Annotated in this window: 48 protein-coding genes and 3 tRNA genes (1 of these 51 running past the window's edge); 29 read left to right on the forward strand and 22 right to left on the reverse strand. The window is 35.1% G+C overall.

Translation table 11 applies throughout. The features are described from left to right. Positions 1–363: 363 nt before the first annotated feature. From H8R24_RS01280 to H8R24_RS01295, 4 genes are all read left to right on the forward strand, one after another. Positions 364–1914 carry an SDR family oxidoreductase gene (locus H8R24_RS01280; protein ID WP_394354168.1) on the forward strand — a complete coding sequence of 517 codons (1551 nt, stop codon included), beginning with the start codon at positions 364–366 and terminating at the stop codon, positions 1912–1914. A 192-nt stretch (positions 1915–2106) separates the two neighbouring features. Then, a complete protein-coding gene (gene katG / locus H8R24_RS01285; protein WP_187016884.1) occupies positions 2107–4323 on the forward strand; it encodes a catalase/peroxidase HPI in 2217 nt (738 codons plus the stop codon). 240 nt (positions 4324–4563) lie between these two features. Beyond that, complete coding sequence (locus H8R24_RS01290) at positions 4564–4869, forward strand: hypothetical protein (RefSeq protein ID WP_187016883.1); 306 nt, start codon at positions 4564–4566, stop codon at positions 4867–4869. Positions 4870–5084: 215 nt separating this feature from the next. After that, positions 5085–7685 carry a DUF6923 family protein gene (locus tag H8R24_RS01295; RefSeq protein ID WP_187016882.1) on the forward strand — a complete coding sequence of 867 codons (2601 nt, stop codon included), beginning with the start codon at positions 5085–5087 and terminating at the stop codon, positions 7683–7685. Positions 7686–8239: 554 nt separating this feature from the next. Here the strand turns inward: H8R24_RS01295 and H8R24_RS01300 are convergent. Together H8R24_RS01300 and H8R24_RS01305 are read right to left on the reverse strand one after the other, a co-directional pair. After that, complete coding sequence (locus H8R24_RS01300; RefSeq protein ID WP_187016881.1) at positions 8240–9301, reverse strand: hypothetical protein; 1062 nt, start codon at positions 9299–9301, stop codon at positions 8240–8242. Positions 9302–9694: 393 nt separating this feature from the next. Continuing rightward, a complete protein-coding gene (locus H8R24_RS01305) occupies positions 9695–11557 on the reverse strand; it encodes an ABC-F family ATP-binding cassette domain-containing protein (RefSeq protein WP_187016880.1) in 1863 nt (620 codons plus the stop codon). Positions 11558–11833: 276 nt separating this feature from the next. Between H8R24_RS01305 and H8R24_RS01310 the strand changes: the two genes are divergently transcribed. The 11 genes from H8R24_RS01310 to H8R24_RS01360 all read left to right on the forward strand — a co-directional run bounded on the left by H8R24_RS01310 (position 11834) and on the right by H8R24_RS01360 (position 19618). Then, on the forward strand, positions 11834–12997 hold the full coding sequence (locus H8R24_RS01310; RefSeq protein WP_187016879.1) for a glycosyltransferase family 2 protein: 1164 nt from the start codon (positions 11834–11836) through the stop codon (positions 12995–12997). Between the two features lie 84 nt (positions 12998–13081). Continuing rightward, entirely contained in the window at positions 13082–14380 is a 1299-nt protein-coding gene (locus H8R24_RS01315) for a dihydrolipoamide acetyltransferase family protein (protein WP_187016878.1), read from the forward strand. Between the two features lie 118 nt (positions 14381–14498). Beyond that, the gene (locus H8R24_RS01320) at positions 14499–15272 is read left to right on the forward strand and encodes a 3'-5' exonuclease (protein WP_187016877.1); all 774 of its coding nucleotides are present in this window, start codon (positions 14499–14501) and stop codon (positions 15270–15272) included. 48 nt (positions 15273–15320) lie between these two features. Beyond that, entirely contained in the window at positions 15321–15932 is a 612-nt protein-coding gene (locus H8R24_RS01325; protein ID WP_187016876.1) for a fumarylacetoacetate hydrolase family protein, read from the forward strand. Continuing rightward, entirely contained in the window at positions 15932–16276 is a 345-nt protein-coding gene (locus H8R24_RS01330; RefSeq protein WP_187016875.1) for an Hpt domain-containing protein, read from the forward strand. The genes H8R24_RS01325 and H8R24_RS01330 overlap by 1 nt, the downstream gene beginning before the upstream one ends. A 93-nt stretch (positions 16277–16369) precedes the next feature. After that, a complete protein-coding gene (locus tag H8R24_RS01335) occupies positions 16370–17623 on the forward strand; it encodes a CinA family nicotinamide mononucleotide deamidase-related protein (RefSeq protein WP_187016874.1) in 1254 nt (417 codons plus the stop codon). A 71-nt stretch (positions 17624–17694) separates the two neighbouring features. Beyond that, on the forward strand, positions 17695–17931 hold the full coding sequence (gene rpmB, locus H8R24_RS01340) for a 50S ribosomal protein L28 (RefSeq protein ID WP_072941276.1): 237 nt from the start codon (positions 17695–17697) through the stop codon (positions 17929–17931). Positions 17932–17961: 30 nt separating this feature from the next. After that, positions 17962–18144, forward strand: coding sequence for a 50S ribosomal protein L33 (rpmG, locus tag H8R24_RS01345; RefSeq protein ID WP_016988713.1), 183 nt, complete (start codon positions 17962–17964; stop codon positions 18142–18144). Positions 18145–18216: 72 nt separating this feature from the next. After that, positions 18217–18369, forward strand: a complete 153-nt coding sequence (locus tag H8R24_RS01350) for a DUF4295 domain-containing protein (RefSeq protein ID WP_082014152.1) — start codon at positions 18217–18219, stop codon at positions 18367–18369. Between the two features lie 128 nt (positions 18370–18497). Beyond that, complete coding sequence (gene ftsY / locus H8R24_RS01355; protein ID WP_187016873.1) at positions 18498–19451, forward strand: signal recognition particle-docking protein FtsY; 954 nt, start codon at positions 18498–18500, stop codon at positions 19449–19451. A gap of 2 nt (positions 19452–19453) precedes the next feature. After that, positions 19454–19618 carry a hypothetical protein gene (locus H8R24_RS01360; RefSeq protein WP_187016872.1) on the forward strand — a complete coding sequence of 55 codons (165 nt, stop codon included), beginning with the start codon at positions 19454–19456 and terminating at the stop codon, positions 19616–19618. Here H8R24_RS01360 and H8R24_RS01365 read toward each other — a convergent pair whose 3' ends face one another. Then, positions 19619–20692, reverse strand: coding sequence for a serine hydrolase domain-containing protein (locus tag H8R24_RS01365; RefSeq protein WP_187016871.1), 1074 nt, complete (start codon positions 20690–20692; stop codon positions 19619–19621). Positions 20693–20937: 245 nt separating this feature from the next. Between H8R24_RS01365 and H8R24_RS01370 the strand changes: the two genes are divergently transcribed. Further along, a complete protein-coding gene (locus tag H8R24_RS01370) occupies positions 20938–21378 on the forward strand; it encodes a lipocalin-like domain-containing protein (RefSeq protein WP_187016870.1) in 441 nt (146 codons plus the stop codon). Further along, on the forward strand, positions 21359–21655 hold the full coding sequence (locus H8R24_RS01375) for a DUF721 domain-containing protein (protein ID WP_187016869.1): 297 nt from the start codon (positions 21359–21361) through the stop codon (positions 21653–21655). Before H8R24_RS01370 ends, H8R24_RS01375 begins: the two co-directional genes overlap by 20 nt. 128 nt (positions 21656–21783) lie before the next feature. On the opposite strand, the gene H8R24_RS01380 is transcribed toward H8R24_RS01375, so the two are convergent. The 8 genes from H8R24_RS01380 to H8R24_RS01415 all read right to left on the reverse strand — a co-directional run bounded on the left by H8R24_RS01380 (position 21784) and on the right by H8R24_RS01415 (position 33541). Continuing rightward, complete coding sequence (locus H8R24_RS01380) at positions 21784–22203, reverse strand: nucleoside-diphosphate kinase (RefSeq protein WP_187016868.1); 420 nt, start codon at positions 22201–22203, stop codon at positions 21784–21786. A gap of 84 nt (positions 22204–22287) precedes the next feature. Beyond that, on the reverse strand, positions 22288–23877 hold the full coding sequence (bshC, locus tag H8R24_RS01385) for a bacillithiol biosynthesis cysteine-adding enzyme BshC (RefSeq protein ID WP_187016867.1): 1590 nt from the start codon (positions 23875–23877) through the stop codon (positions 22288–22290). A gap of 176 nt (positions 23878–24053) precedes the next feature. After that, positions 24054–25424 (reverse strand): DUF4302 domain-containing protein, encoded by a 1371-nt coding sequence (locus H8R24_RS01390; protein WP_187016866.1) that lies wholly within the window; start codon positions 25422–25424, stop codon positions 24054–24056. A 68-nt stretch (positions 25425–25492) separates the two neighbouring features. Continuing rightward, positions 25493–26356 carry a zinc-binding metallopeptidase gene (locus tag H8R24_RS01395; protein WP_187016865.1) on the reverse strand — a complete coding sequence of 288 codons (864 nt, stop codon included), beginning with the start codon at positions 26354–26356 and terminating at the stop codon, positions 25493–25495. A gap of 13 nt (positions 26357–26369) precedes the next feature. After that, positions 26370–27851, reverse strand: coding sequence for a RagB/SusD family nutrient uptake outer membrane protein (locus H8R24_RS01400; RefSeq protein WP_187016864.1), 1482 nt, complete (start codon positions 27849–27851; stop codon positions 26370–26372). A gap of 9 nt (positions 27852–27860) precedes the next feature. Next, positions 27861–31574 carry a SusC/RagA family TonB-linked outer membrane protein gene (locus tag H8R24_RS01405; RefSeq protein ID WP_187016863.1) on the reverse strand — a complete coding sequence of 1238 codons (3714 nt, stop codon included), beginning with the start codon at positions 31572–31574 and terminating at the stop codon, positions 27861–27863. 161 nt (positions 31575–31735) lie between these two features. Further along, positions 31736–32842: a FecR family protein gene (locus tag H8R24_RS01410; RefSeq protein WP_187016862.1), complete on the reverse strand. Its 1107-nt coding sequence runs from the start codon at positions 32840–32842 to the stop codon at positions 31736–31738. Positions 32843–32932: 90 nt separating this feature from the next. Beyond that, on the reverse strand, positions 32933–33541 hold the full coding sequence (locus H8R24_RS01415) for an RNA polymerase sigma factor (RefSeq protein ID WP_187016861.1): 609 nt from the start codon (positions 33539–33541) through the stop codon (positions 32933–32935). A gap of 355 nt (positions 33542–33896) precedes the next feature. On the opposite strand from H8R24_RS01415, the gene H8R24_RS01420 reads away from it, so the two are divergent. Further along, positions 33897–35180, forward strand: a complete 1284-nt coding sequence (locus tag H8R24_RS01420; RefSeq protein ID WP_187016860.1) for an MFS transporter — start codon at positions 33897–33899, stop codon at positions 35178–35180. A 92-nt stretch (positions 35181–35272) separates the two neighbouring features. Continuing rightward, the gene (locus H8R24_RS01425; protein ID WP_187016859.1) at positions 35273–37477 is read left to right on the forward strand and encodes a B12-binding domain-containing radical SAM protein; all 2205 of its coding nucleotides are present in this window, start codon (positions 35273–35275) and stop codon (positions 37475–37477) included. Positions 37478–37546: 69 nt separating this feature from the next. On the opposite strand, the gene H8R24_RS01430 is transcribed toward H8R24_RS01425, so the two are convergent. Then, positions 37547–38233, reverse strand: a complete 687-nt coding sequence (locus H8R24_RS01430; protein ID WP_187016858.1) for a response regulator transcription factor — start codon at positions 38231–38233, stop codon at positions 37547–37549. Next, on the reverse strand, positions 38230–39483 hold the full coding sequence (locus H8R24_RS01435; protein ID WP_187016857.1) for a sensor histidine kinase: 1254 nt from the start codon (positions 39481–39483) through the stop codon (positions 38230–38232). Before H8R24_RS01435 ends, H8R24_RS01430 begins: the two co-directional genes overlap by 4 nt. 164 nt (positions 39484–39647) lie before the next feature. Here H8R24_RS01435 and H8R24_RS01440 point away from each other — a divergent pair, with 164 nt between their 5' ends. The 4 genes from H8R24_RS01440 to H8R24_RS01455 all read left to right on the forward strand — a co-directional run bounded on the left by H8R24_RS01440 (position 39648) and on the right by H8R24_RS01455 (position 43988). Next, the gene (locus H8R24_RS01440) at positions 39648–40073 is read left to right on the forward strand and encodes a DUF1573 domain-containing protein (protein ID WP_187016856.1); all 426 of its coding nucleotides are present in this window, start codon (positions 39648–39650) and stop codon (positions 40071–40073) included. A 245-nt stretch (positions 40074–40318) separates the two neighbouring features. After that, the gene (locus H8R24_RS01445) at positions 40319–40804 is read left to right on the forward strand and encodes an acetyl-CoA carboxylase biotin carboxyl carrier protein subunit (protein WP_187016855.1); all 486 of its coding nucleotides are present in this window, start codon (positions 40319–40321) and stop codon (positions 40802–40804) included. A 105-nt stretch (positions 40805–40909) separates the two neighbouring features. Further along, the gene (gene accC / locus H8R24_RS01450) at positions 40910–42349 is read left to right on the forward strand and encodes an acetyl-CoA carboxylase biotin carboxylase subunit (protein WP_187016854.1); all 1440 of its coding nucleotides are present in this window, start codon (positions 40910–40912) and stop codon (positions 42347–42349) included. Between the two features lie 97 nt (positions 42350–42446). Next, a complete protein-coding gene (locus H8R24_RS01455; RefSeq protein ID WP_187016853.1) occupies positions 42447–43988 on the forward strand; it encodes an acyl-CoA carboxylase subunit beta in 1542 nt (513 codons plus the stop codon). 66 nt (positions 43989–44054) lie between these two features. Here H8R24_RS01455 and H8R24_RS01460 read toward each other — a convergent pair whose 3' ends face one another. Both H8R24_RS01460 and H8R24_RS01465 read right to left on the reverse strand, forming a co-directional pair. Continuing rightward, the gene (locus H8R24_RS01460) at positions 44055–44549 is read right to left on the reverse strand and encodes a nuclear transport factor 2 family protein (RefSeq protein ID WP_225876753.1); all 495 of its coding nucleotides are present in this window, start codon (positions 44547–44549) and stop codon (positions 44055–44057) included. A 20-nt stretch (positions 44550–44569) separates the two neighbouring features. Further along, positions 44570–45967 (reverse strand): MFS transporter, encoded by a 1398-nt coding sequence (locus H8R24_RS01465; RefSeq protein ID WP_187016852.1) that lies wholly within the window; start codon positions 45965–45967, stop codon positions 44570–44572. Between the two features lie 568 nt (positions 45968–46535). Between H8R24_RS01465 and H8R24_RS01470 the strand changes: the two genes are divergently transcribed. Continuing rightward, positions 46536–47549 (forward strand): outer membrane beta-barrel protein, encoded by a 1014-nt coding sequence (locus H8R24_RS01470; protein WP_187016851.1) that lies wholly within the window; start codon positions 46536–46538, stop codon positions 47547–47549. Positions 47550–47747: 198 nt separating this feature from the next. Here H8R24_RS01470 and H8R24_RS01475 read toward each other — a convergent pair whose 3' ends face one another. From H8R24_RS01475 to H8R24_RS01495, 5 genes are all read right to left on the reverse strand, one after another. Further along, complete coding sequence (locus tag H8R24_RS01475; RefSeq protein WP_187016850.1) at positions 47748–48650, reverse strand: N-acetylmuramoyl-L-alanine amidase; 903 nt, start codon at positions 48648–48650, stop codon at positions 47748–47750. 39 nt (positions 48651–48689) lie between these two features. Continuing rightward, entirely contained in the window at positions 48690–49154 is a 465-nt protein-coding gene (locus tag H8R24_RS01480) for a hypothetical protein (RefSeq protein ID WP_187016849.1), read from the reverse strand. Positions 49155–49192: 38 nt separating this feature from the next. Beyond that, positions 49193–50506 (reverse strand): 30S ribosomal protein S12 methylthiotransferase RimO, encoded by a 1314-nt coding sequence (gene rimO / locus H8R24_RS01485; RefSeq protein WP_187016848.1) that lies wholly within the window; start codon positions 50504–50506, stop codon positions 49193–49195. Between the two features lie 219 nt (positions 50507–50725). Continuing rightward, entirely contained in the window at positions 50726–52306 is a 1581-nt protein-coding gene (locus H8R24_RS01490) for an OmpP1/FadL family transporter (protein ID WP_187016847.1), read from the reverse strand. Positions 52307–52333: 27 nt separating this feature from the next. Continuing rightward, a complete protein-coding gene (locus H8R24_RS01495; RefSeq protein WP_187016846.1) occupies positions 52334–53437 on the reverse strand; it encodes a hypothetical protein in 1104 nt (367 codons plus the stop codon). Between the two features lie 101 nt (positions 53438–53538). Here H8R24_RS01495 and proS point away from each other — a divergent pair, with 101 nt between their 5' ends. The 5 genes from proS (at position 53539) to rpsT (ending at position 55689) form a co-directional block, all read left to right on the forward strand. Beyond that, complete coding sequence (proS, locus tag H8R24_RS01500) at positions 53539–55017, forward strand: proline--tRNA ligase (RefSeq protein ID WP_187016845.1); 1479 nt, start codon at positions 53539–53541, stop codon at positions 55015–55017. A gap of 77 nt (positions 55018–55094) precedes the next feature. Continuing rightward, positions 55095–55166: transfer RNA gene (locus tag H8R24_RS01505), tRNA-Glu, on the forward strand. Between the two features lie 44 nt (positions 55167–55210). Beyond that, positions 55211–55282, forward strand: a tRNA-Glu gene (locus H8R24_RS01510). Positions 55283–55330: 48 nt separating this feature from the next. Further along, positions 55331–55402 (forward strand) — tRNA-Glu (locus H8R24_RS01515). A 35-nt stretch (positions 55403–55437) separates the two neighbouring features. Then, the gene (rpsT, locus tag H8R24_RS01520) at positions 55438–55689 is read left to right on the forward strand and encodes a 30S ribosomal protein S20 (RefSeq protein ID WP_072941373.1); all 252 of its coding nucleotides are present in this window, start codon (positions 55438–55440) and stop codon (positions 55687–55689) included. A 121-nt stretch (positions 55690–55810) separates the two neighbouring features. Here the strand turns inward: rpsT and H8R24_RS01525 are convergent, their stop codons facing one another. Together H8R24_RS01525 and H8R24_RS01530 are read right to left on the reverse strand one after the other, a co-directional pair. Then, positions 55811–56230 carry a response regulator gene (locus H8R24_RS01525; protein ID WP_187016844.1) on the reverse strand — a complete coding sequence of 140 codons (420 nt, stop codon included), beginning with the start codon at positions 56228–56230 and terminating at the stop codon, positions 55811–55813. A gap of 4 nt (positions 56231–56234) precedes the next feature. Continuing rightward, a protein-coding gene (locus H8R24_RS01530; RefSeq protein WP_187016843.1) for a PAS domain-containing sensor histidine kinase crosses the window boundary here: on the reverse strand, positions 56235–57671 show its 3' portion. It continues 273 nt past the right edge of the window; only the last 1437 of its 1710 coding nucleotides appear in the window; its start codon lies off the right edge, out of view; the stop codon is at positions 56235–56237.

Below are 57671 nucleotides of genomic sequence, written 5' to 3' on the forward strand. Positions count from 1 at the left end.
GCGCGTCTTTGCGAAAGTACTTAGTTGGAAGGTTACACAGAGATCCCCAGGGAAGACTCAGAGACACACTGAGCTTTAAATAAAACCTTTGCGAGTCTCTGTGAAGCCTTTGCGCGTCTTTGCGAAAGTACTTAGTTGGAAGGTTACACAGAGATCCCCAGGGAAGACTCAGAGACACACTGAGCTTTATATAAAACCTTTGCGAGTCTCTGTGCTACTTTAGCGTGTCTTTGCGTTACAAGCCCCATCCTACAATTTTTACGAAATTTAAACGTACAACCTTTACCATATTACTTTGTTCGTTTCCCTTATATTAAAACTATATTTGCGCTCTTAAAATCAATAGTCACACAATTTTAGAAGATGATGAACGAAGGACAGGTACATGAAGAAGCAATCACATCGGAAGAAATTAGCCGTTGCATTGCTATTTTGTCGCGATTAAACACAGACACCGATCAAATTTTTGATATTCCAAAAGAACAAAGAACAGCTTTGATTAAAGCAGCTGGTCAGTTTGCAAGACCTGATCGTGACGAACTTTCCAAACGTAAAAAGGACGGAAAAGCGGTTGCAAAGCGCAAAAAAGAAAAACAAGATAGAACCGCTCGTAAAGAAACCGGAATTCGGTACGCACGTGAGTCGGCAGTGTTTATGGCACCAAAATTATTGGCAGCGGCAGAATTAGCCAACAAAGAGACATTGGAACTTGAAACGCCAAGACAATGTTATGTGTGTAAAACGTCGTTTACTAAAATGCATCATTTTTATGATACGATGTGTACTGATTGTGGGGATTTTAATTATGCCAAACGTTTTCAAACTGCCGATGTCAAAGGGCAAGTGGCTGTTATTACAGGGTCGAGATTAAAAATTGGCTATCACATTACTTTAATGTTATTGCGTGGAGGTGCTACTGTTATTGCAACCACTCGTTTTCCAGTAGATTCAGCATTGCGTTTTGGTAAAGAACCTGATTTTATGGATTGGGGGCACCGATTAAAAATTCACGGATTGGATTTAAGACATATTCCGTCCGTAGAGATTTTTTGTAATTTTATAGAGCAAAAGTATGAGCGACTAGATATTCTAATTAATAATGCTGCTCAAACGGTAAGACGTCCAGCGGGATTCTATACGCACATGATCAAAAACGAAGAACTTCCTATTCATCAATTGCCACAGCAGGCGCAGGAGTTATTGCAGGATCATATAAACTGTCTGGATGAGTTGAAGGTATTGACATCAGGAGCTTCATCCAATCAAAATATGCCGGTAACTTGGCACGGACCGGAACCGGGAATTGGTTTAAGGGCTTCGGCCAAATTGTCTCAGATTCCGTACTCGTTTGATAATGCACTTGTCGCCAATGAAGTTTTCCCAGAAGGAGCACTCGACGCCGACCTACAGCAAGTCGATTTGCGTAAAACCAACAGTTGGCGTTTGAAATTAGGCCAAATAGAAACTACTGAAATGATCGAAGTGCAGCTGGTGAACTCTGTTGCTCCGTTTGTGTTGTGTAACCGCCTTTCGGAAGTGATGAAAAAAGACAATACAGGACAAAAACATATTATTAATGTCTCTGCTATGGAAGGCAAGTTTCATCGCTTTTTTAAAGAGGCACGTCATCCCCATACTAATATGGCCAAAGCGGCGCTTAATATGCTTACGCATACTGCCGCAGGAGAATTGGCGAAAGCCGGAATATTCATGAACGCCGTAGATACAGGATGGGTAACGGATGAAGATCCAGCCGAATTAGCCAAGAAGAAACAAGAGTTAGAAGATTTTCAGCCACCGCTAGATATTGTAGACGGCGCTGCTCGAGTAATGGACCCTTTGTTTGATGGTATAAATACGGGGAAACATTGGTGTGGGAAGTTTTTAAAAGATTACAACCCAATTCCGTGGTGATGATGCCAGTTAAGTGTTTGATTATAAATAGGTAAAAGCCGTAACAGAGATGAATTTTGGTACGGCTTTTTCTTTGGGTTTTTATGAAATACGATATTAATATAGTTTTTATCTATTGAAAAAATATTTTTAATAGTTGGTTATTTTGTAATTTAGCAAGAACAAAGAATCTAACTTAAATCATATATAATTATGGAAAACATGAATAACGCAAGCGGAGAAGGTAAATGTCCGTTTTCTAGTGGAGCACCAAAACAAACGGCAGGATCAGGTACAAAAAATAATGATTGGTGGCCAAATCAATTAAAACTAAATATTTTACGTCAACATGCTGATTTGTCTAACCCAATGGGAGAACAATTCAATTATGCTGAGGCATTTAAAAGTTTAGATTTAGCCGCCCTGAAAAAAGATATATTCGAATTAATGACTAATTCGCAAGAATGGTGGCCTGCAGATTATGGTCATTATGGTCCGTTTTTTATAAGAATGGCTTGGCATAGTGCAGGAACGTACCGTGTGGCCGATGGTCGTGGTGGTGCGGGTATGGGAACACAGCGTTTCGCACCTTTAAATAGTTGGCCTGACAATGTCAACTTAGATAAAGCACGGTTGTTATTATGGCCAATTAAAAAGAAATACGGTAAGAAAATCTCTTGGGCCGATTTGATGGTGCTTACAGGAAACTGTGCATTAGAATCGATGGGTCTAAAAACATTTGGTTTTGCCGGTGGACGCGCTGATGTTTGGGAGCCTTCGGATAATATTTACTGGGGTTCTGAAGGAAAATGGCTAGACGATAAACGATATACAGGTGATCGCGAACTTGAAAATCCTCTTGCAGCAGTGCAAATGGGGCTTATTTATGTAAATCCAGAAGGACCAAACGGAAACCCTGATCCACTAGCTTCGGCACGTGATATTAGAGAGACATTTGCTCGTATGGCAATGAATGACGAAGAAACAGTGGCGCTTATTGCCGGTGGACACACGTTTGGTAAAACACATGGAGCTGCAAATCCTGATGAGCATGTGGGGCCAGAACCAGCAGCGGCACCTATAGAACAACAAGGTTTAGGCTGGAAAAATAATTTTGGATCGGGTGCAGGAGAGCATACAATTTCGAGTGGACTAGAAGGAGCTTGGACAACTACACCTACAAAATGGAGTAATAATTATTTCGAAAATTTATTTGGTTTCGAATGGGAGCTAACTAAAAGTCCAGCAGGTGCTCATCAATGGAAGCCAAAAGGAAATGGAGGTGCTGGTACTGTGCCAGATGCGCATAACCCAGCTAAAAGTCATGCGCCGATGATGCTTACTAGTGATCTTGCTTTACGAGTAGATCCTATTTATGAGCCAATATCAAGACGTTTTTATGAAAATCCTGATTTATTGGCCGATGCGTTTTCTCGCGCTTGGTTTAAATTGACGCACCGTGATATGGGGCCTGTTGCTCGTTACCTAGGGCCAGAAGTACCTAAGGAAGAGTTGATTTGGCAAGACCCAATTCCGGCAGTTACACACCAGTTAATTGATTCAAATGATGTAAGCCAATTGAAAAAGACGATATTGGATACTGGGTTGTCTGTTTCTGAGTTAGTTGCTACTGCTTGGGCTTCAGCTTCTACTTTTAGAGGTTCGGATAAAAGAGGTGGGGCTAATGGTGCTCGTGTCCGTTTAGAACCTCAAAAGAATTGGGAAGTTAATAATCCAAAACAATTGGCGAAAGTATTAGCAAAACTAGAAGGGATTCAGGCTAGTTTTAATGATTCGCAATCTGGAGGTAAACAAGTTTCTATTGCCGATTTAATTGTTTTAGCAGGTTGTGCAGCTGTCGAGAAAGCAGCTGCTAATGCGGGACAAACAATAACAGTTCCTTTTGCTCCTGGTAGAACAGATGCTTCACAAGAGCAAACAGATGTTGAGTCATTTGCAGTGCTTCAACCTGAGGCAGATGGATTCCGTAATTATACTAGAGCAAATTATACCATTTCAGCAGAAGAAATGTTAGTTGATAAAGCGCAACTATTGACGCTAACTGTTCCTGAATTGACACTGCTTTTTGGTGGTTTACGTGTTTTGAATATCAACTTTGATCATTCTAGTAATGGTGTATTTACGAACCGCACAGAAACACTTTCAAATGATTATTTTTTAAATTTATTAGATTTGGATACCACTTGGAAAGCGGTTTCGGCAGCACAAGATGTTTTTGAAGGGCGCGACCGTAAAACAAACCAATTGAAATGGTTGGGTTCTCGTGTAGATTTAATTTTTGGATCTAATTCAGAACTAAGAGCAATTGCTGAGGTTTATGGATGTGAGGATTCACAGGATAAATTTGTAAAAGACTTTGTTGCAGTTTGGAATAAAGTGATGAACTTAGATCGTTTTGATCTTGTATAGGGTCAATTTACCTAGTAAAGATTAAGTATTATAGGGAAAACCACAACAGTTCATGAAGGCTGTTGTGGTTTTTTTGTTTTTACGAATTAAATCGAATCAAGTAACTGTTGCTTAATTGATAATTTTGCTGCTGTAATTATGATAGTTTTTATTTTTATGCTAAATTTGATATGCAATAAAGCGAATTTAATAATTGAAGCGGTTCGTTTATGTTTAATTAGATTAAAAAAAATCAATACTATGGTAGTACAATATCAAGGGCAACAAAATGGTGTTGCAACAGGTTTTACCTTAAATATCACTAAAAAGAGTAAATTGAACAAAGGCTCTGTTTTTCAAATGGATTTAAAAATCAATAATCAACTCTTGCCTATTTATAGAACAGCATTTCATAAAAGTATAGCTGCTTGTATGAAGGACGTTTATTTGTTTAAAAAATTCAATCAAATAGAGCTGAATGCAACAACAGAAAAGCGTGGTAATAACACTATTCTAATGGATGCAATAACTTTCGATAATTACAAATCAACATTTTTAATAGCATAAGTATTTCTCAAGGAATCTAGGACTTCAACAAGCAAGTAGGGCGCAGTTATTTTGCTCTACTTGCTTTTTTCATCTCAATTGAGGGCAATTGCAATGCAGTTTATCGATAGTAATCTACCATTCGTCGGGCTTTTTTATTCAAAATATCTAAAAGTTGTTTGTAGTCAGGAATTTAAGTGGTAATTTTATACTGTTGTTAACTTAAAACTTCCATTATGAATAGAACTTTACTTTTAGTGAAAAGAACAGTGTTAATTACTGTTTTTTGCTTAATTGGTATCAATAGTCAAGCTCAGGATATTCCTTTTAATTGTGATTTTAATGCGTACTTATTTCAATACAATGATGTGTATGCAATTGACTTGGCTTCGGGGAATTCAGTATTAGTGGCTCCAAATATTACTTCGGGTAATATTAATGCAGCAGGATACAACGCTAAGGACGGTTATATTTGGGGGTATTTATCGTCGCCTTCAAAATCTATTGTTAGGATAGGGAAAAATTTTACAAGTACTGTATTTAATATTCCTGAATTAAATGATACTAATAAATATGTAGGAGATGTAAGTCCTAGTGGTATTTACTTTTTGAAAGCTGGAGGAAGTACTTATTACAAAATAGATTTAGATCCAGATTCGGCTAATTATACAAAATATATTGGTTCATTTGAATTATCAAAAAGTTTAAGCGTCCACGATTGGGCATTTAATGCTGTAGATGGAAATCTTTATACAGTAGAGCAAAATACTAATATTTTATATCGAATTAATCCAGACACAGGTGCTGTTACTAATCTAGGTGTTGTTCCTATCATTAATGGGAAGTCCTATACGTACGGAGCTGTTTATTTTGATTTGTCAGGTAGTTTTTATATTTCGGCCAATCAAACGGGTACGGTTTACATTATTAGAGATGTTGCTAATGTGAGTACGACAACAACAATGGACTCTAACTTGTTTGCTTACGGTCCAGCTAGTTCTAGTAATGATGGTGCGCGTTGTCCCACGGCTCCGGTTCCTCAAGAAATTTGCGATAATGGAATTGATGATGATGGAGACGGTTTAATTGATTGCGAAGATCCTTCATGTTCAGGTTATGCTTCTTGTCCTGTAATAGAGGAAGCTGTTTCAGGGGGTAATGATGGAGGTTTAGAAAGTAATAGTAGACTTTCAGAACAAATTAATAAACGTAATTTTGAACGTGTAAAAAACGCTTATAAATTTGATGTTGCTACCGCTAAGAAAGTGGTGAAGCCAACAAAATATGCTAATAAGTCCAATTCAATAAGTCTAAGAGATTTTATTCCGTTTGGAGTGCTTAAAGAGGAGTCGGTTATTGAGTCAACGCCTAGCGACTTGCTAGCTATTACAAATGCTTCGGCAGTATATTCTGTGGATTATTTGAAAAATAGTAAAGCAATTGCTTCTATTTTGGCCTTAAGAACCGATGATGGAGTGTATGAGCATACTAAGTTTATTTGTGATCGTTTGCTAGGGGCACAAATTATTTCGGTGTCAACCATTTATATTCAGGAACAACCATTCATTAAAACAATTATCAGAAATGCTGATAACACAGTTGAATATGTATTGAGTCTTTCTGTAAAAGAAATTAATGCTGGTGCTAATTTTGGAGTAGAAAGCCACTGGAATTTAGATAAATATGAAAAAAATATTGGGTTTTATAATTTCCAAATTTGGACAAACTCAATTGATGATTTGTTTGTTTTGGGTGAAGAGGTAGTGAAATTGATTGATACTCAAAAACCAATTAAAGACTATAACCTTTCTAATGCTCCAACTGTTTTTGTTCGAAAAGGAAAGTACAACAATGGAAGTTTAGAGTTGCAAATGATAAATACAAATGCAACAGGATTAATAACACTTGATGCTGGATTGAGAAAAACAGAAACTAGCGCTGAAGAAAAAATCAGTACGTCAATTGATTTGGGTAAAAAGTATATTAGTAATATCGTAATTCCTACAGGTAACTTATTTGATGTTGGTTTTAGAATTGGAGATGGAGTTGCTATTCCAGATGATTTATTCTTGTCTGATGGGCCTTGGGGTGTTGATGCTTCGGCAGCAAGTACTTCAGTAAATCAGTATATTATTTCACCAAACAACGAATCATTTGACGCAGCTAATTTTAGTGTAGAAAGAAATTTAAGTTTAACTGCAACAACAAGCGAGTACATAGCTGCATATAGAGCACTTACGCCTCGATTTAAAGCAGTAGATTTATCCGCTTACAAAAGTTTTCGCTTGAAAGCAAAAGGAACTGGAAAACTGGAAATTACTTTTGTAAAAAGTAGTATTGAAAACTGGGAGGAGCAATACAAAGCAACCATCACATTAACAGATGATATTCAGAGTTTTGCAATTCCGTTTTCTCAATTTGCTTCTAGCAAAGGAACATCTTTACTATTGAATGATATTAAAACAATTGTGTTTAAAATGACAGCTGCGGATGGTCAGTCTACAACTAAGAAAATGGATTTACAAGCGATTCAATTTTCAAAAGAAGCTAGCTTATCGGTAACGGATAATGAGCTAGAGAGTAAGAATAGTGTGTATGTAACACCAAACCCAATAACGGATAAATCGGTGCTTTATTTTACAGCTTTAGAACAAGAAAAAATTACAATCCAGATTTTTGATGTGCTAGGAAAAGTGGTTAGAAATATTAACTTAGAAACACAAGTAGGAGCAAATCAAGTGGCGCTTGCCAAAGCAAATTTAAGTCCAGGCTTGTATTTTTGTCAAGTGAATAGTAAGCTAATAAAATATAATGTGGTAAAAATAATTGTCAAGTAATTTAGTTAATTCACTTGTAAAATGGCTGTGCTTCAATTGAGGCACAGCCATTTTTTTTTGGAAAAAGGAGAGTGATAGTTATGCTTTGAAAAGAATCTCGAAAGTTTTACAGAACGTAATAAAACATTTGTGTCTTTCCTATTGAATTACTATTTAATGCCGTATTTATTTTTAAACTCTGTGTGATTTTTGTATAAAAAAACCTCCACAAAACGGTTTAGTTGTGAAGGTTTAGTTGATGCATTCTAGTTTACGTTCTAGCTTTTATTCGGCATTTTTAGTAGTGGAAATGTTGTGTCGTTTATCGTATTGGGCACAGTCTTTTCCTAATTGAAATATTCCAAAAGCTATAAAGTAAAGTTATTTGATTTTTTTTTTTTTTTTTTTTTTCTATATTTCCTTTTGAATCAGAAGATAAGTGTTGGTTTTTCCATTTTTAAAGATTTAGTTCGTTTGTTAGCAAAAGCACTCTAAAAATTATCTATTACTAATACTACTATATTATAAAGTCTTTCGGACTTTGATTTAAAAAGTAAATACAGGAAGATTTAAAACTATTTTCTTTTGAAGGTGTAGGTGTCGTTATTAGTATCTGTGATAATAAGTTTACCATTTATTATTTCTATGGATGCTCCCTCAAAAATTAAATCACCATATGGGTAGTCTTCATTTTCCTGGGAATTTAAAACATCTACATAGCTAAAAGCGACTAAGGTTAGTTTTTTGGCTACTTCATTATAAGCCCATTTTCCAGTTGTTTTGGCATCAACTAGGTATGAATCGATTTGATAAATTGGCGAACAGCTATTTGCAGAAGCAGTATCATCCAATGTCTTCCATTCTCCTTTGTTTATAATTTCAAAGTTTCCATTTTCAAGAAATGTTAGGTTTACCTTTTCACTAATTTTTTGTTCGTAATTGACTTCAATCTCTTTGTTGTTTGCACATAAAAGTGTTGATTGTTCACCGAATGTAGAATCTTCTATGTCCCATTCTCCAGTAATTTCGGCATTACCTCCCCATGCTTCTACCTCTACGCATACGGTTACTGGTTCACTAATATTACCTTTATCATCATAAATACAGATAAGGCCACAAAATTTTCCCGGTGGAAATGAGTCTGCAAAATTCACATCGATTACATATTCTTTTTCTGGTGAATTATTTTTTTGAGTAGAAAATGTATTTTTAGATGTTAGATTTTTTTTAGGATTAACTTTCTTATTAGCTTTAAAATGTTCTAATGGAATGTCAAAATAGCTTGATGTAGTATTACCATCGACATCTTTAAATTGCAAATAAGCTCCAGCAATATTTGATTCGGTTGAAGTAAAATGTAAGTCAAAACCAGATTTTAGCAACCCTTCTATAGTACCTGGTTCAACAGCAAGATTAATCGTGCTATTGGGTTTAGGGGGAGTAGTATTTTTTATTATTGCTCCGTCAATCAAAATCCCTGAATTTAGATTTGCTAATGGAACAGGAGCATCTTCTAATTTATTTTGTTGATTTGCCAGTTCAGTGTTTTGATAAGCTTTAGAGATTTCTTCATTTGCACAGGAAAATATAATAAATGCGGTAAAGAATAAGACAGGAAAAAGTTTCAAAATTCTCATAAGTAATTTGGTTTATTTGGGGGTTAAATATAAAGCAAATATATTATTTAGTTTTACATATATTATTAAAATCGATACATTTTAAACATTTTTTTCTTACAAATTTTAATTATAGAAGGAAAGAGTCTGTATTGCTAAGAATTTGGAATGTAAACGCAAGAATTATAATTATTTACAGTTTTTTTAGTAGTTGTAAAACGCATAAAAATAAACCCCAATAGATAGCATCACTGCTAAGGCTATTGGGGTTATGAGTTTTATATAGTAATTATTGAATATTATTTGTCTTTTCAACGAAAGCGTCCTCAATACTTGAACTAAAAAAGGGGTATAATAGGATGATATTTGTGCTTAGTTGAAGTGATATGGTTGTCTTTTTTATAGAAAAAAAGCCTATCCTTCCATTTTTGCGCTTAGCTCAAACCATCTTTCTTCTTTGGCTTCCGCCTTATTGATGAGGTTTTGTAATTCGTTTCCTTTTTTCTCAATGTCGGCGTCAACAACTTTTCCTTCAGAGAATAAAAGCTCAATTTTGGCCTTTTGCTCTTCCAGATCTTTGATCTCGCGTTCTAACTTCTGGAATTCTTTTTGCTCGTTAAAAGTTAGGTTTCCAGTAGGATTATTTTGTTTCCAGTCTTTCTTCTCGGCTTTGTTTTCCTCTTTTTGAGCAACATCGGTACTGTCTTCATAAGCTCTAAAATCAGAGTAGTTTCCTGGGAAATCTTCGACTACACCGTCACCTCTAAAGATGAATAAGTGATCTACAATTTTATCCATGAAATACCTATCGTGAGATACCACTAATAGACAGCCTGGGTAATCAAGTAAAAAACTCTCTAGTACATTTAAGGTTACAATGTCTAAATCGTTCGTAGGTTCATCGAGAATCAAGAAGTTTGGATTCTGAATCAAAACGGTACATAAGTACAAACGCTTTAATTCTCCTCCGCTCAAACGGTCAACAAAATCATATTGCTTTTTTGCATCAAACAAGAAACGCTCTAATAATTGTGAAGCCGAGATGATTTTTCCTTTCATCAATGGGATGTATTCGCCATATTCTTTAATGACATCAATAACGCGTTGCCCTGGTTTAGGGTTGATTCCGCTTTGTGTGTAGTAACCTACTTTGATGGTTTCTCCCATAACCACTTTTCCTGAGTCAAGGGGTAAAGTACCTGTTAATAGATTCAAGAAAGTCGATTTTCCTGTTCCGTTTTTACCAATGATTCCAATGCGTTCTCCGCGTTGAAAGTCAAAGCTAAAATTGTCCATGATCACATGGTCCTTGAATTTTTTCGAAATTTTGTGAAGCTCAATAATTTTGCTTCCCATGCGTTCCATATTGATTTCAAGTTCTACCTTGTTTTCACGACGGCGGCTTTGTGCTTTTTCCTTGATGTCATAAAAGTCATCTTGACGTGATTTTGATTTAGTCGTTCTCGCTTTTGGTTGGCGACGCATCCATTCTAATTCTTTTACAAAAAGATTTTGCGCTTTATCAACACTAGAGTTTTCTGATGCAATGCGCTCTTCTTTTTTCTCTAAGTAATACGAATAGTTTCCTTTGTATTGGTATAATTTTCCGTTGTCTAATTCAATGATTTCATTACACACACGCTCTAAAAAGAAACGGTCGTGCGTTACCATGAACAACGTAATGTTTTCTTTAGTAAAATAACTTTCTAACCATTCGATCATCTCGAGGTCCAAGTGATTCGTCGGTTCATCCAAAATCAATAAATCAGGACGGTTGATTAAGATAATAGCTAGTGATAAACGTTTTTTTTGCCCACCCGAAAGGTTTTTTACTTTCAGTTTAAAGTCTTCCAACTTTAATTTGAACAAAATTTGCTTGTATTGTGTTTCAAAATCCCAAGCATTGTGTTGGTCCATTCCGTCAAAAGCTTTTTGATAAGCTTCTTCATCTTCTGGGTTTTCTAATGCTTTTTCGTAGGCTTCAATAATCTTTAAAGTCTCATTGTCTGATGCAAAAATGCTTTCTTCAATAGTCAGTTCGTCTTGCAAATTGTTATTTTGAGACAAAAAAGCCATTCTAATACCTTTGCGCAACACCACTTGTCCAGTGTCTGGCTCGTCAAGACCATTAATAATACTCATAATGGTAGTTTTACCAGAACCATTTTTGGCAATAAAAGCAATTTTTTGGTCTTTGTTTATTCCAAACGAAATGTCTTTAAAAAGGGTGCGTTCTCCAAACGACTTCGATATATTTTCTACTGAAAGGTAATTCACAATACTAATTTTTGTGCAAAAGTAAGGTTTTAAACTGAAGTTGGCACACATCCATTAGTTTGTAATTGAGAATTATAAAGTTTACTATCCTATAGCTGTGTTTTATTTGTGTTTGTAATTGTTGCAAGAAACGTTGATTTTGTACTTTTGCCATAATGAATAGTAATTGTAGGCCTGCGGAAAATTAGTTTTTTGAGTTAGATAAAATTACCGTAAATTTGAGTAATTTAGTAAGTAATTATGAAAACAAAACCCTAAAAGACTAAAAAAAAAATATTGCAACTCTCCATCATCATCCTTAATTATAATGTTCGGTATTTTTTAGAACTCTGCGTTTTAAGTGTTCAAGCCGCTTTGAAGGATATCAATTCAGAAATCATTGTCGTTGATAATAACTCAACTGATGGTAGTGTCGAGATGATGAAATCTCGATTTCCTTCTGTAAAACTAATAACCAATAATGAAAATTTAGGTTTCCCTAAAGGTAATAATATCGGAGTGTGTCAAGCACAAGGCGACTATATATGCATTCTTAATCCCGATACGGTGGTTGCAGAGGATACTTTTGTTAAAGTTTTGGCTTTCGCCGAAAGGCAAAAAAACCTCGGGATTATAGGTGTCAAACTAATTGATGGTGCGGGTAATTTTCTACCAGAAAGTAAACGTGGTATTCCTACTCCTTGGGTAGCTTTTACTAAAATCACTGGATTGTACAAAGTTTTTCCCAAAATAAAATGGTTTTCAAAATATTATGCTCAATATATGACTGAAGATCAAACTGGTGAGGTGGAAATTCTTGTGGGAGCATTTATGTTCATGAAAAAAAAGTTGTATCATGATTTAAATGGTTTTGATGAAAATTGTTTCATGTATTCAGACGATATAGACTTGTCGTATCGTGCATTGCAGCAAGGCGTGGTTAACTTTTACTATGCAGATACTACTGTTGTTCATTATAAGGGGGAGAGTACGGTAAAGGACAAATTATATATGAAGCGTTTTCAAGAAGCAATGCAATTTTTTTATAAAAAGCATTTTAAAACGGCAACAGTTTTTAATGTATTCATGCGTTTGGGAGTTTATTTTTTTTCGTTGGCAAAAAAGAAACAAGGGCAAGGGATTAAGTTAAAGAGTCCAAATTCTTATGTGCTGTTTTCTTCGGATGAATTACTGCAGGAAAAATTGCGGTTGATTTTGTTAAAAAAAGTCTCTTTTAACAATTTGAAAACAGAAAAAATGTTAATTTCGTCGGCGTATGAGCAAGCTCGGGATCTTGAAATTATTCTAGATAATGAGTTTGTTTCTTTTAAAGATTGCATTGCAATTATGGAATCTTCAAAAAATAAAGCGCTTACCTTTAAAATATGCTTGAAAAAAGCAAGTTTTATGATAGGAAGTAATAATAGTAATGATAGAGGTGAGATTATAAAAATTTATTGAAAAATTATTGTTAATGTAATTTATGTATATAATTTTTAGTAATTTCGCAAACTGTAAAACAAAATCACCTTTTAGGTTAACAATATGGCAAGATTTGAATTGAGACTTCCTAAAATGGGAGAAAGCGTAGCAGAAGCAACCATTACAAACTGGTTGAAAGAAGTAGGTGATAAGATTGAGGCTGATGAGGCAGTACTTGAAATTGCTACTGATAAAGTGGATAGTGAAGTGCCTAGTGAGGTTTCGGGAATTTTGATCGAAAAATTATTTGGTAAAGATGATTTGGTTCAAGTAGGTCAAACTATTGCTATTATTGAAACCGAAGGTGGAGGTGCTACTGCTGTTGCTGATAGTGAAGTGGTTCAAGCTGCTGCTGTAGTGGAGCAATCAATGGATGCTGTTAAAGAAAGTGTTGCCGCTCCCGTGGAGGCTGCAGATTTTTCGGGTTCAGATAAATTTTTCTCACCTTTAGTAAGGAATATTGCTAAAGAAGAAGGGGTTTCTGTAGCTGAGTTAGAATCAATTTCTGGCACAGGAAAAGATGGTCGCGTTACAAAAAGTGATATTTTAGATTATGTACAAAATAAAGGGGCTCAACCTGTGGTTGTGGCTCAAAAAACAGCTTCGGCTCCAGCTGCTTCTGCTCAAAGAACAGCGCCTGTTTCTTTAACAGGTGGAGATGAAATTGTTGAAATGGATAGAATGCGTAAGTTGATTTCGGGTTACATGGTGGCTTCGGTTCAAACATCGGCTCACGTCCAATCTTTTATTGAAGTCGATGTGACAAACATCGTAAAATGGAGAGAGAAAAATAAAGTAGCTTTCGAAAAAAGAGAAGGGGAGAAGTTGACTTATACACCTATCTTTATGGAAGCTGTTGCAAAAGCAATAAAAGATTTTCCAGGTATGAATATTTCTGTGGATGGTGATTTTATTGTTAAAAAGAAAAATATTAATCTTGGAATGGCTGCTGCTTTACCAAACGGTAATTTAATTGTTCCTGTAATTAAAAATGCAGATCAATTGAATTTAGTAGGAATGGCTAAGGCGGTTAATGATTTAGGAAACCGTGCAAAAATGGGGAAACTAAAACCAGATGATACACAAGGCGGAACCTATACGGTTACTAACGTGGGTACTTTTGGTAGTGTTTTTGGCACACCAATCATTAATCAACCACAAGTAGGGATTTTAGCTCTTGGAGCGATTCGTAAAATGCCGGCTGTTATTGAAACTCCAGAAGGAGATTTCATTGGGATTCGTCAAAAAATGTTCTTGTCGCATAGTTATGACCACCGCGTTGTAGATGGAGCGCTTGGGGGTAGTTTTGTAAAAAGAGTTGCTGAATATCTAGAAGCATTTGATGTAAATAGAGATTTGTAATTGCTAAAGAAAATAACAACAAACCCGATAAATTTGAATTTATCGGGTTTTCTTTTTTAATCTAATGGCTCAATTTTGAGTCCAATTTTCTATATTTGTAAACACTCAAAAATTAAAAATGGAATTAAAACTTACTAAACCAATTTGCTTTTTCGATCTTGAGACCACAGGAATCGACATAGGGAAAGATAGAATTGTAGAAATATCAATATTCAAAGTTTTTCCAAACGGAAATAAAGAAAGTAAAACTTGGTTAGTGAATCCTACGATTCCTATTCCTGCACAAACTACTGCCGTGCATGGAATCACCGATGAAAAAGTGGCAAATGAGCCTACTTTTAACGAGCTGGCAGCAGCTGTTTATAATATGATTAAGGATAGTGACTTGGCAGGCTTTAACTCGGATCGTTTTGATATTCCGTTACTAGCCGAAGAAATGTTGAGGGCAGGTGTTGATTTTGATATGAAAAACCGTGTTTCAGTAGATGTTCAAACTATTTTTCATAAAAAAGAAGAACGTACATTAAGTGCTGCCTTGAAATTTTACTGCGGTCAAAATTTAGAAAACGCGCATTCTGCAGAAGCGGATACAATGGCGACTTATGAAATACTAAAAGCGCAGTTAGAACGTTATCCTGATTTAGAGAATGATGTGAAGTTGTTGTCGGATTTTTCGACAAGGAAAAAGAATGCTGATTTTGCAGGTATGATTTCATTTGATGCAGATGGTGATGAGGTGTTTTCTTTCGGGAAGCATAAAGGGGTGAAAGTGGATACTGTTTTAGAAAAAGAACCAGGGTATTTTAGTTGGATTCAAAATGCCGATTTTCCTTTGTATACAAAGAAAGTTTTAACGGCTATTAAACTGAGAAAACTGAATACTAAAAACTAAGAAATTAGTAAAATAGAGTATTTGCTAATTACAATTCACCATAAAGAAATGAAGATAATTTGTATCGGTCGAAATTATGTAGACCACATAGCAGAGTTAAAGAATGAGCGTCCTGCGGAGCCAGTTGTTTTTATGAAGCCAGATTCGGCTGTTTTATTAAAACAACATCCGTTTGTGATTCCGGAGTTTTCGGAGGATATTCATCATGAAATTGAAATTATTGTAAAGATCAATAAGGTCGGAAAACACATTGACGCGAAGTTTGCTCATAAGTATTATGACGAGATTAGTGTGGGTATTGATTTCACTGCTAGATACTTGCAGCAATCTTTAAAAGCGAAAGGATTGTCTTGGGAAAAGGCGAAAGCTTTTGATGGATCGGCGGTTCTAGGTGATTTTTTGCCAAAAGCACAGTTTAGTTCGTTAGAAAATATTACTTTTGAGCTAACTAATAACGATAAATCGGTTCAAAAAGGAGATTCAAGTTTAATGTTGTGGAATATTGATGAGCTTATTTCTCATGTTTCGCAATATTTTACATTGAAAATTGGTGATATTATTTTTACAGGAACTCCGGCAGGAGTTGCTGCTGTAAAGCCAGACGATGTGTTAGAGGGATTTTTAGAAGGACATAAACTATTTAGAATACAAGTAAAATAATGGCTTTAAACTATAACCTTTCAAAAGTGTACGCACTTTCAGATAATGATTCCGAATTTGTAAATGAAATTCTAACATTGTTTGTGACCGAAGTTCCTGAGGATTTATTGCAAATCAAAGAAGGAATCAAGAAAAAAGATCATAGGCACGCTTATGCTTATGCGCACAAAATAAAACCAACTCTGGACCTTTTGGGTCTAAATGTTGCTTTTGAAGAAATTCTTCAATTGGAAGCATGGACAAAAACAGAGGGGAAAAAGAAAGATATCGAAGATACTTTTAAGAGTATTAAGACACAAATAAATGACGCTATAAAAGAGATTAAAAAAGATTTCGATCTTTAATTTTTTGTTCGTTTTTTAATAGTACAAATCAACATTCGTTTTTTTATGAATGTTGATTTTATTTATACGGCAAAATTTAAATTCATATCGATAATGAGAGCAACCATAGTTACTATAGGTGATGAAATTTTAATAGGGCAGATTGTAGATACTAATTCTGCTTTTATTGCAAAATCCTTAGATAGGATCGGAGTAGAGATTAGTGAGATGATTTCTATAAGTGATGATAAGAGTCATATTGTGAATACTTTTTTGGCACTGCAAAACAAGGTTGATTTAGTTATAATAACTGGCGGTTTAGGGCCCACAAAAGACGATGTGACTAAGAAAACATTTTGTGATTACTTTGAAGATGAGTTGGTTGTGGATGCGGCTGTTTTGGCGCATGTTACGCAACTTATAGAGGGGTTTTATAAAAGAGAAATTACGCAAATCAACAAAGATCAAGCGCTCGTTCCTTCTAAATGTACAGTACTACATAATCAAGTGGGTACTGCACCAGGAATGTGGATGAAAAAAGAAAACACCGTTTTTATTTCGTTGCCTGGGGTGCCTTATGAAATGAAATACTTGGTTGAGAATGAAATTATCCCAAAAGTGGTTAGGGAATATGAGAGGCCTTATATTATGCATAAAACAATTTTGACCTACGGTCAAGGTGAGAGCATGGTGGCGGAACGTATTGAGGATTGGGAGAATGATCTTCCTGATTTTTTGAAATTGGCTTATTTGCCAAGTCCAGGAAGAGTGCGATTGCGACTTTCGGCACGAGGTACAGACAAAGAAATGTTAGAGCGTGTGATTGAGGAGCGAGTAGCGTCCTTAGATGCTATTATCCATGATATTATCGTTGGTTTTGAAGATGAAGATACGATAGATGTAATGATTGGTAAGATGCTTAAAAAACAAGGAAAAACCATTGCTACAGCCGAAAGTTGTACTGGTGGGGCAATCGCCTCACTTTTAGCGGCTACTGCCGGTGCATCGGCTTATTTTAAGGGAAGTGTGGTTTCGTATGCAACCGAAGCTAAAATTGATGTGTTGGGTATTCCTGATGCATTAATTAAAAAACATACAGTTGTGAGTGCCGAAGTGGTTTCGGCTATGGCTTTGAGTGCAAAACGCTTGATGAAAACAGATTATGCAATTGCGACAACTGGAAACGCTGGGCCAACAAAAGGAGAGGTAAATGCTGAAATTGGAGCAGTTTTCATCGCATTAGCAACTCCGACCGAAGTAATTGTTGAAGAACACAATTTTGGCCAACCACGTGAAAAAGTGATAGATAGAGCTGTGTTTTCGAGTTTAGAATTATTAAGGAAAGAAATTTTAAAAAATGTCTTGTAATTTTTTGTTTCATCCGTTTATTTTTCTTTTCTTTGCACCCTGATTTTGAATAACGATAAAAGATAAGTATAATGTCAAGAGTTTGTGACCTTACAGGTAAAAGAGCGATGGTAGGAAATAACGTTTCTCACGCTATGAATAAAACTAAGAGAAAATTTTCTGTTAACTTAGTGAAAAAGCGTTTTTATCTTCCAGAAGAAGATAGATGGATTACTCTTAGAGTAGCAGCATCTACGATAAAAACAATTAACAAAAATGGAATTGCAGCTGTTTTGAAAAAAGCACAGTCTCAAGGATTTATTAAATAATCTTTAATTCCAATATAAAAAAATAGCAAGATGGCAAAGAAAGGTAATAGAATCCAAGTAATTTTAGAATGTACTGAGCACAAAACAAGTGGTGTTGCAGGTACTTCAAGATACATTACAACTAAGAACAAAAAAAATACTCCAGACAGATTAGAGATTAAAAAATTTAATCCAGTTTTGAAAAGAGTAACAGTTCACAAAGAAATTAAATAATAATAGGATTTTGGAAATGATCGTGTAGTGGCAACATTACTGATTTTTTTAAAGTGCAAATAACAATAAATCATGGCAAAGAAAACCGTAGCATCGTTACAGACATCTTCTAAGAGATTATCAAAAGCCATCAAAATGGTGAAATCTCCTAAAACTGGTGCATATACATTCGTAGAATCTATTATGACTCCTGAAGCTGTTGATGAATTCTTGAAAAAGAAATAATTCATAAAAGCAATATATAGAAAAGCTACTTTCATTCGGAAGTAGCTTTTTTATTTTCTATCTTTACCAATTAGGAAATCGTATTAGTTCATTGTATCTAATGATTCATTTTTAATACTGTATAAAACATGAGTTTTTTTAAAAGAATATTTTCAACCGAAAAAAAAGAGACCCTAGATAAGGGGCTTGAAAAAACAAAAACAACTTTTTTTGGTAAACTAAGCAAAGCTGTTGCAGGAAAATCCAAGGTAGATGATGCCGTATTGGATAATTTAGAAGAAATACTTGTTTCTTCTGATGTTGGTGTTGATACCACTTTAAAAATAATTACTCGTATTGAAAATCGTGTTGCTGCAGATAAGTACCTAGGTACTGATGAACTCAATCAAATTTTACAAGAAGAAATAGCTGCGTTATTGTCTGAGACGAATACAGGTGAAGCAACTGAATTTGTTATTCCGGTACAAACTAAACCTTATGTTTTAATGGTTGTAGGTGTAAATGGAGTAGGAAAAACTACTACTATTGGTAAGCTGGCTTATCAATTCAAAAAACAAGGATACAATGTTGTTCTAGGTGCTGCAGATACTTTTCGTGCCGCAGCTATCGATCAATTGCAAATATGGGCAGATAGAGTAGGTGTGCCTATTGTAAGACAGAATATGGGGAGTGATCCTGCATCTGTGGCATTTGATACGTTACAATCGGCTGTTGCGCAAGGTGCAGATGTTGTTATTATTGATACGGCAGGTCGTTTGCATAATAAAGTGAACTTGATGAATGAGTTGACCAAAGTAAAACGTGTAATGCAAAAGGTGGTTGCTGATGCGCCTCATGATGTGTTATTAGTTCTTGATGGTTCAACAGGTCAAAATGCTTTTGAACAAGCGAAACAATTTACTGCTGCTACGGAAGTTACTTCATTAGCTATTACAAAGCTAGATGGAACTGCCAAAGGTGGTGTTGTAATAGGTATTTCGGACCAATTTAAAATTCCCGTAAAATACATTGGTGTTGGGGAAGGAATTGAAGACTTGCAAGTCTTTAATAAATTTGAATTTGTAGATAGTTTTTTTAAATAGAAATGATGAAGAATATTAGCCCAATATATCTTTATTTTATAAGTCTTGTTGCTTTTGTTGTGGCAAATGTATTGCGAGAAAAAAATGATTTTGCCTATGGAGCTTTTCTAGGCATTGGTATTGTTGTGTTTTTATTTGCAATTTATAAAAAATTTGGTTCAAATTAATTATTGATACAAAGCATTAATTTTTTGCCATAATACATTGTCAAAGTCGGATAAAGCTAAGTTTACATTATCTGCTGCGTCTCCCATTCTAATGACAACCATGTTTTTAGATGGTATTATGTAAATTTTTTGATCATTTTTGCCCAAAGCCATAAACATATCGTTTGGAGCGGACGGAATGATACTTCCAGAGAATTGCAGTTGGGATTGTGGTAAATGGAAACTGCTTTTGCCGTTCAACCACCATAAGTATCCGTATCCTAAATTGATGTTTTGTGAGCTCGTTGTAGCGGCGTTAAAATAATTTTCGTTTAAGATGATGCTGTTTTCCCATTTTCCTTTATTGGCCATTAATAGACCAAAACGAGCCATACTTCTTGTGGTGCTGGCATAAACAGAATTATTTCCAGATTGAAACCAAGTTCCATCCATTCCTATTTTGTCTCTTAATCGTGTGTTGAAATAGTTGTTCCAAGTTTGATTTGTAGCCTTGGCAATTATATCTTGCAGTTTTACATAGACATTGTGATACGCCCATCGTGTTCCTGCATCTGCTTTATAAGTAAGGCTGGCTGGATCTACTGCGTCGCCGTTGTCGATATCTTCTAAGCCAGATGTCATGCTGAGTAAATGTTTATTGGTAATTAAATTTTCTTTGGCTAAAGGAATACTCGTCCATCCGGTTCCAATATAATCAGATACTTTATTATTGATGCTCAAGTAGCCTTCTTGCTCTGCAATTCCTGTAAGTGTCGCGGTTAATGTTTTTCCGGCACTTGCCCAATACCAGATGGTTGTGGCTGTGTGTCCGTTGAAATAGTTTTCCAGTACGATGCGGCCGTTTATTAGAATGATAAAAGACTTGGAGTTTTTGAGTGCTAGATAATCTAAGAGTGGTTGTACGGCTTCTTGTTTCCAGTTTAGATTAGTAATGGACTGTGTTTCCCAACTTGATCCTGAGGTAGGAGGGAAGTAGGTTGTTGTGCTTGCAGGAGTAGTTGTTGTGGATTGATCAGTGCTACAACTGATGCATAGAATAATTAATAATAAACTATAAAATGGTTTTGTAGTCATAGTGATTTGTATTTGTGATAGGATCAAAAATAGTTAAAATAGTTTAATGTGTTTTGCTATTTTCTTTTTGTTTGGATTTTTTAAAGTTAACTTTGTAGTATCTAACAAAACGAATTTATTTCCAGAAATCCCTAGCCCTGATGGAAGCGGCATCCTTTTTATTTAGTATACGGAGCTTTGCGGAGTATACAAATAAAAAGATATAGCGGACAGCAGGAAATAGCTCCTTATAAAAATAGAATTGTATGAAAAGTGTTTTAAAAATAATGTTGTTGTCATTGTTTTTTGTTGGTTGTCACCAAAAAGTTGAGCCAGCAGATGTTGCTAAAATTAATGGGTATTGGGAGATTGAAAAAGTAGTTTTGGACAAGGGCGAAGACAAGGATTACAAGATGAATGAGAGTTTTGATTATTTTGAAATCAAAGATAATAAAGGGATTCGCAAGAAAGTGATGCCGCAACTGGATGGTACTTTTTTAGTGAATGACGCTTTTGAAAAGGTGACTGTAAGGTATGACAAGGATAAAGTTTATCTGGATTATGCGACTGATTATGCAAAATGGACTGAGGAGTTGATTGCGATTTCGGACGAGGAATTAGTAATTGAAAATGCAGATAAGAAAGAATATCATTATAAGAAAACGGGACCAATAAACTTGATGGGAGATGGCAAAAAGACTGAATAATCAGAGTACGGTAGGGGATGTTTTGAAACAAATTATTCAAGTAAATAAGTTGCAGCCGGGCATGGATCAAATTGATGTGAAGGATGCTTGGAGTAATTTGATGGGGAACGGGGTGAATAGTTATACGCGTAATGTGGTTTTGAAAGGAAGCACGTTGTATGTCGAGTTAACTTCGTCTGTGTTGCGTGAGGAGTTAAGTCACGGAAAAGCTAAGATTGTAAAAATGATTAATGAAGAGCTAAGGCGTGATGTTGTGACTACTGTGATTTTGCGATAATTATGTAGGATTGTAGTAGATTAGCTTTATTTAAGATAAAAAAAATCCCGTTTCAAAATTTTGAAACGGGATTTTTATATAGGTGATTATTAAAAAAGAATTTAAAAATCTTAATTCTGAATCATTGATTAGAACTGCTCTCTTCCTGCAAAGTGAAAAGCACCTTCGATAGCTGCGTTTTCATCACTGTCAGAACCGTGAACTGCATTTTCTCCAATTGAAGTAGCGTATGCTTTACGGATAGTTCCTTCGGCAGCTTCAGCTGGGTTTGTAGCACCAATTAAAGTTCTGAAATCTTCAACTGCGTTATCTTTTTCTAAAATAGCAGCAACGATTGGTCCTCTTGACATGAATTCAACTAATTCTCCGTAGAAAGGTCTTGCAGCATGAACAGCATAAAATGCTTGAGCATCAGCAATAGTAAGTTGTGTTAATTTTAAAGAAACAATTTTGAAACCTGCATTTGTAATCATTGCAAGAATGTTTCCGATGTGTCCGTTTGCAACTGCATCCGGCTTGATCATTGTAAAAGTTCTATTAGTAGCCATTTTTTGTTTTTTATATTTTGTGCAAAAATAGTTTATTTTGTTTAATAAAGTTGCAATTTTCGCATTATAGTGTGCTAATTTTATCTATAAAGTAACAATTTCAAATGTTTGCTTTAGTGGTTTTAAGCGTGAAATTAATTTAGTAATTAATTCAGGGCCATGCTCTAAGTAAAATTCTGAGAAATTGGCTTGTCTTTCTTGTAAGCTTTTATTAGGAAATAATTCGTTTTGTAAGTTTGTTGTACGTTCTATTTCTTCACTGAATTTTCTCTTTTGCGCTTTGAGTAATCGTTTTTCTAGATTTTCTAATCCTTTTGTTTGTTTTGCTTCCTGCGCTTTTACAGCTCCGGTGAAGGAATTATCGGTTTTTTTGGCTAAGTCGTATAAGTCACTAAATTGTTTGGCTAATTGTTCCTTTTGTGGTGTTAAATTAATAGGGAAAGCTGAATTTTGAAGAGTGACTCTATTGATTAAATCTCCTTGTTTAGCGAATAAATCATTCCAACTCAATTGTAACTTGTCTATTTTTTTGACTTGCTTGTCTGAAGCTAATAAAACAGAATTTCGCACTAAAAGCATCGGGAAAGTGATGTTTACTTTGTTAAAAAACGATTTAAGTTCCAGCCAGTATGCAATTTCTCCCCCTCCGCCAATATAGCAAAGATTGGGTAAAATTACTTCTTGGTACAAAGGTCTCATAATTACGTTAGGACTAAATTTTTCGGGGTTACTGTCAAGTAATTCAAGAATTTCATTTTCTGAAAACTCTTTTTTGGTGTGGTTTATTGTGTATTTTCCGTTTTCGAAAATGATGCGTTCGCGCAGCTGATCTTCGATATAGAATAAGTTAATCTCCCTTGGGTTGACTTGAATGTTATAATCTTTTAGCTTATCAGTAGTTTCTAGTACTGCTTTGTGAGAAGTTTGCTCTAGTAGCTCTTCTTTGATAAACGGAATAAAATTTCTTTTTAAAGTGGCATCATCGGCATCTATGATTACTAAGCCTTTGTCTCCAAAAAGTGCATTTGCCAGATGTCTTGTAGCGTCAGCAAGGTTGTTATGTTGCAAGTAAGCTTCTTGAAATATTTTTTTTAAAGTGGTAGCGTTAGTGCTTGATCCTAATTCTTGTTGGAATACTTCAAATAAATCGGATAACCCTTCGGTGGATAAACGACCTACGGGACCATTACTTTCTTTATTCCATCTTATTTTTTTACCTCTAAAATTAAAATAATTGATTTCTTCAAAATCATGGTCTTCGGTTGCCATCCAATAAATGGGTACGAAATTATGGGCAGGGTACTTGGCTTTAAGTTCCTGGGTTAGATTTATGGTAGAAATTATTTTATATAAAAAATACAAAGGACCACTAAATAAGTTGAGTTGGTGTCCAGTTGTGATGGAAAAAGTGTTGTCTACTTTTAGCGATTCGATGTTTTGTAAAGTGAGTTGTGAGCTTTGTATGGCGCTGTATTGTTTTTTTAAAACAGAAACTAATGTTGCTCTGGAGGCATTATTAAAGTTGGCTTTCTTCTCAGTAATTTGCGCTTCAAAATTTTCCAATTTAGGGAAGCGGTTGTATAGGGATTGTACGTTTGATTTTTCGTCTAAATAATCATTCATCAATGGAGAAAAATATCCAGAATTTTGATAGCTGATACAGTCGGTTGGCATAAGTAAGATTTTCTAAATTTAAGGCTAAAATACTAAAAAGTAAAGTTAGGCTTTTTAGTTTTATGAAAGCTTTGGGAAATGTTGAATTATGGAGTTTTATATCTTTTAATTAAGTAAAAAAAAAACTGGCTACTTGTGAAAGTAGCCAGTTCTATTATTTAGTTTGCCATTTTGTTTTATTGAAACGAATATGCAGTCATTCTAAAAGGCGTACTGGTACTAGTAAACGTGTACGCTGTATACCCAAGGCCGTATTGTCTTATGAAATAAAGACCTTGTGGATTCATAAATTGATCATCTAAGTTTTTTAAGAATGCTGGAGCAGTTACATTAGCTGCTGTAGCCGAGGTGCTTGTTTTCCATTTTACATGAGTCAATGCTACTGTGCTAGTAGCAGCATTGCTGGTAAATGTAAAATAATGATAATACCTTGCGATTATTGTTGTAGGTGCAGACGCGTAAGCAAATCTGTATTCGATGTAATTTGTTCCATCAGGATTATTGAACCATGGTTGAATTCGTTGGATAATAATACCAGGTGTCAAAGCAGCTTCTGTTTCTTTCAATAACGATGTAAATAATGCTGAATTCGTAGGCGCAGTATTTGTTAGGTTATAAATGTAAGCATATACCAATTGTTGATTTGGGTTGAGTAATATCTTATAGTCCTCTGTAATAACTAGTGGTTTATTAGAATATTTAATCGACGCCGTCACTCCAGCGGTACCAGTTGCATTAAAACTCCCTGTTGCAGGGTCATACGTAAAGTCAGAAAGTTTTTGTGTACCTACAACTACTGCAGGGCTTACAGTGATGCCTGTTGGGGTATATGCAATTCCCATGTTATTACTTAAGGTAGAACCAGTTTCGATAGAATTAGCCGTTGCAAATCGTGTTGCGGCTGTAAAACTAAAATCAAATTGACTAATTTTTGATCCATCATTAGTTTCTAATAATCTAAATAATGGTCTAGAGCTTGCTCCAATAACATTAGGTATCATTAGTCTGCTTTTGGCCAAGTCTGTCCAATCAGATGCAGTTGCTTTTACAAAACGCAATTCTTCAAAGCTTCTGTTTGTTCTAAAGATAATTTGTCCGTTTTCTTGACCGTAGTATAAAAACTGAAAATCTCCTTTATATCCTTTACCTCGTAGTGACTCGATAGGATAGGTGTTAGAGTCAGAAAGTAAATGGATTCTGTTTTTAGTTGTAAAGACTAAGCTTACAGTGCTTCCTAATTCGATGCTGTATTCACTTGGGTAAGAAGCTGTATCATCATCAAAATCTGAGGCCATGTCTACTTTTCCAGCTTTAAATTTAAAAACGTGCGTGTATCCTCCTAGTTGTGTGTTATCTGTAAAATAGACTGCTTTCCATCCAAATTCAGAGGATTCTAATAAATCGTTTAGTTCTTTCTGTTTCGCATTTAATCGCTCGGTAGGAGTGGCGTTAAATGGAGATTCTAAGGTTTCCTTGTTATCGCAGGAAACCAGTTGCAGTGCTAAAATAGCAACAAGCAGGTATTTGGTTATATTTTTAAGTTTCATTTCTATTAATTTATATATTTATAAAATAGATTTTAAAGCGTTTGATTGAATGAGCTTTAGTTGCACTACTAATTTCCGTTGATTACAGCTGTAGTGTTTTTTTCGGCCTCGTCTCTTAATGCGTAAAGGTCAATTCCGTAAGCATCTTTATAATATTTCACGACAATCGCTTCTTTGGCCTTGATACTTGTTACTGCGGTTGCAGTTGTTATTCCTGCTAGTATCGCAGCATATTCTGCTTTTGAGTTGATCAATATCGTTGCTGCAGTTTCGGCAAAGTCTTCATTGATATTTGATTTTGCATAAGCTGTTAAGAAACCTTGCTCTAGAGCAGCTGCATCAGTAGTGTTGTACCATGCAGAAGAGTAACCTGAAGGTGTGATTTTAGCCATTGACTTTTCGTCAAAAGGTTTCGTTTGGTTTAGGATGTGAATGTATTCATGTTGAATAGTATGCACAAAGCGTTTGATGTTTGCACGATTCGTTTTGTCTACTTTATCCGTTTCGAAAAAAGTGATACGCTTACCCCCTTCGGCAAGACCTAAGGTAATAGTTCCAGTCGTATTTAAGTTCACACCTCCTACAAGTACAAATTCTCTTGGAGCGATAATTTTTACAAAATCAGGTCCAGCAACTGCCTTATAACTATTTAACCATATTTTTTGGATGATTTCTAGTACAGGTTGCACTTTGGTTTGTATCGGTGGGTACAAGAATCGGTTGTTATCCACTGTGTTTTGATCCCATTTATACTGTACGTTAATGTTGTACGGAATTAAATAATTAGTATCAATCCAGTTATCTAGCGTTGTTTTACTTGGTGTAGATAAGTCTAATTGACTTTCTTTTAGTGAATCTTCACTTGCACATGCGGTTAATAGCACTATACTTGATAGCACCATTAATTTTTTGTATTTATTTAATATTTTCATAGCTATCTTTTAATTAACGTGGATTTTTTTCAATTCCTGTATTAGTTACGTGCAATGGGATTTGTATCGCTCTTCGCAAATCGTCCTTTGTTAGGATGTTGCTCGGTTGGTTGTAGATTTTGTGAGTTACTTTTAAATTAAAACGTTTGATGTCAAACCATCTCAATCCTTCGTGTATAAACTCAATTCTTCTAAGTTCAGCTACTGCTTTTATGTAGGAAGATTGAATGCTTGTTAAAGTGTAAAACGGTGTGTATTCATCAGCTACTACGGGGTATTTAGCTACGATTTTAGCTTCAGTTACTTTGTCTGTTGTTGCAGAGTAACCCGTTGTACGTGTAGATAAGAAATACTCTATCTCAGTGTTTGCTGTAGCTAAGTCATTTTTCATGATGTGCGCCTCAATTTTATTAAGGAATAGTTCTTCATTACTCAATAATACATTTGTTACATAAGGAAGTCCAATTCCAGCATTCGCATTTGTATATTTAAAATATTCAACAAATTTTGGTAGAAATATGGAAATAGATCCGTTACTAGAAAAGCTAGTGTATAACCATGTTTTGTTGAATAAGTTTGTAGCTGATCCAAATACTGTATTTCTCTCGGCTCCAGCAAGTCCAAATCGATTACTTCTTATTGTTCTATTGTATAATGATGAAGTTGATACCACTAATAAATTAGAGTTTTCTGAAGCTTGGGAATAGATGTTGAATCTAGTTGTTGTATCAAGAAGGTTATAATCTGCAATGCTTCTTAACTTTCCAACTGGTTGACTGCTTAGGTCGTTAGAGTTTGTTAATACTTTGTCCCAATCGCCTTTTACTAAGTAAAAACGACTAGCAAATGCTTTTGCAGCAGCTTTGTTAAAGTGAAATTTAGGTTGTGTATAATCATCACCTACATATTTTAGTCCTTCTTCAATATCACTTTCAATATTAGCATATACTTCTGCTACTGAATTACGTGTGTATTTTTGAAATAAAACCGTTTCAGGTTCTAGTATGTATGGAATTCCAAGATCTGTAGCTGCTGTAGCAGGGTTGTATCTTTGTGAAAACACACTTACCAACATGAAGTGCGAGTAAGCTCTAGCCATTAAAGCTTCACCTCTTTGTCCATTCAAGTTTGCAGGGTTACCTAGTTTTTTAATAGCATCGATCGCTTGATTAGCATGAGCTATTGCGACGTAGCAAGCGTCCCAATAGAAAGATGGAGTGTCTTTCTGGATGTCGTCTTGCATTTGCCAGTTGTAGTTTTGACTGTTTTTGATCGTTGTTGCGGGTAGGTTTTCACTATCAAAAGCATTGTCAGACATCGTTTCAGCAAAATCCATATAGCTCGCCTCTGGGTAAGCATTTACAAGTATTTCTGAAATTTTATCTGGAGTATCTAATTGTGTTCTGTTGTCTGGAATTTCAGAAAGGAAATCGTCACAACTAGTACTTAATCCTATTAATACAAGGAGTGTTAAGGTTATTTTTATTTTTCTCATGGTTTTTTATTAAAAAGATACGTTAATAGAGAATGTGTATTGGCTAGTTATTGGTTGTGAAACACCACCAGATCTGTAAAATTCAGGATCTTGTCCGTTAAGTTTTTTATCGGAATAGATCAGTAGCGGATTAGCTGTAGAAGCTTTCATAGAGAAAACATTTACTCCTAGTTTTTTCTTTAGATCTTTTGGAAATTCATAGCTTAATGATACGTTTTTCAATCGTACGAAAGCACCGTCAGCAACACGTGCATCTGAGTAATTATACGCATTGTAAGCTCTGGTTAAATCCTTTGATTGTGATGCATAGTTGGCAATCAATCTTTGATCAGCAATTACAGGAATATTTGTAAAAGCTTCATCTCCTGGGTTAATCCATCTGTTTGTGAAGTCTTTTGTGAATACTGTTAAATCATCATAAGCGTCAGAGTAGATAGGGTTTAATCTTACTTTGTTTCCTCCAGCGGCTACAATGAATATGTTTAAAGACCAATTGTCATAAGTGAATGTATTTGAAATACCAGCTGATTTATTTGGCTCTATTGAACCTTCATATTTCAAGTATTTTGTAATGTCTTCGTTGTCTTGGAAATTAGCACCTGCAACATTATCTGTTTCTCCATCTGCCATAATAAATGTTGGTAGACCTTGATTGTTTAATCCTGTGAATTGGTAAGAGTACAACGCGTTTCTAGGGTGTCCAATTGTATTTCCACCAGATCCATCAACCAATCCTAATACTGATGGATTGTTTTGTAACTTAGTTATTTCTTGATTGTAAACAGAGAAGTTAAACGAAGTAGCCCATTTTAATCTAGTATTATTTAAATTTTTAGTCGAAAGGCTAAATTCAATACCTTTTGTTTCCATATCGGCATTGTTTCCTTGTTTCAATTTTTGTCCTCCAATTCCTGAAGTAGTGACATAATCAACTAAATCAAAAGCTTTACGGCTATAGATATCAGTTGTAAATTGAACTCTGTTGTCAAACATACCTAAATCTAAACCAATATTTGTTTCAAACTGTTTTTCCCAAGTTAAGTCGGCATTTTGTAACTGATCGATATTTAATCCAGTTTCTCTATCAGCTAAGTTAAGACGGTCTGTGATAAAACTTTTGTAGATCGCTAAAGAGTTTGTCGCTGGTCCTGCAGTTGCAGTTAATCCATAAGAACCTCTTAAGCTTAAGTTATTGATTGTTCTTACATTTTTCATGAAATCTTCTTCCATAATATTCCACTTACCACTAAAAGTGTAGGTAGGTAACCATCTTGATGAATTGCTGTTTCCTTGTCTATTGGATCCGTCATAACGACCTGTGATCGATCCTGTATAGCGTCTGTCGTATGTGTAACCTAGTTTTCCAAAGAAACCAACAGTTCTTTCTCTCTCTGCATTAAAAGCATAGTAAGATTCTCCTCCGTTGATTAGTTTTTCTAATATTCTAGGATCAGTAAAAGCAGTTAAACCTCTATCGTATTGTAAGCCATAGGCTGTGAAGTTATTACTGTTTCTATCTACAGATCTTAATTCTTGACCAAATAAACCTTCTAATTCATGTTTGTTATTGAAAACATTTTTATAGTTAAAACTATTTCTAACATTGTATGAAGTTAAGTCGTTAGAGAATTTTCTTAAAATCCCTCCATTAGGTAAAACAGAAACTTTTGGAGCTGTTAAATTGTCTGGATCTTGGTATAAAAATATGTTAGCATCTCTTACAATTGTTGTTTCTTGAGCGTTGTAAGCGCCTACAATGTTTGAGTTTTCAAGGATGTTGTGCTCTCTTGTTGTATTAGCATATCTTGCATTTGCAGTAAAATTATACGTTAATTTTGGATTTATTTTATAAGCTAAATCTGCCTGAAAACGAATGTCTTTTACTTTAATCTCCATATAATTGTTTTTTAATTCTTCAATTATATTGATAGGCGCCCAGTTATTACGGTAATACTCATAGTTTCCATTTTCATCGTAAGGACGCAAAGTTCTATTTGTATTTAATACATAGTTAAAAGGGTTAATGTCAAAATCTCTAGTGGTACTACCACTTACACCATCTTTAAGGCTGTCATAACTTCCTGGTGCTGATTGATCTCTCACAGATGCTTGCGTAGACAACGTTAAGCTGAATTTATCATTGATAAAGAATGTGTTTTTAATATTGGTTGTTAGTTGGTTAACACCATCGGCAATTGTCCATCCTGGATCATGGTAGAAACCTAGAGAAGCAAAATAAGCGTTGTTCTTACCCCCACCAGACAAACTCAATGAATGGTTTTGCGTGATTGAAGGTCTGAATAAAACACCAAACCAATCTGTATTTGCTAATTCATATTTTTTAAGAAATGCATTTCTACTTGGCTCATCATTTTTCACACCGTAAGTACCGCTTGTTTGATCATAGCGATTAATTTCATTGGCAAGAATATTATAAACTCCACCATAACGCCCTTGTGAGGTTTGAGGTAGTGATAAGAAACCTTTTGATTCAATTTCTTTAAGAATACTCATTGTTTCTTGAGAATTCAAAATATCATATTGATTGTAACTAGGTACTGTTCTAGCTGTTTGTTCTAATGAATAAGTGATGCTCATTGGAGATTCACGTCTTCCTTGCTTCGTAGTTACAACAACAACACCGTTCAACGATCTTGAACCGTAGATTGAAGTAGCCGAAGCATCTTTTAAGATCTCTATACTCGAAACATCATTGGCATTTAAACCTGCAATTGATGAACTTAGTAAAGTCTCTGAATTTCCTGAGGCTAAGTCAGCAAAAGATAAGTTAACGATATCTTCTTGTACAATTCCGTCAATAACCCAAAGTGGTTTTGTATCTCCAAATATTGATGAAGATCCACGAACTGTAATTTTTGGTGCAGTACCAAACGTACCGGTAACGTTTTGAACGGTTACACCAGCTGCTTTTCCTTCGATCATTCTACTAATATCAACAACACCTTCCACTAGTAAATCCTTTTCGGTAATTTTACTAATAGCTCCTGTAAATGTTCTTTTTGATGTTTTTTCGTAACCAGTAGTAATTACAACTTCATTTAACTTTTGTCCAAATTCGCTAAGGACTACTGTAATTGTAGTCGATTTTATAGCTACTTCTTGTGTTTCCATACCAATGTATGATATAACAAGTCTACTGCTATTTGCAGGTGCTTCAATGGAGAAATTTCCATCCGCATCAGTTAAGACCGCTATTTTAGTGCCTTTGATTAATACTGTAGCTCCGGGTAAAGGGTTTCCTTTCTCATCTATAACTCTTCCTTTTGCTGTAATGGCAAAAATAGTATTGTCTAGAAAGGATTGTGGCAAACTTGAACTCAATACATCATTGGTTTGTAATGATTTATTTTGTAAAATAATTTGGTTGCTTACCTCAGAGTAGCCAATGTTTAGCGGTTGTAGAATATGAGTAAGAATTGATGATAACATTTCATCATTTGCATTGTAGTTTACTTTTTGATTCAACTGACTTATTCTTGAATTGTAAGAAAATTTTACATTCGCAGTTTTTTCTAGTTTTGCTAATGCACTAGATAAAGTTAAATTTTCAATACTTAGTGAAACTTTGGTATCTAGTTTCTTTTGCCCTTTAACGCTATTTGCCATGGTCAATGTAGAAAACACAAAGGCCAACAGGAATTGAAATAATGTTATTTTCATGATTCGAAAGAGTAATCGTTGTTTAACAACAGGTTTTTTCATAATTTTGGTTTGTTTTAATTTGTACTTTTTATCGGGTATTTTAGGAACATCACAAATTGCTTTTTACAGAAGGCAATTTGATTACATTTAAACGTCGAAGATGTTACAGCATTTTCGGCGTTTTTTTATTTATTTTCTCGTATTACATAGGCTTTTCGCAGTTAATTACAACCATCAGAGGTGATGATAATTTGGTTTCCATTCATTTCATAACTTGTATTGTTTCCTAGGGCTTTACAGATTATTTTTAATTTTTCTGGTAAAGGTTGATCATTCAGTGCACTCGTAAGATGGCAGTCTTTTAATTTATCTTTGGGGAATTCAATGTTTACAACATAGGCTTGTTCAATCGTTTTGAAAATCTGACTAACAGGAATGTCAGTAAAATCAAAACTTAATTGTTCGATAGTTCTAATAGAGTGTACTAGGGTAGCATCTTTAGTAATATCAGTAATTTTATTGAAGGTCGAATTTTGACGTGTAAAACGCAAGGCTTCATTGGGCAGTAATATGATCTCCTTGTTTTTATTAGAATTTGATAATTTTTCATTTGATTGTACTTTCACTTTTCCTGTTCGTACAACAACCTCTACATTTGGTTCATTAGAAAAGGCACTAATTCTAAAACTAGTTCCTACAACTTTAGTCACGATTTCATTAGCGTAGACTAGAAAAGGTTTTTTAGGATTTTTGCTAATTTCAAAGAATCCCTCTCCTGATAAGTAAACTCTACGTTCATTACCAACAAAGATTTTAGGGTAACTTAATTTACTGTTTGGCTGTAGTAATACGGAACTTCCGTCCGATAAAGTTATAATTTGAGGATTGTTTGAGTTGTTGGTTTGTTCTACTAATCCTTCGTCATTTTCGTCAATAAGTTCATTGTAAATTTTGGTCGAATTGTTAGCAGTAAATAAATGGCTATAAGTCCATGAGGCGAGTAAACCAAAAACCAAAACTGCCGCAACAGACTTAAGCCAATTATATTTCCAAAGTTTTACTTCTTTTTTTGTAAGTGTTTCTTTTTGTTCGATTTTATTCCAAGTTGCAATTAATGCTGTCTGTAGTGTAGCTGCGGGCAAAGTATCAGAAGGAACTTTCATGGCAAGAATCCATATTCTAGCATCTTCTACTAATTTAGCACGTTTTGGATTTTCTAAAGTCCACTCCTCCCAGTTTCCATTGTCGGTATTTGTTCGTACCCAAGACTGGAAAGATTCGTCGATTAAAAAATCTTCTATTTCTGTATAATTGTTACGTTTTTGCATCTAAAAATAAGGTTACAAATACAGAAAGGACAGATTTCGTATTATATACTCAGTAAATTAAGATTTTTTTTAAATTTATTTAAGATAAATTTATAATACAGAAGGTGAGAGCAGTAATAGTAAGGGAATACAGCTGTTCCACTCCTTACGCAAATGAAGTAATGCGCGGTGTAATAAGTTATTTGCCGACTGGTAATTTACATCAAGCAGGTCTGCAATTTGTTCGACGCTGAGGCCTTGGTGGTAACGAAGATACAGTGCTTCTTTTTGTCTTGAAGGTAAAAGATTGATGTTTTTATTAAGTAGGTTAACTTTATCGGCTGTGCTTTCGTCTATAATTAATTGATGTTCTATGGAGAAATCAAATAAAAAGTCCAACGAATCAGTCGAAGTTGTTTTTCTAAAAATGTGATCTCGTTCTTGAATTCTAGCAAGACGGTTTCTTACGCTTGATAAAAGGTAGGCTTTTACTATGGCGTTTTCATTTAAAGTATTCTTGTATAACCAAACGTCTGCAAATACATCTTGAATGCAATCTTGCACTTTTTCAGTATCCGAAGAAAATGAATTACCATAGCGAAGCAATTGTTCATAATACTTTTCAAAAAGTAATGAAAATGCTTTTTCATCGCCCGCCTTTAATTTACTCCACAAAGTGGAATCGTCAAGTGGAATGCTATTTTTAAATTTTATTTTCAAAGTGACAGGTTTGAATGGTATATTAAGATTATGTTAATTTTCTGTAATTTTACGGTTTTATATATAGATAACCAAATAGTTTTCTTAAAACAATAGTAATTTCGGTGATTTGGTATTTTAACTGAATAAAAAGTAAAAAATCATTAGTTTTAGCTCTTTGTATTATTGTTTTCGTATTAATGCTTTGGCAATGCTTTTTGTTTTATTCAAAATAATTTAGATGTGGCTTTTATTTTAGCGGTTCATTCTAATCTTTATTTACAGACTTGTGCATGTCGAGCCTTGATTTGTGTAGTAATAGATTTGCTACTTTCGAAAAATAGTTTCATTTTTATCGAAATATTTTAACATACAAATGAAAGATACTTCAAATTCTAAGAAAGAAAACTCATTAAAGCATGTGCTTTTTGGTAGTTTAATAGGTACAACAATTGAGTTTTTTGATTTTTATATTTATGCTAATGCTGCGGTTTTAGTGTTTCCTCAATTGTTTTTTCCTTCTACGGATAGCACTAACTCGGTTTTGCTTTCTTTGGCAACATTCTCGATTGCGTTTCTGTCTCGTCCTTTGGGTTCAGCAGTTTTTGGGCATTATGGAGATAAGATTGGTCGTAAGACTACTTTGGTAGTTGCTTTATTGACCATGGGAATTTCTACGGTGAGTATTGGTTTTTTACCTAGCTACGCAAATATTGGAATAGCGGCTCCATTGTTATTAATGTTATGTCGTTTTGGTCAAGGGTTAGGTTTAGGAGGAGAATGGGGCGGTGCTGTATTATTAGCCATCGAAAATGCTCCGCCTAATAAACGCGCTTGGTACGGAATGTTCCCACAACTAGGTGCTCCCATAGGCTTGTTGCTTTCTGGGGGTACATTTTTGATATTAACAGATACGATGACCGCCGAAGCTTTTCTATATTATGGCTGGAGAATTCCTTTTATTGCGAGTTCGCTACTAGTTGTTGTAGGTTTTTATATCCGATTGAAAATAACAGAAACTCCGGCGTTTGAAAATGCTAAAAAAGAAAAAGATGAAGTGAAAGTACCGTTTCTTACCCTAATTAAATTTTATAAAAACCAATTGATTTTTGGGACATTTGCTGCCATGACTACGTTCTTAGTTTTTTATTTAATGACCGTTTTTACCTTGAGTTGGGCAACATCAGATTTAGGCTATTCCAAAAGAGATTTTCTGTTGATGCAATTGTTTTCGGTCTTATTTTTTGCGCTTTTTATTCCGGTTTCTGCTTTAATTGCTGATCGTATTGGGCGCAGACAAATGCTTATTTATGCTACAATTGCTATAGTTATCTTTGGTTTTGCATTTTCCTTTTTCATGAATTCAGGAAGTCCGTTTCTGGTGACTTTCTTTTTGTGCGTAGGAATGACTTTAATGGGATTTACATATGGACCATTAGGGACTTTTTTATCTGAATTATTTCCTACTACTGTTCGCTATTCCGGAACTTCGTTAGCATTTAACATGGCGGGTATCATAGGAGCTGCATTTGCACCTATGATTGCTATTTGGCTTGCAACGCATTATAGTTTGACTTATGTTGGATTTTATTTGAGTGCTGCAGCTTGTATCTCTTTGTTTTCATTGTTGATGATTAGCAAGAAAGAGCACAAGTTTTAAGGATATTGTTTGTTTAAGAGGTTTAATATCTAATGGAAGTTTTAGTCATAATACTAAAATTATCCCTTATTTTTGCACAAAACTTATTCCCTTTGAAAACTAAATTATTCCTTATTACGCCGCCTTTTACACAATTGAATACTCCTTATCCAGCAACTGCTTACATAAAGGGGTTTCTAAACACAAAAGGGATTGAAGCCTTTCAGGCAGATTTAGGTATTGAAGTGATTTTGAAATTATTTTCGAAAGAGGGATTGCAAAGTTTGTTTCAGGTTGCAAGTTTAAAGTTTACAGTTGAAGGAATTTCAGATAATTCCAAGCGTATTTATGCTTTGCAAGAGGAATACATTAAAACAATTGATGCTGTTATCGCTTTTTTGCAAGGAAAGAATCCAACATTAGCACTCCAGATTTGCCAGGAAGATTATTTGCCGGAGGCTTCTCGTTTTGCACAGTTAGAAGAACTCGATTGGGCTTTTGGAACCATGGGAACGCAGGATAAAGGGAAACATTTAGCGACTTTATACCTTGAAGATATCTCTGATTTTATTGTAGAATGTGTCGATGCTAATTTTGGCTTCAGCCGATATGCCGAACGTTTAGGGAGATCAGCAAATTCTTTTGATGAATTATATGCCGCTTTACAGCAGGAACCTACCTATATTGATTCAGTTTTGCTTTCGACTTTAAAAGAAAAAATTGAAGCAGTTAAACCTACTTTATTTCTAATTTCAGTTCCTTTTCCTGGGAATTTATACAGTGCGTTTCGATCAGCGCAATGGGTTAAAAAACACTATCCCGAAATTAAGATTTCTATGGGTGGTGGTTTCCCAAACACCGAATTACGTTCACTATCTGACGCTCGTGTTTTTGAATTTTTTGATTATATTACCTTGGATGATGGCGAAGTTCCGGTAGAAGAATTAGCCTCCCCCGACCCCTCCGAAGGAGGGGAGCCACGAAGATATAAACGTACTTTTTTGTTAGAAGACGGTAAGGTGGTCTATAAAAATAATTCCCTAAAACCTGATTACAAACAATCACAAGTGGGAACTCCAGATTATTCTGATTTGTTATTGGATAAATACATTTCGGTTATCGAAATTGTGAATCCAATGCATCGAATGTGGTCTGACGGTCGCTGGAATAAGCTCACTATGGCGCACGGATGTTACTGGGGAAAATGTACTTTTTGTGATATTTCTTTAGATTATATAAAAATTTACGAACCCATTGCTGCTAGTTTGCTGTGTGATCGTATGGAGGAAATGATGGAGCAAACGGGCGAAAACGGATTTCATTATGTTGATGAAGCCGCACCGCCAGCTTTAATGCGTGCCTTAGCGTTAGAAATTCTTCGAAGAAAATTATCAGTGACTTGGTGGACCAACATTCGATTCGAAAAAAGCTTTACGGCTGATTTATGTTTGTTGTTAAAAGCTTCTGGTTGTATTGCAGTTTCTGGCGGACTCGAAGTAGCTTCAGATCGTTTATTGAAATTGATTGATAAAGGCGTTACCGTAGAGCAGGTGGCAAAGGTAACGCGCAATTTTACCGAGGCTGGTGTGATGGTGCATGCGTATTTAATGTACGGTTATCCTACACAAACCATTCAAGAAACGGTGGATAGTCTCGAAATGGTGCGTCAGTTATTTGAAGCGGGTGTTTTGCAGTCGGGTTTTTGGCATCAATTTGCCATGACGGCGCACAGTCCGGTTGGATTGTATCCAGAGAAATTTGGCGTGGTAAAAGAAACCGAGGTTATTGGAACCTTTGCTAATAACGATATTAACTATATTGATTCGACAGGAATTGACCATGATAAGTTTAGTTTCGGACTCAAAAAATCCTTGTTTAATTTTATGCACGGAATTTGTTTTGACTACGAATTGCAAGATTGGTTTGATTTTAAAATTCCGAAATCTAAAATCCCTGAAGATTTTATTTTTGATGCTTTGCAAGAGGAAGCCAATTTTACAATTAAACCCAATGCCAAAATAGTTTGGTTAGGAGGGAAGCCTAGTGTAGAAAAGTTTACCAAATCTAAAAAAGGGAATTCATGGGAAATGATGAGTCTTACTTTCCATGATAAAAAAGAAAGTTTTACGATTCAAACCAGCGCTGAAGAGGGGGATTGGTTAGTAGAAATGCTTTTAAAAATCACAGTTTCTAAGGCTAAAACCTATACTTTTCAGGAATTAAAAACTGATTTTGAGACTAAACTAGAAGATTTTGAATTGTTCTGGTATTCTAAACCAGTGAATACTTTAAGAGAATTTGGGTTGCTGGTTTTGTAGTAAAAGCTTGCTTGCAATTGATTACTTCAAGTAGAATAATCATATTTCTAAGTTTTTAGTCAAATTAATTTATGCGACTGTAAACCGGAAACCTATTCCGTGTAAATTTTCAATTGCAATTCCTTGTTCGTTGGCCAATATTTTGCGTAAGCGAGAAATAAAAACATCTAAGCTTCGTCCCATAAAGTAATCATCGTCGCCCCAAAGCGAAGTTAATATTTGTTCTCTTTTTAGAACGGTGTTTTTATTGTCTAAAAATAATTTTAAGAGTTCTGATTCGCGTTGCGTCAGACTGATTTTTTCGTTTTCATCGAATAAAGTAAAGTTTTTTGAATCGAATTGGTATTTTCCAATTACCAAATTAGCGTCCTTGATAGGCACGATTTTTTGAGAGCGTTTCAGGAAAATTTCAATTTTTAATAGTAATTCTTCGATACTAAAAGGCTTTACTAAATAGTCATCGGCACCCAAACGCAACCCTTTAATGCGGTCTTCCTTTAAAGTTTTTGCCGAAAGGAAAATAATAGGGATGTCAGTATTTGTTTTTCTAATTTGAGTGGCCAAATCAAATCCATCCATTTTTGGCATCATGATATCTAGGATGCAAATGTCAAATTGATTTTCATTAAAAGCATCAATGGCAACTTGACCATCGCAGCAGTGGGTCACTTCATAGTTGTTTTGTTCCAAATTGTCTTTGGTCAAGAAAGCCAATGTTTCATCATCTTCGGCATATAGAATTTTGAACATACTCATGATTTACTAGGGATTAAAATGGTTTGGGTAATACCCTGAGTTGGATTATTAGTTGCTTTTATTTTCCAATGATTCAAATTGCATACTTTTTTCACATAATACAATCCAAGACCAAAGCCATTGACTTCATTGCTTGAAATACGGTAGAATTTATCGTAGATATACGAGATTTCATTGTTGGATATTCCGATTCCATTATCAATAAATTCGAGTTTTATAAAGTTATTTTCAGTTGAAATCCTGATTATAATCGAAGGTTTTTCGGCACAATATTTTATCGAATTATCAATAAGGTTGTAAACTAAATTAGTAAAATGAAAAAGGTCTGCATGGATATAAACCGCTTTAGAATCACTTTCGATAACAATTGCAATTCCTTGGTTTTTGAGTTCGATATTTTCGATTACATCATTTAGAATGGGCAAGACAGCAATTTTTTCTTTAGATAATTCTAAAGGGGAATGATCCCATTTGGCTACATTTAAAATCTTTTCAATATGCTGATTCAGTTTGTTTCCTTGTACAATGATGCTCTGGGTGTATTTCTCTAGTCGTTCGTTTTGTATAATGGGTTCTTGTTTTATCAAATAGTTGGAAGCAATTAATATGGATGACAAGGGTGTTTTGAACTCATGCGTCATATTGTTAATGAAGTCCCGTTGCAGTTCGGAGTATTTTTTTTGCTGAATAAGCGTATAAATCGAATAGACATAAATCAATAAAATCACAATTAGCGCCAGCGAAAGCACAAACCAAAACCGCAAAGAGCTAAACAGATAATTAGTTTCATTAGGAAAGCGAATGGCAAAATAATAGACTAGGTTTTTGTGTTTTGGGAAGTATACGGTACTTTGTTTTTTTGTATTTGCGTCTAGCGAAACATAATTACCATAAATCATTTCTTCACTTTGACAGTTGTAGACAGCATATTCAAAGTCAGTCGTTAGATTGATTTTTTTGAATTCGGTTTTGAGATAAAATTCTAAAATCGCAGGATCAAAGTCGTTGTCAATATTGACAATATAGTAGTCATTGGATATTTTTCTAACAGGATTTTCAAACGGCAATTCTCTATTGGTACTTTGGTATAGTTTTTTGGCCACTTCAATCAATGCAATATGCGCTTTTTGGCTGAATTTTTTTTCTTCGATGTTAAAAGCCTCCTTTGTCCATAGCAATTGTGCCACTAGTATCCCGATGATAGCAATGAATCCTAGAAGTATGATGCTATTGAGTTTGTTTATTTTCAAGTGGGTGATTTTAGAAAGTGTAATATTAATCAAAATATGTTTTAAAAATCAGCATTAACAAGTCATTAACAATCATTTGAAACTGCTTAACAAGAGGCAACTGTTTTCTGAATTACTTTTGAATTAACAAAGAAATTAAACTTTTAATTATTAAAAACTATATTATGAAAACCATCAAACTTTCAATGTTGGCATTGGCTCTAGGATTAATGTCTTTTTCGGCTGCGGAGCCTATTGCTGTTCTAGTCGAAAAAACGGCTTCAACGGTTGCATCAATTTCTTGGAAATCAGAAACGATCGATGTAGGTGAAATTCCGCAAAACAAACCCAAAGAAATAAATTTTGAGTTTAAAAATACAGGTAAAACAACTGTCATAATTACAAATGTTCAAGGTTCATGCGGTTGCACGGCTACGGCGTATACAAAAACACCTATTTTACCGGGAACAACTGGTACAGTGACTGCTACTTATAATGCGGCAAACGTAGGTGCTTTTTCTAAAACAGTTACAGTAACTACAAATGCAACCGAAACTCCTAGTGTATTGACTTTAAGAGGTGTTGTAAAACCAGCTGTCATTCAAGGATAAAAATCTATTTTACTTTTATAAAGGTATAAAAAGTTAATTGTAAGGCTCTAAATCTAAACTGATTTGGAGCCTTTTTGTGTTTGGTGCTTGTTGTTGATTTAGAATAAATACTATATACATATTAGGAAAAGGGCTTTTTATTTAACTAAACCGTTGTTAACTATATCAATTTAGCATAAAACACCTTGTTTTATTTTACGAAAACGTTTTCTTTACTTATTTTTACGTCTTATAAAAAATGACAAATGAGTAATACCTACAAAGTAAACGTAAATGACTCCTTTCAATTTGATATTGATAAGGAACAAGTCTCCCAACTTGACTCGGTTAGTATTGAAGCCAATAAGTTTCATGTTTTACACCAAAATACTCCTTTTAAGGCAGAGATTGTGTCTGCTAATTTTAATCAAAAAACATATACTGTCAAAGTAAATAACAATCTGTACACAGTAGCAATTGCTGATGCACTGGATTTACTTATCAAAGAAATGGGATTTGAGGTAGGAGCAACAAAACAAGTCAATGCTATAAAAGCACCTATGCCCGGTTTAATTCTAGAAATTAGCGTGAGGGTGGGGCAGGAAGTAAAAGAAAACGATAGTTTGTTGATACTTGAAGCCATGAAAATGGAGAATAGTTTCCTGTCGCCTCGTGATGGAATCATAAAATCCATTTCGGTTACTAAAGGTGACGCTGTTGATAAAGGACAGCTGTTAATCGAATTTGAGTAATAAACAAGAAATACGAAGCAAGAAGAAAGTCGCAAATCAAGGGTTAGAGAAAACATAGGTTGGCTCTGACACTGAATTGATCTTTCTTCTTTTATCTACTAAAATATGAAAAAAATATTAGTTGCCAATAGAGGAGAAATTGCCATAAGAGTAATGAAAACGGCTCAGAAAATGGGAATAAAAACCGTGGCTGTTTACTCTACAATTGATCGAAATGCACCTCATGTAAAATTTGCCGATGAAGCAGTTTGTATTGGTGAAGCACCTTCTAACCAGTCGTACTTATTAGGAGATAAAATTATTGAAGTGGCTAAATCACTTGGAGTAGACGCGATTCACCCAGGCTATGGTTTCTTGAGTGAAAACGCTGAATTTGCCGAAAAGGCCGAAAAAAACAATATCATTTTCATTGGGCCAAAGTCGAAAGCAATTCATATAATGGGAAGTAAATTAGCAGCAAAAGAAGCGGTTAAAGCTTATAATATCCCAATGGTTCCTGGTTTGGATGAAGCGATTACAGATATTGCTGCCGCTAAAAAAGTAGCAAATGAAATAGGTTTTCCTATTTTGATAAAAGCATCAGCAGGTGGTGGTGGTAAAGGAATGCGCGTTGTAGAAAATGAAGGAGAGTTTGAATCCCAAATGAATAGAGCCATTAGCGAAGCAACAAATGCGTTTGGTGATGGTTCAGTTTTTATCGAAAAGTATGTGGCCTCGCCTAGACATATCGAAATTCAAATCATGGCGGATAGCCACGGAAATATTTTGTATTTATTTGAAAGAGAATGTAGTATTCAACGTCGCCATCAAAAAGTAGTTGAAGAAGCACCTTCATCTGTATTAACACCAGAATTACGTAAGCAAATGGGAGAAGCAGCTGTCCTTGTTGCTAAATCTTGTGATTATTTAGGTGCTGGTACAGTAGAATTTTTATTAGATGAAAATAATAATTTTTATTTTCTAGAAATGAACACCCGTTTGCAAGTAGAGCATCCAGTAACGGAGTTAATTACGGGAACGGATCTTGTAGAAATGCAAATTAAAGTGGCTCGTGGAGAAGCGTTAACAATCAAGCAAGAAGATTTAGAAATAAAAGGACATGCGCTTGAATTGCGTGTGTATGCAGAGGATCCTTTGAATGATTTTCTTCCAAGTGTGGGGAATCTTGAAGTGTATAAATTGCCTGTTGGTAAAGGAATTCGCGTTGATAACGGTTTTGAGCAAGGGATGGATATTCCTATTTATTATGATCCAATGCTGGCTAAATTGATTACATACGGAGAAACGAGAGAAGAAGCGATGCAATTGATGATCCAAGCAATTGATGATTATGAAGTAGTAGGAGTGAGTACAACTTTGCCTTTTGGTAAATTTGTTTGTGAGCATGAGGCATTTCGATCTGGGAATTTTGACACGCATTTTGTAAAGAAATATTACGATAGTGCGAAGATGAAAAATCAATTGAATCAAGAAGCCGAAATTGCTGCGCTTGTCGCTTTGAAGCAATATTTTGAAGATCAAAAGGTGGTGAGATTACCTAATTAATTTTTATTCATTATAATTTTTATCCTAGGTAAGGATCGAAAGAAAAACGGGTGCAAGCGAATATAATTTGTGAATTGGAGGTAAAAGACAGAAGAGTATGAAAGATAAAATAAAGATATTAAACGATAAAATTGCCGAAGCTCATTTGGGTGGAGGTAAAAAAAGAATTGCAAAACAACACGAAAAGAAAAAATTAACAGCCAGAGAGCGTGTGAATTATTTGATGGACGAAGGTTCATTTGAAGAAATTGGGATGTTAGTAACACACCGTACCACTGATTTTGGTATGGAAAAAGAAATCTACAACGGTGATGGTGTGATTACGGGTTATGGTACTATTAACGGTCGATTAGTGTATGTTTTTGCACAAGATTTTACCGTTTTTGGTGGTGCATTGTCTGAGACACATGCCGAGAAGATTTGTAAAGTCATGGATATGGCTGTCAAAATGGGAGCGCCTATGATTGGGTTAAACGACTCTGGAGGAGCACGTATTCAAGAAGGGGTTCGTTCTCTAGGTGGGTATGCAGATATTTTCTTTAGAAACGTCCAAGCTTCGGGTGTGATTCCTCAAATTTCGGCTATTATGGGGCCTTGCGCCGGTGGTGCAGTCTACTCACCCGCAATGACTGATTTTACGATGATGGTCGAAGACACGAGTTATATGTTTGTTACTGGTCCTAATGTGGTTAAAACAGTAACGAATGAAACAGTAACATCAGAAGAATTAGGAGGTGCAAGTACGCATTCGACTAAATCGGGTGTGGCTCATATTACATCAAGTAATGATGTTGAATGTTTAGAAGATTTAAAGCTTTTGTTGAGTTACCTGCCACAAAGCAATAAAGAAGTAACTAAAAAGTTGCCTTATGAGTTAAACGATGAGATACGTGATAAATTAGCAACCATAATTCCTGAAAACCCAAACAAACCTTATGATATGCATGAGGTAATTAGTAATATTATCGACGAGGATTCGTTTTATGAAATTCATAAGAATTTTGCCGAGAATATTATTGTTGGTTTTGCTCGAATAGGGGGTAGAAGCATCGGAATTGTTGCCAATCAGCCTTTGTATCTAGCAGGTGTATTAGATGTAAATAGTTCTATAAAAGCAGCCCGATTTACTCGTTTTTGTGATGCATTTAATATTCCGTTATTGGTATTGGTAGATGTACCTGGCTTTTTACCGGGAACGGATCAAGAGTGGAGCGGAATTATTGTTCACGGAGCTAAGTTGTTGTACGCATTGAGTGAGGCGACAGTTCCTAGAGTGACCGTAATTACTCGTAAAGCGTATGGTGGAGCTTATGATGTGATGAATTCTAAACACATTGGTGCCGATATGAATTTTGCTTGGCCAACAGCCGAAATCGCTGTAATGGGAGCAAAAGGAGCTTCGGAAATTATTTTCAAAAAAGAAATTAGCGAAGCGGCTGATCCTGCTGCTAAGCTTTTAGAAAAAGAAACGGAATATGCTAATTTGTTTGCTAATCCTTATACTGCAGCGCAAAGAGGTTTTGTTGATGAGGTGATTTTGCCACAAGATACAAGACGTAAATTGATAAAAGCGTTCAGTATGTTAGAAAACAAAGTAGCGGTCATGCCAGATAGAAAACACGGTAATATTCCGTTATAAATTTTTTTAATAGTATCTGGATGCCATTTGCGAAAGCGAATGGCTTTTTTTCTTTTAAGGCGGTAGTTAATGCAAACTAACCACTTTTGTGATTGTCCATACATTATTATCGTTTTTCCAAAAAATAATGAATTTACTAGCATGAGACGGTGTTCCTGCCTTTTCAGTATTGTTATGAAATTGATGCAGCCCTATTTCAATAGCTCCAAAATCTTTTATAGGATACACTTCAATACTACCTGCGATTAATTTTCGGGTTACTTTACCACAAATGTTTTTTCGAGTGCCCTCAATTAAATCTTGTTTTGAGGTAATTAAGCCACCTTGATCGTGATAAAATTCAATTTTGTCATTATAAATAGCTGCTTGCTTCTCTAAATCACAGCTGTTATATGCCTGGAAAAAAGTATAATCCATGGCAACAATCGTTTTGTATAATGCTACATCATCAGGCGTGTATTGGTATACAGCTTGTTTTGATTTGTTTTGTTGGGCTGTACCGCTAAAAGCAATAAGAAGAAGGGTAGTGAATAATATCGAAAAAATTGGGAACTGTTTCATTGTGACTGGTGTTTTTGATTCTAAGATTGTTTTGTTGATTTTCGTTGTTCGTTGAGTTCTAGCTCTATTAATTGAAGTTTCTTTTCGGTCAGTGGATAAAAAAATATAAAACAAACCGACAAAATAGCAGCGGCTGCAGGAAGTAAACTTAACATTAATAAAATTCCATGTTGGGTTACTGCGGTTTGAACAATATTGGCTTGAAAGCCATAATAAGCAAGCAGCCATCCAGTTGAAGCTCCGCCTAATGTCCATCCTAGTTTTTGTGACATAGAAGAGGCTGAGAAAATGAGCCCTGTAGCTCTTCGTCCTTGTTTCCATTCGGAGTAGTCGGCACTATCTGCGTACATTGACCAAATTAGAGGAAAAATACTGCCTGCGCAAATGCTAATGAGAACTTGAAATAAGAGTATCATGCTGGTATTTTCTTTTTCGATACAATAAAAAAGACCACTTAGAATAGCTGCAAATGTCATCGCCCAAAAAAAAGTATTTTTCTTTCCTATTTTATTAGCAATGGGAGTTGCTGCAATAACTCCAATAATATTAGCGGCTTGTCCTAAAACTAGGTATAGCGTTGTAGGTGTTATAGAAAAGGTCTCTTGAAGGATTGTAAAACTGAAGCTATTAGTGTGGCTTACATAGTATTTAAAGTAATAAACGGCAGCGCCATCTCGAATGGCGTTAAAAAGTAAGGCGCCTATTCCAGATCCTAGTAATATCCACCAAGGCTTGTTTTTCCATAGGTCTTTTAGGTCTTCTTTTAAATTTGCTTTTTGATTGGATATGGGGTGTACACGTTCAGTAGTCAATATAAAACAAGTCCAGAAAAAAGCAGTGGTAATACAACCAAAAATGGCCATCGTGTACAACCATCCTGTTTTTGAATTCATGCTGCCGCCAAAATGGTTTACTAATGGTTCAAGGAGCCATAATGCCAATAAGCTTCCCGCAAAAGCAAAAACCATGCGGTAGGAGGAGAGTGCGTTTCGTTCTTTGCGGTCAGACGATAAAACACCCAACAGCGAGGCATAAGGAACATTGATAATGGAATAGGTCATCATCATGAGGGAATACGTGATATAAGCGTATATTATTTTTCCTTTTTCATCAAAGTCTGGTGTGTAAAAAGTGAATAAGCCTAGAATTGCAAATGGGATTGCTGTCCATAATAAGTAAGGCCTAAATTTTCCCCATCGTGTTTTTGTTCGGTCAGCAAGAATACCTATGATAGGGTCAAGGCAGGAATCCCATATTCGGGTGATTAAAAACATAGTTCCAACAACTGCTGGAGTTAATCCAAATACGTCTGTATAGAAAAACAATAGGTACATGCTGAATATTTTCCAAAACATGCTAGAAGCGGCATCTCCCAGGCCGTAACCTATTTTTTCTTTTAAACTTATTTTATGATGCATTTTGGTTTTTGGATAAGAACTGGTTTTTAGTTTTTATAGGGGAACTAGTTGTTTTTTGGTCTGTTGCTCTTTGTTTACTAGATCTAATATATGAAATTATAATTTCAATGTAGCTTTTTTAATGACGCTCCCTTTTTTTTTGATGAAATTCAATGTTCAGGAAAGTTTTTTTTTTTGGTTTGATTTAGTTCTCATGTTTAATCTATTTTTGAACAACCCCTATTTTTAATAGAGGTTGTTTTGTTTTTGGCAGTGTTTTGTTTTAATTTTTATTGTTTTTGAGCAACTTTTAGTATTTGTTTTTAAATTTCATATGGGTTGTTGTTGAAAAAGGCGTTATGAATACTTTGTTTTTAATAGCTCAAAAATATGGAATACTTATTTTTTTAAACTGTTTTTTTGGAATTAATAATTCGTATGATTTTAAGTTAAAAACTCCGTTTTTATTAATTCATCTTCAATAAAAGTTGATAAATTCGTCTCAAGATTTAACGAAAAGAGCTTTTTTAAATAAGCTTTTTCTGATTTATTAAACATTTATAAAGTAACTAACTAAAACTAAATTAATATGAAAAAAGTAGTAATTATGCTGGCTTTAATGCTAACAGGAACTATGGCAATTGCGCAAGATAAACCATTAGAAATTTCAGGTTCGGGAGATTTATATTATAAGTACGATTTTTCTAAAACAGGAAATATCCCTACTAGTTTTGCTTCTGATCAAAATTCGGTTTCTATTGGTATGATCGATATTGCAGTGAAAAAAACTACTGGAAAAACGTCTTTTGTAGGTGAGATTTCTTTTGGTCCTAGAGGTCAGTTTCAATCTATTTTAAATTCTGATGGAACTTATAATGAATTAGGGGCTAATTCATTTCATGTTCAAAATTTATATGCCTCTTATGCTGCTACCGATAAATTAAGTATTACCGCTGGTTTCATGGGAACATTTGTAGGGTATGAGGTAATTTCTCCGTTAGCGAATTTCAACTACTCTACTTCTTATTTATTTACCAATGGACCGTTTCAAAACGCAGGGGTAAAAGTAAATTATGCGATATCTGATAAAGTAGGATTTATGGTAGGTGCTTTTAATGATGCTTGGAATTCATACACTGCGGATGCTTTTAAAGGGCTGAACGCTGTTGGAGCTCAATTGTCACTTACTCCAACCGAGAATGTTAGTGCGTATCTTAACTTTATGGATGGTTCTGTGAGTGGAACAATAGTAGATTTAACAGCTACTTTCCAACTTACTGATAAATTTAAATTAGGTTTAAATGCTGCTGATTACTCAAATGTAGGTGATGTAGGTTATACAGGTGTTGCTTTGTATCCATCGTATGCTGTGTCAGATAATTTTGGCTTAGGACTGCGTGGTGAGTATTTTGATTACAAAGTGGGTTCGGGTGATACTGCATTTACTGCTGTAACCTTGTCTGCTAATTTAAAATCTGGAGGATTGACTTTTATACCTGAGATTAGATTGGATAATGCTTCAAACAATGTGTTTGTTGATTCGAACATGCTGCCTACTAAATCAGCTGCTCAAGTAGCTTTTGGTGTAGTGTACGGTTTTTAATCGTGTGCTAATACAAAAGTTTTTAAATTGTATGTCGTAGATTACTATTATAATTTTTTTTTTGGAGAACTGTCAAAACACTTTAGATGTTTTGGCAGTTTTTTTATATATACAAACTACTTCTAGTTTTGTATGACCAGTAAAAAAAAAGAGCTTTCTAGTATAGAAAGCTCTTTATGTTATTGATGCAGCAGTGAATTATTGCTTTTTATATATTGAATATATAGTGTTTATGGTGTTTTGATCTAAAACATCATTTACTTCAGTTTGAATAAAATGAATTTTAAATGCTGTAATGGCCGATGATAAGTTAGCAGTGTTGTAACCTATAATTCGTAATGCTTGTTCTACATTAAAATTTGCAGGAGCGGTTTCTAAGAAATCATCTTTCCAAACACCAAATCCGTTGTCAGCAAGTACTTTCCACGGGAATAATGTACTAGGATCTACTTTTCTGCTTGGTGCAATGTCTGAGTGGCCAATGATGTTTTGTGTTGGGATATTGTACTCTTTTTTAAGTTTACTCAACAGTGCCATCAAACTAGTAATTTGAGCTTCAGAGAATGGTTCTGAACCGTTATTGTCTAATTCTATACCAATAGATGATGAGTTGATATCAGTATTTTTACCCCATGAACCACTTCCAGCATGCCAAGCGCGTAGGTAGTCATTAAGCATTTGTACTACACTTCCATCATCTGCAACTACATAATGAGCACTTACTTGCGTTCTGGATAATGTAAATGTTCTAATGGTTTGTTGTATAGAGTCCTGTGCTGTATGGTGAATAATGATAAAGTTTGGCTTTCTTAAATTAAAGTTTACCGTTCCTATCCATTCCGTTTTAATTCCGTTTCCTAGTGGGGTAGATCCCATTTTAGAAATAGTATCTTTAAAGGTATACAGTTGTTTGGTGTATAAATTATCAATGGTTATTGATGACTTGGTTACAACCGGCAAAGGTTCTACTTCTTTATTCGAAATGGTTTCTTTAAAAGATTTTAGTTTATTGTCGTATTCCTTCTCGCTTACCTTGTAAGGGTTTGTAGAACAAGAGCTTATTGCAATGGCAAGAACGAAGAAAGCTAAATATTTATTCATAATTTTAATAAAAGGGACTTATCATTTTTTCAATCGAAATTATCTATTTCGTCTTGATTTTTTTGGGTTTTTACTCTCCTCGTTTAAAGCCTTGTACTTTACTTTTTGATCGGCATTCAAAAATTCGTTTATTTTTCGATCTGTAGTTTCAGACAGTGCTTTGATTTCTTCAATTTTTTGTTCTTGGCCACTTTTATCTTTCATTAAGATTGCTTGTGATCGTATGCTCTCTGTTATAACATTTGCAATAGCAATTTCCTGTAAAGCATCCAGTGATAAGGCAGGAGTTATTCTTTCCATAATCTTACCTACGGTCACTTCTACCGGAATTTCTTTTGGTTTGTTGTCGCTTGGAGCTTGATTCATTTGGCTCATTTGACTCATTCTTCCGCCGCCGTATCCATTATTACCACCACCATATCCATTATTTCCATATTGTGCCGAAGCTGAATTAATTGATAATAACACTACTGCCAAAACCAATATAGTTTTAATTGTTTTCATGCTTAATTTTTTTGTGATTTATAATAAAAGAATACGTTTTATGCTGGTTCTCCGTATAAGTCAAACTCAGTTGCATCGATAATTTTTATCATTGCAAAGTCGCCTGTTTTTAAATAGAATTTAGAGGCATCAATAAGTACTTCGTTATCTACATCTGGACTGTCAAATTCTGTTCTTCCCACAAAGTGAGCGCCTTCTTTTCTATCGATGATGCATTTAAAAACTTGACCTACTTTTTCTTGGTTCAAATCCCAAGAAATTTGCGATTGTAACTCCATGATTTCATTTGCGCGTTCTTGTTTCACTTCATCCGGAACATCATCTTCAAGTAAGTATGCATGAGTGTTTTCTTCGTGAGAATAAGCAAAACATCCCATACGGTCAAATTTCATTTCTTGAACCCAGTCCTTAAGAATGTTAAAGTCCTCTTGAGTTTCTCCAGGATATCCTACAATAAGTGTTGTACGAATCGTTATTCCAGGAACTGCAGCTCTAAAATCTTTCAATAATTGAGTCGTTTTGGCTTGCGTAGTACCACGTCGCATTGATTTTAATACTGAATCAGATATATGTTGTAACGGAATATCAATATAGTTACAAATCTTAGGTTCGCGTTTCATTAAGTCTAAAACGTCCATAGGGAAACCAGTAGGGAAGGCGTAATGCAAACGAATCCATTCAATCCCTTCAACAGCTGCCAATGCTTCAAGAAGTTCAGCTAAATTTCTTTTCTTATAGATATCAAGACCGTAATAAGTTAAATCTTGAGCAATCAAAATCAATTCCTTAACACCATCACGAGCTAAACCTTGTGCTTCTTTAACCAGTTTTTCAATAGGTTGCGAAACGTGTTTTCCTCTCATAAGCGGAATCGCACAAAAACTACACGGTCTATCACAACCTTCTGCAATTTTTAAATACGCATAGTTTTTAGGAGTTGTCGTCAAACGTTCTCCTAATAATTCATGCTTATAATCAGCTCCTAGCGCTTTTAATAATTGAGGTAATTCAGTTGTCCCAAAAAATTGATCCACATTCGGAATCTCTTTTTCTAAATCCGGTCTGTAACGTTCAGATAAGCATCCAGTCACAAAAACCTTGTCAACCAGTCCTTTTTCTTTCTTGTCGGCATATTCTAAAATCATGTTAACTGACTCAGCTTTAGCATTGTCAATAAACCCACATGTGTTGATTACAATGATGTTTCCTTCTCTCTCAGCAGGCGCTTCATGTTCTACTTCCTTGCCATTTGCACGAAGTTGTCCCATTAAGACTTCACTATCATATATATTCTTTGAACACCCAAGGGTGATTACGTTGATTTTATTCTTTTTTAAAGACTTGGTTCTCATAGTTTTGTAAATTGGAGTGCAAAATTACGTTTTTTTATCCAATCCCCATTAGTTTAACTAGGTTTTAGAACGTTTTTTAGGAGCTATTTCCTGCTGTCCGCTATATCTCTTGTGTCCGCTATCGCTACCACAAGAGGATGCCGCTTCCATCAGGGCTAAAAAAAAGTCGTCTTGAGCTAGTACAACAAGACGACTTTTTAAGGAGATTATGTTGTTTTACTACAATTCAAATAAAAGCGTAAAAGTAACATTGTTGTTTATGGCATTGATGGTCGCGCCATCTGTAAAACCTTGGCTAAGAAACCCTTGTTGTGAAGCTCTTTTGGCATAAGAATAAGCTAAATCTAGCTTAGTTGATCCAAAATTGTATCCAAGTCCTGCAGAGTATCCTGTTAAATCACCAACTGTAGTACCATTTTTATACGGACTTTGCTCGTAACGGTAACCAGCTCTAAGGCTTAATAGTTCTATTTTATATTCACCACCTATTCTTAATTCACCAGTGTTGGTTAGAATGCTGTTCATGTAGTTATTTTGATCGTTAAAAAACGAGTTGTTTTCGGGTCTGAATTTCGTTTTGCTGTAGTCTTTGAGTGCATAGTCAATACTAATCAATCCTTTTTTTTCAAATACATACGCAAAACTTACTGTTGTTTTACTTGGGGTTTGTAGTTTGTAAGCTTCGTAAAGGTTGGTAGTTCTTGGGTCAGCAACATCAGCGTCTAGTGAACCTGAGCTATTGCTGCTCACCGCATATAGTTTTTGAGATAATTCGTCATTCAGGCGATACCAAGTCGATGATTCGTAAGCTAAACCAAGTCGAACGTCTTTTGTAACTTTCGCTATAGCTCCCAGTTGGAAAGAGAATCCTGTTCCGTAAGTATACAAGTCATTGCTAAATTGAGCTTGAGTTACTCTATAGTTTGAGTTTAAGGTGTTGTTGTTGTCCTCATAGAAAACAGTCGATCTTCTATAGTCCGAAAAATGGGAGTTCAAGTTAATTCCTAAATAGAGTTTGTCTTTATAGGATGTAGCGGCGTTAAAGGCTAATTTTCCATTATAACCTGTTTCAACAATGCTATTTTCTTGGTAGTAATTCCCTCCTGAAGCAACATTGGTTTCAAAAGCTGAATCAGCATTTGTAGGATCTACAGCGTTTATAACGTAAGCTTGATAGCCTAGCATGGCTTGCTGTGCTGCAAATCCATTCAGTTTAGGGTATTGGTTATTAGGTAAGTTGGTTCCTAGAAACGAGTATAAACTTGAGATGGATTCACCTGTTTGAGTGTTGACATATGTTTGAGGTACCGGTGCTCCACCGTTACTGGTGTTAGCATAGCTCAGGAAGTAATTCCCTATTGAGTTACTGGGGTTGGTACCTGCAGAGAAAACAGAATTGTTAAAATTAGTCGTGTTTTCATAGTCTAGCGCTATGGCAACCTTTTTCCAATTGCTGTTTTTACTTTGATTGTTGAAAACAAATACTCCTCCAGCTTGGTTTAAATCAAATGAATTCTTGCTGTCACTCGTTTTAGAACCAAAATAGGTCGAATTGTTTTTATTGCTATTGTTGCTTAAGGTTACGCCAACTTGGTTGTTTATAAATACGGCCGATCCTGCAGGGTTTACATTTATAGAGGATAAGTCACCTCCTAGGGCACCAAAGGCGCCGCTCATGGCTCTAAAACGAGCGGTTCCGTTTAAGTTGTCTTGTGAATAGCGCAAAGCATCTGTAACCTCTTGTGATTGTGCGATACCAAAGGTTAAACCAGTTAACAATATAAATAGCTGTTTTTTCATGTTGTTTCTTTTTAAAAATAAGATTGATTATCCTCTACCGCCTGATGATCTTCCTCCACCTGATGATCTTCCTCCTGATGATGATCCACCACTTGATGATCTTCCGCTGCTGCTACTGCTACCTTGATTGAAATTATTGTTTGATCGAGTAGGAGTATAGCTTTCGTTTCGGCTATTGTTGTTAGTGTTCGTGTTGTTGTATTCTCTAGTAGTATTGGTATTTGTTCTTCGAGTTGGTGTGTTGTAATTTTGATTTTGCGATTCATTTCTTCTGGAGAAAGTAGGTGTGCTTTGCGTATTACTACTTCTGCTAAAGTTACCGTTGTTTCTGTTGAAGTTGGTATTATTGGAGTTGCGTGAGCTGTTTATGTTTCTAGTGTCATAACTGTTGTTTTGCGAAGTGTTTCTTGCGCTTGCATTACGATTGGTGTTACCTGAGTTTGAGTTATAGTTCGAAGAACCTCTTCTACCGGCATTGTAAGAGTAATTACGATTGTTGTAGCGATTTGCAGATCCGTAGTTGTTGTATCCGTAACCGTATCCAAAGTTACCATATCCCCAGTTGTTATATGGGTATCCCCATCCAAAAGTATTGTATCCATAACCATAATAAGGATAACCCCATCCGAAGTTTGAGAAACCATATCCAAAGTTACCATATCCCCAATTGTTGTATGGGTTGCCCCATCCGTAATTAGCGTATCCCCAATTGTTATATGGATTCCCCCATCCGAAAGACGAATAGCCTAATCCATAGCCAAAGTTAGATCCCCAATTGTTTTGAATAGTGATATCAGTTCCGGTTTGGTTATTTCCCCAACCTGCGTATTGATTGTTTGATGGATCAAAGTCGGTTTCTTCATTATTATAATTGTTATAATCATCAATGTTAGTGAAGATTTCAGTCGATTGATTGTCATTTTGTAAAGAACTGAAATAGTCTTTGTATTGATTACTAGCAGTAGCTTGAGGTACAGTTTCGGTTCTTTGAGGTGTGCTACCACCGTAAATACCGTCACTGTCATAATAGGAACTATTTTGATAGGTACCGCAAGAGGTCATTAGTAAGCTTAAAAACGCAATTACAGTGTAAATTGGTTTTTTTTGGGATGAAAAAGTATAAGTTTTCATATCTGTATGGTTTTTTATTGTTGCACATTACAAAAATAGTTAGTTTTGTGGAACTTTTTAGTTAAATAATATAAAACAAAATTTGTGCCAAACTATTCAATATGAGCAAGAACCTTACTACAAGATCAGAAGATTATTCAAAATGGTATAACGAACTGGTTGTAAAAGCGGATTTAGCTGAAAATTCAGGAGTTAGAGGTTGTATGGTGATCAAACCGTATGGCTATGCTATTTGGGAAAAAATGCAAGCAGAGTTGGATCGAAAGTTTAAAGAAACGGGACATGAAAATGCCTATTTTCCTTTATTTGTTCCTAAGAGCATGTTTGAAGCCGAAGAGAAGAATGCTGAAGGATTTGCAAAAGAATGTGCTATTGTTACGCATTATCGTTTAAAAAATGATCCAGATAAGCCAGGGAAATTAATGGTTGACCCTAATGCTAAGTTAGAAGAAGAGCTTATTGTTCGTCCTACGAGTGAGGCAATTATTTGGTCTACTTATAAAGGTTGGGTGCAGTCGTACCGCGATTTACCTTTGTTAATCAATCAATGGGCCAATGTGGTGCGATGGGAGATGAGAACGCGTTTGTTCTTGAGAACAGCCGAATTTTTATGGCAAGAAGGGCATACAGCGCACGCTACTAGAGCAGAAGCTATCGAGGAATCAGAGAAAATGATGAATGTATATGCTGATTTTGCTCAGGATTTCATGGCAATTCCGGTGATAAAAGGGTTGAAAACAGAAACAGAACGTTTTGCTGGTGCAGAGGAAACATATTGTATCGAAGCTTTGATGCAAGATGGTAAAGCACTTCAGGCCGGTACATCTCATTTTTTAGGTCAAAATTTTGCAAAAGCATTCGATGTTAAATTTGCTAATGCCGAAGGGAAGCAAGAATATGTTTGGGGTACATCATGGGGAGTTTCAACCCGATTGATGGGAGCATTAGTAATGACGCATTCTGATGATCAAGGATTGGTTTTGCCTCCTAATTTGGCGCCTATCCAAGTGGTTATTGTACCTATATATAAAACAGATGAGCAGCTAGATGCAATTACGGCCGAAGTAGCTGTGTTGATTGCTAACTTGAGAAAGTTGAACGTTTCTGTAAAATATGATAATAGAACGACTCAGAAGCCCGGGTTTAAATTTGCAGAATGGGAATTAAAAGGGGTGCCTGTTCGAGTTGCGGTTGGACCAAAAGATTTAGAAAACGGAACTTTTGAAGTAGCAAGAAGAGATACTTTGACAAAAGAAGTGAAGTCTAAAGACGGAATTGAAACCTACATAAGTGATTTACTAGTGCAAATTCAAGCAGATTTGTTTAATAAAGCTTTGACTTATAGAGATACTCATGTAACAGAAGTAAATAGTTTTGAGGAATTTAAAACGGTTTTAAATGACAAAGGTGGTTTTGTATCAGCACATTGGGATGGTACAGCTGCTACCGAGGAGAAAATAAAGGATCTTACCAAAGCAACTATTAGATGCATTCCTTTGGATAGTGTAGAAGAGGCTGGAGTATGTGTGTTTACTGGGAATCCGTCTAGTAAGAGAGTGCTTTTTGCAAAGGCTTATTAAATTTTTTAAATTTTTTTAAGTCTGCTATTGTACTTCTCGAAAATAGTTGTATTTTTGCATCCGCATTAGAGAAGCAAGGCCCGTTCGTCTATCGGTTAGGACGCATGGTTTTCATCCATGTAAGAGCGGTTCGATTCCGCTACGGGCTACTAATTTTCTTTTGCAAAAGTTCTTCCTTAACTTAAAAGGATATGGCCCGTTCGTCTATCGGTTAGGACGCATGGTTTTCATCCATGTAAGAGCGGTTCGATTCCGCTACGGGCTACAAAATAAATCTAATTTTTTAGATTCATAACTAACTTAGAAGGATAATGGTCCGTTCGTCTAGGGGTTAGGACGCCAAGATTTCGTCTTGGTAACAGGGGTTCGATTCCCTTACGGACTACAAAATAAAATAGTAAAAGATAAAAACATAATAAAATGGCAAATCATAAGTCAGCTCTAAAGAGAATCAGAAGTAACGAAAAGAGAAGAGTATTAAACAGATACCAACATAAAACTACTCGTAATGCTATCAAAGCATTAAGAATAGCTACTGATAAAGTTGATGCTACTTCTAAATTGTCAAATGTAATTTCTATGATTGACAAATTAGCTAAAAAGAATATCATTCATGATAACAAAGCGTCTAACTTGAAATCAAAATTGACGAAATTTGTTGCTAAATTGTAATAATTGCATTTTATCGATAATATAAAAAAAGCTCCTTTTTAAGGAGCTTTTTTTATGTCTATATATTTCAAAAAATCGATGATGTTGTTAATTTGATACTTTAGCTGGTGTGTGTAAAATGTTATTTGGCTATAGTTACTTTGCTTGTAACGTATTTTAACATTGAGGTGGTGATGGGTTTTGGTAAGAAATCTAAAACCATAGGGTAGGTGTTTGCTTTTTCTAAATCGTCGGGATCAACTGTTGATGAAAGCACAACGATCTTAATTGTGTTTACATGTTTGTAGTGTGTTGTATTGAATTCGTCAAGAAATTCCCAGCCGCCCATTACAGGCATGTTGAGGTCTAAAAACACTAATTGAGGTAAGTTGACTGCTGTGTTTTGTGATTTTAAATCATTGAGGTTCTTGAAGTATTCTAAGGCTTCTTCGCCATTTTGTGCTGTAATTATTTCTTTTGAAAGTAATGATTTTTGAATCACTTTCTTGCATAACATCAAGGTTATAGGGTCGTCATCAACGCATAGAATTAAATCGAGCATTCGTTTATTTATTTTTAAATGTTATTGTAAATGTAGTGCCTATGTTTACTGTGCTTGTGACATTAATGCTTCCTTCCATAGCTTCAACTTGAGATTTTACTAAATAAAGGCCTAGTCCTTTGCTGTTGGGTTGGTTGTGGAATTTTTGATACAGTCCAAAAATTTTATCTTTGTTTCTTTTTAAATCAATTCCGATGCCATTGTCTTCAAATACTATATAAGTGCTGTTGTTGCTGTGGAATGATTTAATTGATATTTTTAACTCTTTGTCTGTTGATCTGTATTTAATGGAATTGCTTAGTAGATTTTGTAAAATGCTTTCAATATATGGTTTATTGATATAAAGAACGGGTGCTTGTTCAGTATCTAATACAACTAGTGGCTTTTGACCCTCGGTTGCGGTAGTTATTTTGTAGATTTTTTTAAATACGTCCTTAAGGACAACTTCTTCTCGCTGGATAGAAGGTTTGTCTTTAATTAACATCACTCTCGTAAGGTCGTTTATAGTGTCGTTTAGTAAATGTGTTGATTGACTAAACCCGTGTATGATTTCTTTTAATTCTAAATCTTCAATTTCTATATCTTCTACAAGGTTTAGTAGGCCGGTTAAATTAGATAATGGTGCTCTTAAGTTGTGTGATGTGATGTAAGAGAATTGCTTAAGATCTTTGTTGGTAATGGTTAGTTCGTTAATTAGTTGTTCTTTTTCTTTTTCTTGTTTTTTGTCATTTGTGATGTCTCGCTGAATGGAGATCCAATGCGATAGTTCTTTGTCGGCATTGTAAATAGGAATCATCGAGAAGCTCAGCCAAAACTCTTCGTTGTTTTTTTTATAACAGATCATTTCGAATACGCTTTCTTCTCTGTTTTTGATGGTGTCAACAATTTTTTGAATGTTGATTGGGTCAGTGTTGATTCCTTTTAATAAGTCGGGTGACTCGCCTATTACTTCACTTGCTTTGTATCCTGTGATCGTTGAAAAGGCAGGGTTAACATATATTATTTTTGGTAATTTGTTTTTATTGAAGTCGGCTTCACTAATAACAATAGAATCTTTTGTTTGTAAAATTACTGTTTCAAGGAGTTTTAGTCTTAGTTCTTCTTCTTTGCGTTTAGTGATGTCTTGTATTGCGCCAATCATACGGGTTGGTTTTCCGTTTTCGTCTTTTAATAGAAAGCCTCGGTCTAAAACATATTTGTATGAATTATCGGAACATTTAAAACGGTATTCGTCTTGCCAGTTTTCGGTTTTTTGTTCGATGAAAGAATATAGTTTAATAGACATTTTGATACTGTCCTCTGGGTGAATGTTGTCAAACCACCATTTAGAGCTATTTCCTATTTGGTTTTCATCGTATCCAAACATGCTCTTAATTCCTTTATTCCAGATGAGTTGGTCTTGTTGGATTTGCCAATCCCAGATGGTGTCACTTGTTGCTTT

The sequence above is a fragment of the Flavobacterium muglaense genome (assembly GCF_014305155.1).
Classification (GTDB): domain Bacteria; phylum Bacteroidota; class Bacteroidia; order Flavobacteriales; family Flavobacteriaceae; genus Flavobacterium; species Flavobacterium muglaense.

Excerpts from the sequence above, each read along its gene's own strand:
- H8R24_RS01280 (WP_394354168.1), top strand. The coding sequence starts at position 364 with ATGATGAACGAAGGACAGGTACATGAAGAAGCAATCACATCGGAAGAA.
- katG (WP_187016884.1), top strand. The coding sequence starts at position 2,107 with ATGGAAAACATGAATAACGCAAGCGGAGAAGGTAAATGTCCGTTTTCT.
- H8R24_RS01290 (WP_187016883.1), top strand. The coding sequence starts at position 4,564 with ATGGTAGTACAATATCAAGGGCAACAAAATGGTGTTGCAACAGGTTTT.
- H8R24_RS01295 (WP_187016882.1), top strand. The coding sequence starts at position 5,085 with ATGAATAGAACTTTACTTTTAGTGAAAAGAACAGTGTTAATTACTGTT.
- H8R24_RS01300 (WP_187016881.1), bottom strand. The coding sequence starts at position 9,301 with ATGAGAATTTTGAAACTTTTTCCTGTCTTATTCTTTACCGCATTTATT.
- H8R24_RS01315 (WP_187016878.1), top strand. The coding sequence starts at position 13,082 with ATGGCAAGATTTGAATTGAGACTTCCTAAAATGGGAGAAAGCGTAGCA.
- H8R24_RS01320 (WP_187016877.1), top strand. The coding sequence starts at position 14,499 with ATGGAATTAAAACTTACTAAACCAATTTGCTTTTTCGATCTTGAGACC.
- H8R24_RS01325 (WP_187016876.1), top strand. The coding sequence starts at position 15,321 with ATGAAGATAATTTGTATCGGTCGAAATTATGTAGACCACATAGCAGAG.
- H8R24_RS01330 (WP_187016875.1), top strand. The coding sequence starts at position 15,932 with ATGGCTTTAAACTATAACCTTTCAAAAGTGTACGCACTTTCAGATAAT.
- H8R24_RS01335 (WP_187016874.1), top strand. The coding sequence starts at position 16,370 with ATGAGAGCAACCATAGTTACTATAGGTGATGAAATTTTAATAGGGCAG.
- rpmB (WP_072941276.1), top strand. The coding sequence starts at position 17,695 with ATGTCAAGAGTTTGTGACCTTACAGGTAAAAGAGCGATGGTAGGAAAT.
- rpmG (WP_016988713.1), top strand. The coding sequence starts at position 17,962 with ATGGCAAAGAAAGGTAATAGAATCCAAGTAATTTTAGAATGTACTGAG.
- H8R24_RS01350 (WP_082014152.1), top strand. The coding sequence starts at position 18,217 with ATGGCAAAGAAAACCGTAGCATCGTTACAGACATCTTCTAAGAGATTA.
- ftsY (WP_187016873.1), top strand. The coding sequence starts at position 18,498 with ATGAGTTTTTTTAAAAGAATATTTTCAACCGAAAAAAAAGAGACCCTA.
- H8R24_RS01360 (WP_187016872.1), top strand. The coding sequence starts at position 19,454 with ATGATGAAGAATATTAGCCCAATATATCTTTATTTTATAAGTCTTGTT.
- H8R24_RS01365 (WP_187016871.1), bottom strand. The coding sequence starts at position 20,692 with ATGACTACAAAACCATTTTATAGTTTATTATTAATTATTCTATGCATC.
- H8R24_RS01370 (WP_187016870.1), top strand. The coding sequence starts at position 20,938 with ATGAAAAGTGTTTTAAAAATAATGTTGTTGTCATTGTTTTTTGTTGGT.
- H8R24_RS01375 (WP_187016869.1), top strand. The coding sequence starts at position 21,359 with ATGGCAAAAAGACTGAATAATCAGAGTACGGTAGGGGATGTTTTGAAA.
- H8R24_RS01380 (WP_187016868.1), bottom strand. The coding sequence starts at position 22,203 with ATGGCTACTAATAGAACTTTTACAATGATCAAGCCGGATGCAGTTGCA.
- bshC (WP_187016867.1), bottom strand. The coding sequence starts at position 23,877 with ATGCCAACCGACTGTATCAGCTATCAAAATTCTGGATATTTTTCTCCA.
- H8R24_RS01390 (WP_187016866.1), bottom strand. The coding sequence starts at position 25,424 with ATGAAACTTAAAAATATAACCAAATACCTGCTTGTTGCTATTTTAGCA.
- H8R24_RS01395 (WP_187016865.1), bottom strand. The coding sequence starts at position 26,356 with ATGAAAATATTAAATAAATACAAAAAATTAATGGTGCTATCAAGTATA.
- H8R24_RS01400 (WP_187016864.1), bottom strand. The coding sequence starts at position 27,851 with ATGAGAAAAATAAAAATAACCTTAACACTCCTTGTATTAATAGGATTA.
- H8R24_RS01405 (WP_187016863.1), bottom strand. The coding sequence starts at position 31,574 with ATGAAAAAACCTGTTGTTAAACAACGATTACTCTTTCGAATCATGAAA.
- H8R24_RS01410 (WP_187016862.1), bottom strand. The coding sequence starts at position 32,842 with ATGCAAAAACGTAACAATTATACAGAAATAGAAGATTTTTTAATCGAC.
- H8R24_RS01420 (WP_187016860.1), top strand. The coding sequence starts at position 33,897 with ATGAAAGATACTTCAAATTCTAAGAAAGAAAACTCATTAAAGCATGTG.
- H8R24_RS01430 (WP_187016858.1), bottom strand. The coding sequence starts at position 38,233 with ATGAGTATGTTCAAAATTCTATATGCCGAAGATGATGAAACATTGGCT.
- H8R24_RS01440 (WP_187016856.1), top strand. The coding sequence starts at position 39,648 with ATGAAAACCATCAAACTTTCAATGTTGGCATTGGCTCTAGGATTAATG.
- H8R24_RS01445 (WP_187016855.1), top strand. The coding sequence starts at position 40,319 with ATGAGTAATACCTACAAAGTAAACGTAAATGACTCCTTTCAATTTGAT.
- accC (WP_187016854.1), top strand. The coding sequence starts at position 40,910 with ATGAAAAAAATATTAGTTGCCAATAGAGGAGAAATTGCCATAAGAGTA.
- H8R24_RS01455 (WP_187016853.1), top strand. The coding sequence starts at position 42,447 with ATGAAAGATAAAATAAAGATATTAAACGATAAAATTGCCGAAGCTCAT.
- H8R24_RS01460 (WP_225876753.1), bottom strand. The coding sequence starts at position 44,549 with ATGAAACAGTTCCCAATTTTTTCGATATTATTCACTACCCTTCTTCTT.
- H8R24_RS01465 (WP_187016852.1), bottom strand. The coding sequence starts at position 45,967 with ATGCATCATAAAATAAGTTTAAAAGAAAAAATAGGTTACGGCCTGGGA.
- H8R24_RS01470 (WP_187016851.1), top strand. The coding sequence starts at position 46,536 with ATGAAAAAAGTAGTAATTATGCTGGCTTTAATGCTAACAGGAACTATG.
- H8R24_RS01475 (WP_187016850.1), bottom strand. The coding sequence starts at position 48,650 with ATGAATAAATATTTAGCTTTCTTCGTTCTTGCCATTGCAATAAGCTCT.
- H8R24_RS01480 (WP_187016849.1), bottom strand. The coding sequence starts at position 49,154 with ATGAAAACAATTAAAACTATATTGGTTTTGGCAGTAGTGTTATTATCA.
- rimO (WP_187016848.1), bottom strand. The coding sequence starts at position 50,506 with ATGAGAACCAAGTCTTTAAAAAAGAATAAAATCAACGTAATCACCCTT.
- H8R24_RS01490 (WP_187016847.1), bottom strand. The coding sequence starts at position 52,306 with ATGAAAAAACAGCTATTTATATTGTTAACTGGTTTAACCTTTGGTATC.
- H8R24_RS01495 (WP_187016846.1), bottom strand. The coding sequence starts at position 53,437 with ATGAAAACTTATACTTTTTCATCCCAAAAAAAACCAATTTACACTGTA.
- proS (WP_187016845.1), top strand. The coding sequence starts at position 53,539 with ATGAGCAAGAACCTTACTACAAGATCAGAAGATTATTCAAAATGGTAT.
- rpsT (WP_072941373.1), top strand. The coding sequence starts at position 55,438 with ATGGCAAATCATAAGTCAGCTCTAAAGAGAATCAGAAGTAACGAAAAG.
- H8R24_RS01525 (WP_187016844.1), bottom strand. The coding sequence starts at position 56,230 with ATGCTCGATTTAATTCTATGCGTTGATGACGACCCTATAACCTTGATG.